Raw genomic sequence first — 56,922 nt, 5'->3', positions numbered from 1 at the left:
ATTCTCATGGACATCCAGCTGCCGGAAGTCTCCGGCCTCGAAGTCACCAAGTGGCTGAAGGATGACGAGACCCTGTCGGCGATCCCGGTTGTGGCCGTGACGGCGTTTGCCATGAAGGGCGATGAGGAGCGGATCCGGGAGGGCGGTTGCGAGGCCTATCTGTCCAAGCCGATCACCGTGACCACCTTCATCGAGACGGTCCGGCAGTTTCTGGACTAGGGACAGGCGTTAGCGTTAGGGGCGAACAGGTATGAGTGCGCGTATCCTCGTCGTTGACGACCAGGCCGCCAATGTCCGCCTGCTCGAAGCCCGCCTTCAGGCAGAATATTTCGACGTCTGCACCGCTACCAACGGCTACGAGGCCATCGAGGCCGCCCGTCTCGAACAACCCGATCTGATCCTGCTCGATGTGATGATGCCCGGCATGGACGGGTACGAGACCTGCGAGCGGCTCAAGGCCGACCTGTCCACCCGGCATATCCCGGTCGTCATGGTCACGGCGCTGGACCAGCGCGAGGACCGGATTCGCGGGCTCGAGGCCGGGGCCGATGATTTCCTGACCAAGCCGATCGACGATGTCGCGCTGTTCGCCCGCGTGCGCAGCCTGCTGCGGCTGAAGGCCGTGCTCGACGAGCTGCGCTATCGCGAGAGCAGTTCGGCGATTGCCGAGCTGCAGGCCGACTTTGCCGATGATCCGGCCGAGATCGCCAGTGCCGTCATTGTCAGCGCCGATCCGCGGGCCGGAGCGCGCTATGCCTCGGCGCTGCCGGAACAGGTGCGCGCCCAGGTGCTCACCGATCCGGTCGAGGCCCTGGCCGAGATGCGCAAGGGGATCGACCTGCTGATCGTCGATCTCACCCATCCCGAATTCGACGGCCTGCGCCTGTGCGCGCGGGTCCGCTCCGACACGGCGACCCGTCCGCTGCCGATCCTGACGGTCGTCAGTCCGGACGATACCGCCCAGGCCGTGCGGGCGCTCGATCTCGGTGTGAACGACATCATCTACCGCCCGGTCGATGCGGGTGAGCTGAATGCGCGCGTGCGCACCCAGCTGCGCCGCAAGCGCTATGCCGACCGGCTGCGCAGCCAGCTCGACCAGAGCCTGGAAATGGCGGTGACCGACCCGCTGACCGGGCTGCACAATCGCCGCTACATCAATTCACGCCTGCGCCAGGCCCTGGCGAGCGCCGACAATGGCGGTGCGCCGGTTTCGGTGCTGATCGCCGATATCGATCACTTCAAGTCGATCAATGATCTCTACGGCCACGAGGCCGGCGACATCGTGCTGCGCGAGTTTGCCGAGCGGATCCAGAAGGCGATGCGGGCGCTGGACCTGGCCTCGCGCTATGGCGGCGAGGAGTTTCTGGTGCTGATGCCGGCGGCCGGCCTGGCCGAGGCGAGGATTGCCGCCGAGCGGCTGCGCAGCGTGGTCGCGGATGCGCCCTTCCTGCTCGAGGATGGTACCGATATCGCGGTCACGGTGAGTGTCGGTCTGGCCCAGGCGCTGCCGGGTGAGGGCGTCGAGGCCGTGCTGCGCCGCGCCGATCAGGCGCTCTATACGGCCAAGCATGAAGGCCGCAACCAGGTCCAGGTCGCCAGCGCCGCCTGACGGCTCACAGCTGACGGCTTACAGGCAGCAGATGCAAATAGAACGGCCCCGCCGGATTTCTCCGGCGGGGCCGTTCTGTGTCTGTCGTCGCAAGATGCGTTCGGAAAAGCGTCGGGCGCCTGTCCTACTTGATCTTGGCTTCCTTGAATTCGACGTGCTTGCGCGCGACCGGGTCGTACTTCTTCAGCACGAGCTTCTCGGTCATCGTGCGGGCGTTCTTCTTGGTCACGTAGAAGTAACCCGTACCGGCCGTCGAGTTCAGGCGGATCTTGATGGTTGTCGGCTTCGCCATGGCTCTAAATCCTGTCTGCAGTCCCGGATGTCACGTGCGCCACGGCGCATGCCGTCGCGGGAGCGCGCGAACATACGCATGGGCGCGTCAGTGTCAACTGTTCTCGGCGGTCAATCGCTCTGTGCTGTCAGGCGTCTGAAGCCGAAGACCAGCACATAGGCCGCCGAGACCGCGGACAGCGTCCATAACAGCCCCCAGGGCCCGATCGTGTCCATGGCGCTGCCGGCAACCGGCGGGCCGGCAAAACTGCCCAGCCCGTAGGCGAAGATGAAGCCGGCATTGGCTGCCGCCACGGCACCGCCGGCAAAGCGTTCGCCCAGCAGGGACAGGCCGACCGAGTAGAGTCCGCTGGCAACCCCGGCCTGGATGAAGAGGAGGGGCAGGAGGGCCGGCGTGAACCCGCCGGCCAGACCGATCCCCACGGGCACGAAGGTCGTCGTTACGGCGATCCAGAACAGGGTGGCGCGCCGGTCGGTCCGGTCGGCGATCCAGCCCAGCGGGATCTGGAAGCTCAGCGCGCCCATGGCGACGGCGAACACCATCATGCCGATCGTGGCATGGGTCAGCTCGATCCGCTCGCCATAGACCGGCAGTAGCGAGAAAAGCAGCGTCTCCAGCGCGCCGAAAGCCAGGCCCGCCAGGATGGCGGCCGGAGCCGAGCGGGCTGCGCCCAGCATCGCCTTGAGCGAGGAGCCGTCGCGGTCGGGCGCCACGGCCTGGGGACCGCGCAGCAGGGCCACGGGCAGGGTGCCCAGAAGGAATATGGCGGAGGCGACGTAGAAGGGCAGGTCGCCGGTCGGATCGAGCACCGAGAACAGAAGGCCGCCAATGCCGAAACCGCCCGCCAGCGCCGTGCCGTAGACACCCAGCATGAAGGCGCGCCGCGCCGGCGTGACCACCTGGTTGATCCAGCTTTCGGAAATCACGAAGACGACGGTGATATTGCAGCCGCTCAGGAAACGCAGGGCAAACCAGATCGCCACCACCGGGAAGGCCGGGAAGAGCGCGAACAGGGCTGCCGCGACAACAAGATTGCCGATCAGCATGTAGCGCGGCGGCGCCAGCGTCATCAGGCGCGGCACGAGCGGCGCCATCACCAGGGTCGACAGGGCCGCGGCCGCACCATTGAGCCCCACCAGCACACCGGACCCGGTCATGTATTCCAGGCGCAGCGAGATCAGCGGCATGGACAAGCCAAACACGATCCCGCACACGCCGGCACAGCAGATGGCGGCAATCAGGGCGCGCGTATTGCCCCGGCGCAGATCGGTGAGTTCGGCAGCGGCAGTCATGGCGCAGCTATAGCCAAAGCGCCGCGATGCGTCTCGTTTCGGGGGCAGGGCGGTTTTCGTTTTGCGCGGCGTTGCCACGCGCCCCTCACCCTTCGTTGCTTTCAACAGGCCCCCGGCCTGTTGAATTCGCTCCGCGAACCCCGCCTCAGTCCTCTCTCCGGTGGGGGAGAGGGGAAGAGATAGTTCAAAAACATCTCGCATCCCTGCAGACTGACTCGTTCAGTGGAACAACGTTGTTACTATTTGCAACCACAGTTCATTTTGACTTGTGCCCGATAGGTCGATCTGCATAAAAATCCCCTTTAAGTGATATGGCGGCATAGTGCCCGCCACGAGTGCTGCCACCAGAGCATGCCACCCTTCGTGAAAGACGTTCAGATGACACACACCACGTTTAGCCGTCTCAGGGTGAATGGTTGGAGGCAATTTGGTTCCGTCGAGTTAGACTTTCACCCTCGCCTCACGGTGATCACGGGAGCTAACGGTGCTGGAAAGAGCTCGTTGCTCAAGTTGCTCAATCGGCACTTCAGTTTCGAGTCACCGTTTCTCGCAACGCCCGTCCGCGACAGTGATGGACAATTCTCTTATGTGACAGGAATTTTTGGCGAAACGCTCTCCCGCTTATGGAACATCCTCGGGTTCGATCAATCTAGCGGGCCAGAGACGCAAATAGGCGAGTTACGTTATCAAAATGGAGAAACAAGCAAGCTCGTAATTCCTAAATCGGGTGGTGTTCAATTCAAGGTGAAAGGACACAACAAGCAGAATGTTCGGGGCATCCACATTGATTCACATGCGGAACCTCCAATTTTTAAACAAGTTGCTCACATTCCCGCAGACATTATTACACCGCAAAAGGCATATAATTCGTATAATAATGAAATAAATGCAAAATATTCGGGAAATTTTACAGGATTTTCTACATATTACAGAATGAAAGAAGCCATAATAGCTATGGCTTTGTTTGGTGAGGGTAATAAAAGGGTCGACGGAAATCCAGATATATTAAGCGCGTACAACGGGTTCGTTGATTCATTGAGGGGTATGATGCCTCCTTCGTTGGGCTTTATGGATATTGCTGTTAGGCCGCCTGAGGTAGTTCTCATAACCAAGTCTGGTGAGTTTCTTATTGATGCCGCTTCTGGTGGGATAATGACAATCATAGATCTCACTTGGCGATTGTATATGTTTTCACTAAGTGGCGAAGATTTTGTTGTAACATTGGATGAGCCGGAAAATCACCTACACCCAACAATGCAGCGTTCTTTGTTGCGAAATTTGATAAAAACATTTCCACAGGCGCAATTTGTAATCGCTACCCACAGTCCATTTATGGTTTCATCGGTAAAGGATTCAACGGTTCATGTCTTGCGCTACAAAAATGCTGAAACAGGCGAGATGGAAGGGTTTGATAAAATAGCGCCGTCCTCGACGAGTAGGGTTTTCGGTGAAAAATTAGATCACGTAAACCGAGCGGGTTCGGCGAGCGATATTCTCCGACAAGTATTAGGTGTCCCAGTAACTATACCTGAATGGGTAGAGGAAAATGTGGACTCCATAGTTAAGCGGTACCAAGGCAGAAAATTGAGCCCCGAACTCCTCGATGAGCTACGTAATGAACTTCGGGAACTCGGGTATGAGGGGCTATATTCGCAGGCATTACAGGGGGTTCTGGCGGCAGATGATTAGATTGATCAAGGGAGATCCTCCCGAGAGATTGGTAAAGCATGCCGCTCGTTGGACTAAATCGGTTCTCGATAAGTTAAGTAAAGGCGAGAAGTTAACTTCAAGCGACGTGGGTAGGTACAACCACGCGGAAATAAAAGGGGCGCTTCTTTCTGAAACTCACTCGAAATGTGCTTACTGTGAGAGCAAAGTCCGGCACGTAACTTATGGAGACATCGAACACGTAGTTCCTAAATCTGATGATCCATCCCGGATGTTTGCATGGGATAATCTCACTATCGCGTGTGATGTTTGCAATACGAACAAGAAAAATGCACCCGTTCAGGATGATACCTTCGTTGATCCATACCGTGTCGACCCTGAATTCGCTTTTTGGCCACAAGGGCCACTCGTTTTTGCATTGCCTGGTCGTGATGATGCGTTGCGGACAGAGAGGCTTCTTAAGCTCAATAGAGGCGAGCTCGTAGAACGCAGAACTGAACGATTGAAATATTTAAACTCGCTTCTTCAAAATATTGAAAATGCGAAGAGCGAAGATGTAAAACAAATTTTGTGGAATGACTTTTGCGATGAGGCAGAAAGTGATAAAGAGTACGCTGCATTAGCTCGTTGTTTAAGGGGTGATGCGAGTGAGCGCTTAGGGCTTGTTGTTGTTTAGGGTGATTATTGGTTCTATATCGCCATTTTTGTTGTTCATTTATAATGAAAATTGTAGACGTGGGACGGGCTGATTCTGAAGCCGCTTCGAAGTTCCCAGCCCATCGCTTTTCCCCATGAGCTAGCCGCGTGACGTCATTATCTGCCGCCGTTGGTCTCTCCCCGGTCAAATGTCCGGCATCCTCAAATGTGCGCTTGGGGCTGAGATGACAGCCACTAGCGCGAGTTGGTAGTTCTGAAGAAGCTCTATGGAACGGGCTCGCCAGTTTCTCGGCGCACCCCCTTCTCCCCCACCGGGGAGAAGGTGCCCGCAGGGCGGATGAGGGGCGGCCGCGGGAGCGGCCTTCTAGAGCGGTTCGACCCACATCTTGCCGCGGCGGTCGCGGATGTGGCGGGGTGGTTCGGGGCGGGGCGGTTGTACGCGGACCAGCTCGTCCAGCACGAAATGCGTCACGCTGGGCAGGTCGAGATCGCGGGCCTCGGCGAGTGGCACCCATTGCACGTCTTCCAGCTCGGAGCTCGGCTTGGGCGGACGGTCGCCATGCAGGGCGGCGGCATCGGCCGTGAAGAACCAGGTGTCAAAACGGCGGGTGCGCCCCGGCGGGGTGATGGCGCGGGTGATCAGCGACAGGGGCGCCAGGTCGGGCACCACGCCGTGCTGGCGGAAGGGCGCCCAGTTGGCGTGGCGCGAGCGGCAGGCCCCTTCGCGGGCGATCAGCAGGCCTGTCTCCTCGGCGGTTTCCCGCACGGCAGCGGCCGCGGCCGCGCGCGCCCGGCGTTCGGGCAAAAAGCGCTGCATGATGTCCATCACGCCGCGGTCGAGATCGCGGGCAAAGGGCGCCGTGCCGTCGGCGCGGTCGACCCGGCCGCCGGGAAAGACGTATTTGTTGGGCATGAAGACATGGCGCGAGGAGCGCCGTCCCATCAGCACCTCGGCACGCTCGCCGCGGCCGCGCGTCAGGATGAGCGAGGCGGCCAGGCGTGGCCGCATCGGCGGAACATCGCTGCGCCGGTTTTCGTCGCTCATTTGCGCTTGCCCTTGCGGCCCTGTTTCCAGGGACGGCCGGAACGGCGCCCGCCGGGCGGTCCGCCATGCTGGCGGCGCCGGCCCTTGGGCACGGGGCCTTTTTCGGCCGGGGTGAGGATGTCGAGCAAGAGGCCGCCGGTGACCGGCTGGGCCTCTTCGATCCGCACCGTGACCGGCATGCCCAGGCGATAGCGGCTGCCGGTCTGCAGGCCGACCAGGGCGTGGGCGGCCTCGTCATGCTCGAAACGCTCGTCGCCGAGACGGCTGATCGGCACCAGGCCGTCGGCGCCGGTCTCGTTGAGGCGCACAAAGGCGCCGAAACGGGTCACGCCGGTAATCCGGCCGTCGAACTCGCCACCGACCTTGTCGGCCAGGTAGAGCGCGATGAAACGGTCGACCGCATCGCGTTCGGCCGCCATGGCGCGGCGTTCCGAATGGGTGATTTCCTCGGCGATCACGGTCAGGCGCGAGCGTTCCTCGTCGGTCTGGCCGTCCGCACCCAGATTGAGGGCGCGGATCAGGGCGCGGTGTACCGTCAGGTCGGCATAGCGCCGGATCGGCGAGGTGAAGTGGGCGTAGCGGTCGAGATTGAGACCGAAATGGCCCTGGTTCTCGGTGTCGTACACCGCCTGCGACTGGCTGCGCAGCACGACCTCGTTGATCGTCTCGTAGTGTTCGGAGGACTTGGCCTGGGCGAGCAGCGTGTTGAAGCGTCCGGTGACGACGCGCTCGCCGCGGGTCCATTTCAGGCCCACCGTCGGCAGGAAGCCGGCAAGATTGTCGATCTTCTCCTTCGAGGGTTCCTGGTGGACGCGGTAGATCAGCGGCGTGCGCTTGTCTTCCAGGCTTTCGGCCGCACAGACATTGGCCTGGATCATGAACTCCTCGATCAGCTTGTGAGCGTCGAAGCGTTCGCGGGTTTCCACGCCGGCGACCTTGCCGTCCGGTCCGACACGGACCCGGCGTTCCGGCGCGTCGATCTCCAGCGGTTCGCGGCGCTGGCGCGCTTCGCGGACCGAGAAATAGGCGCCCCAGAGCGGTTTCAGGACCTCCTCCAGCAGCGGGCCGGCCTTGTCGCCGCCCTTGCCGTCGATCGCATCCTGGGCCTCCTGATAGGCCAGCTTGGCGGCGGACTTCATCCAGCCGCGCAGGAAGCGGTGGGCGCGCTTGTTGCCGTGCTTGTCGAAAATCATGCGCACGGCCAGGCAGGGCCGTTCCTCATTCTCGCGCAGCGAGCACAGATCGTTGGACAGGCGTTCCGGCAGCATCGGCACGACACGGTCGGGAAGATAGACCGAATTGCCACGCTTGAAGGCACCGCGGTCGAGCGCACCGCCCGGCGTGACATAGGCGGCGACGTCGGCAATCGCGACGATGACCTGCCAGCCGCCGGCATTCTTGGGATCCGCGTCCGGTGCCGCCCAGACGGCATCGTCATGGTCCTTGGCGTCTTCCGGGTCGATGGTGATCAGGGGCAGGTTGCGGATATCCTCGCGGCCGGCCATCGTGGCGGCCTTGACCGTGTCGGCCTCGCGCTGCTCGGCTTCGGAAAAGCCCTGGGGCACGCCGTGGGAATAGAGCGCGATCAGGCTGCCGGCGCCGGGCGCGCTGGCATCGCCGACGACTTCCACGATCTGCGCCGTCTTGAGGCCGTGACGGCGTTCCTTGACCAGCTGGCACAGGACGAGGTCGCCATCACTGGCCTTCTCGGCTTCGCCGCGGGCCGGCACGAGTTCATGGCGCGAGCGGCGGTCGACGGGCAGGAGGCGCATCGGGCCGGATTTCGGCTTGCGCAGCACGCACAGAAGCTTGTGGGCGCTCTGGCCCAGACGCTTGATCAGGCGGGCTTCATAGCCGCCCTCATTGTCCGGTGTCAGGCGCACCAGCGCCTTGTCGCCGATGCCCAGCGCCGGCTCGCCCTTGCCGCCGGCCCCTTCGCCGGGTGCCAGGCGGATCGGCGGGGCGTCGCGATCGGGACGTACCGGTTCGGCCAGCAATTCGCCGTCATTGTCGCGATCGGTGATCTCGACCACGGTGACCGAGGGCAGGGCGCCGGCCAGGGCATAGGTCTTGGAGGCGGTGCGCTTGATGGCGCCGTCTGCTTCCAGTGCTGCCAGCGCGTCCTTCAGATCGCGCTTGGCATCAGTGCCCTTCAGCTTGAGCGCCCGCGCGATCTCGCGCTTGCCGAACGCGCCTTCGCCCAGCTTGATGGCTTCGATCACCGCCTCGCGCAGGGAGCCGGCTTCGTTATGCGTGTCGCCGGCCATCCGCTCTACTCCGCCTTGGTCTTCTTGGTGGCGGTCTTCTTGGCGGCCGGCTTCTTGGCTGCGGCTGTCGTCTTTTTCGCGGGCGCCTTCTTTTTTGCCGGTGCCTTCTTGGCTGCGGCCTTTTTGGCGGGCGCTTTCTTCTTGCCGCCCTTGGCGGCTTTTTCCTCGACCAGCTTGATGGCCGCTTCCAGCGTCACATCGTCCGGCTCGGTGCCCTTGGGCAAGGTGGCGTTGATCTTCTCGTACTTCACATAGGGGCCATAGCGGCCGGACATGATCTTGATCGGCTTGCCGTCATGCTCGCCCAGATCCTTCAGCGCCGTGGCCGGGGCGCCGCGGCGGCCGCCATTGGCGCGCTTGTCGGCGATCACCGAGACTGCGCGGTTGAGGCCGATCTCGAAGACTTCATCGACGGTGGGCAGATTGGCGTAGGTCTTGTCGTGATGAACATAGGGACCGTAGCGGCCGATCGCCGCCGTGATCGGCTGGCCGTCATCGGGGTGTTCGCCCACCGTGCGCGGCAGGTCGATCAGCTTGATCGCCTGGTCCGGGGTCAGCTCCTTGGGATCCCAGCCCTTGGGAATGGAGGCGCGCTTGGGCTTGTCCTCGCCCTCGATCTCCATCTCCAGATAGATGCCGAAACGCCCGTCCTTCATGACGACCGGCTTGCCGGTTTCCGGGTGGATGCAGATCTCGCCATCGCCCTCGATCGCGGGTTCGGCATCCTGTTCGCCCATCTGGCGCGTGAACTTGCAGTCCGGATAGTTCGAGCAGCCCAGGAAGGCACCGAACTTGCCCAGGCGCAGCGACAGTGTGCCTTCATTGCAGGAGGGGCAGAGGCGGGGATCGCTGCCGTCTTCCTTTTCCGGGAAGATGTGCGGGGCCAGGGCCTCGTTCAGCGCATCCAGCACGGCGCCGATGCGCAGATCGCCGATATCGTCGACGGCGGCGCGGAACTCGGTCCAGAAATCGCGCAGCAGCTGTTTCCAGTCGAGCTCGCCGGCCGACACCTTGTCCAGCTGGGTCTCCAGCGCGGCGGTGAAATCATATTCCACATAGCGCTTGAAGAAATTCTCCAGGAAGGCCGTGACCACGCGGCCCTTGTCGAGCGGGTGGAAACGGTTCTTGTCCATGCGGACATAGTCGCGGTCGCGCAGCACCTGCAGCGTCGAGGCATAGGTCGACGGGCGGCCGATGCCCAGCTCTTCCATCCGCTTGACCAGCGAGGCTTCGGTGAAGCGCGGCGGCGGCTGGGTGAAGTGCTGGTCGGCATAGGTCTTGGCGATATCGGCCGCCGAACCCTGCTGGACTTTCGGCAGGCGGTTCTCGCCTTCGTCTTCCTCGTCGTCGCGGCCTTCCTGGTAGAGCGTCAGGAAGCCGTCGAACATCAGCACCGAGCCGACCGCGCGCAGCCCGGTCTTTTCGTCGGCGCTGGTGATGTCGATCGTGGTGCGCTCGAAACGGGCGCTTTCCATCTGGCTGGCCACGGCGCGGCGCCAGATCAGCTGGTAGAGGCGCGCCATGTCCTGGTCGAGACTGAGGCTCTCGGGCAGGCGGGCAAAGGAGGTCGGGCGGATCGCCTCGTGCGCCTCCTGGGCGTTCTTGGCCTTGGTGGCATACATGCGCGGCGAGGCCGGCACGTAGAGCGAGCCATGCTCCTTGCCGATGACGTCGCGGGCCTGGCTGATCGCCTCGGGCACCATGGAGACGCCGTCGGTCCGCATATAGGTGATGAGACCGGTCGTCTCGCCGCCGATATTGACGCCCTCATAGAGCTTCTGGGCGGTCTGCATGGTGCGGGTCGCCGAGAAGCCCAGCTTGCGCGCGGCTTCCTGCTGCAGGGTCGAGGTGGTGAAGGGCGGCGGCGGGTTGCGCTTGGCCGGCTTGGCCTCGACGCCGGTGATCGACAGGCTGGCCGCCTTGATCGCCTCGACGGCGGCATTGGCGCTGGCGCGATCCTGGATCGACAGCTTCTGCAGCTTCTTGCCGCCCAGCGTCACCAGCTTGGCGCGGAAAGGATCGGACCCGGCCGTCACATCGGCATCGATGGTCCAGTATTCCTCGGCGCGGAATTTCTCGATATCCAGCTCGCGGTCGCAGATCAGGCGCAGGGCGACCGACTGCACACGGCCGGCCGAGCGCGAGCCCGGCAGTTTGCGCCACAGCACCGGCGACAGGGTGAAGCCGACCAGATAGTCCAGCGCGCGGCGGGCCAGATAGGCATTCACCAGTTCCATATCGACGGCGCGCGGATGGCGCATCGCTTCCTGGACGGCCTGTTTGGTGATGGCGTTGAAGGCCACGCGTTCGATCGTGACATCCTTCAGCACGCGGCGCTTCTGCAGCGCTTCCAGCAGGTGCCAGGAAATGGCCTCGCCTTCGCGATCCGGGTCGGTTGCGAGGATCAGGCGGTCGGCTTCCTTCACGGCGTCGGCGATCGCCTTGACGCGTTTGGCGGACTGGGTGTCGATCTCCCAGGCCATCGCGAAATCCTCGTCCGGCTTCACCGAACCGTCCTTGGGCGGCAGGTCGCGCACATGGCCGAAACTCGCCAGAACCGTGTAGTCCGACCCGAGGTATTTATTGATTGTTTTGGCTTTGGCCGGGGATTCTACGACGACGACATTCATCGGCATTTGCGTCCAGACATAAGGCTGTGGGCCGCCGGGCGGCAGCCAAGGCGCGCGAAAGTGTTCGAGCCGACAGGTTGTGTCAACCGACGCAAAGATTCCAGCCCGCCGCACAGGACGGGCGTTGAAAGGGAAGGGTCAGCGGCCCGGAGCGACCGTGAAACAGGCCTGGCTGCGGGCGGAGAGATCGCTGCAGGCGCGGCGCGCCTCGGTCTCGGTCAGGGCCTCGAAACGGGCCCGCCACAGGCGGTCGCCGGCAACATCGACGGCGCGGGCTGCAGGCTGGGCGGCATTGAGCGCCAGCGAGAAACCGGTGACGCGCTGCAATTGCTGGTGCGCGGCATCGGCGGAATTATAGGCACCGACCTGCACCGACCAGGCGCCGCGCAGGAGGTCCGGCTCGGCTTCAGCCATGCGGGCGGGCGCAGCCTGCTGAGCCACAGCCGGCTGTGCGACGGGGGCCTGCAGCTCGTCCTCGTCGGCCAGCACGACCTGGACCGGCGGGGCGGTCTGGCCGGAACCGACTTCGGTCGGGGCGGCGAGATGAAGCGCGGCAACATCGATGGCGATCAGCTCCTGTTGACGCATCGGCGAGATGCGCGGCGAGGAGAGGGCGGCGAACAGGCGCGTATCCTCGCGCTGCTCCAGGGTGGCAAAGGCGGCCTCGATCAGCTCTTCGGCATGCGCATCGCGGGAGGCGGCACTGGGCCCGCCCATCACGACGGCGACGAGACGGTGCTCGCCGCGCTCGGCCGAGACGACGACATTGAAGCCGGAGGCGCGGATATAGCCGGTCTTGAGACCGTCAACGCCCTCGACGCGGCCGACCAGCGTATTGTGATTGCGGTAGGTGCGGCCATTCCAGCGGAAGCTCTCGGTGTTGAAATACTCGAAATAGTCCGGGAAATCGCGGTGCAGGGCGACAGCCAGGCGGGCCATGTCGCGGGCGGTCGTGGTCTGGCGCCGGTCGGGCAGGCCGGAGGCATTGCGGAAAGTCGTGTTTTCCAGCCCCAGCTCGCGCGCCGTCTGCGTCATCATCTCGGCAAACCGGCTCTCGCCACCGCCCAGGCGCTCGCCGACGGCAACGGCGACATCATTGGCGCTTTTCACCACAAGCGCGCCGATCGCGTCTTCCACACTGATCGTGTCACCGGCCGAAAAGCCGAGCCGGGAGGGCACCGCATTGGCGGCATTGGCGGATACGCGGATCTGGTCGTTCAGCCCGATCTCGCCCTGTTCGATGGCGTCGAACAGCATGTAGAGCGTCATCATCTTGGTTAGCGAGGCGGGATAGCGCGCGGCTTCCGAGCGGCGTGAATGCAGCACGACGCCCGAGTTTTCATCGACCACGAAGGCGGCATAGCGCGACGTGTCGGCATGGGCGTTGTCCGGCGTGGCCAGCAGCAGGGCGGCCAGGGCCAGGAGGCTCAGGAAGAGGCGGCGTGCGGTAACCATGGCCCGCACTGTCTCGCAAGGCCGTTTCCAGCTGGTTAAGCCCGTCTCATCAGGAATTACGATATTTTTGTGCGGCGCACAAAAATCCCTTGACGATACCGGGTGCGCGGCCTATGTTTGCTGCGACTGCGAAGAGCGGTCGCAACACAAAGTTTGAACCATGACCGACGACAAGATCCAGACGACCGGCACCAAAGCTTCCGCTGCTCAAGCGGACGCCCCGGCTGCGCCCAAGGCAGCGCCGGAGACGGTGAAAGCGGTCAAGGCGTCTTCCAAGGCGGCTCCGGCGAAAGCCGCAGCGCCGAAAAAGACGGTCGGCAAGCCGGCGGCGCCGAAATCCAAGCCCGCCAAGGTCAAGAAAGCTGCCAAGCCGGCCCCCCAGGCGGCAGCCCGCACGAAAGCGAGCAATCCCATGAACCAGACCATCGAAAGCATGACCACCGCGAGCAATGAAGCGCTCAAGGAAGGTTTCGAGAAGACCCTGAAGTCCGTCACCGAGGCGAGCAATTTCCACAAGGAAACCGTCGACGCGATGATCGCGTCCGCCACGGTCGCCGGCAAGGGCTTCGAAACGGCCAACACCAATGCCGTGACCTACGCCAAGTCCTTCATGGAAGACAGCGTCACCGCGACGAAGGCGTTCGCTTCGGCGAAGTCGGTCCAGGAGATCTTCGAGATCCAGTCCCAGTTCACCAAGACGGCGATGGACAACTACCTCGCCGAGCTGAACAAGACGACCGACCTGTTCTCGGACGTTTTCAAGGACACGCTGAAGCCGCTCAACGCACGCGTCTCGGCCGCCGTGGAACTCGCGCAAGCCCAGCGCTGACGCTCCGGCGAATCAAGTTTTCCTCCCCGACTGGGCCCGGTGATCTTCACCGGGCCCATTTTTTTTCGGGTCATCCCGCCTGTGGATAGAGCGGCTGGAAAGCCGTTATTCTTGGGGCGGAACGCCAGCCATGGCTTGCGTACACGGGTTCGCGCCCTGTAGCCTCGACCCCGGTTTTCCGGGTGCCGGAGGCCTGTCCTCCCCGACCGGGCCTGATAACGAACCGGTGGCTCCCCTGTAAATTGAGGGGCCTTCTTCTTATGTCCTCGCGGACGAAACGGGAAGAAAGAAATTGGCCGCCGTGCTATCTTTTCGTCCGGTACGCGGTCCCGGCCGCGTCGAGCGTCTTGTGCCACCGGACGCCCCGAACTGCATTCGGGGCCGCGATGAATAACCGAGTACGATTAAAATATGACCGAACGAAATCATGAAGATGCGGGCGAAGAAGAGGGCACAGGGCTTGCCACGAAGACGCGCCCGGCGACCAAGAAACCTTCGCTTTACCGTGTCCTCTTACTAAATGACGACTACACGCCGATGGAATTCGTGGTCGAGGTTCTCGTCCGGATATTCCGAAAATCGCCCGAGGATGCAGCGAGAATCATGCTGCATGTACATCAGAACGGGGTCGGTATGTGCGGCGTGTACACGTACGAGGTTGCCGAAACCAAGGTAGCCCAGGTCATGGACGCCGCACGGCGGGCCCAACACCCGCTCCAGTGCACAATGGAAAAGGAATAGAGTGGTGCCCTCATTCTCTTCAGATCTCGAAGACAGCCTGCACCGCGCTCTGGGCTACGCCAATGAGCGTGGGCATGAATTTGCCACCCTGGAGCACCTTCTCCTCGCGCTCGTGGACGATCAGGACGCCAGCGCCGTGATGAAGGCGTGCGATGTCGATCTGGATGAGCTTCGCGCCACCCTGACCGAATACGTCGACAATGAATTGTCCGAACTGGTCGTCGATGATGACGAGGACGCCAAGCCGACGGCCGGCTTCCAGCGCGTGATCCAGCGCGCCGTTATCCACGTCCAGAATGCCGGACGCGAGGAAGTGACGGGTGCCAATGTTCTGGTCGCCCTGTTTGCCGAACGCGAGAGCCATGCGGCCTATTTCCTCGCCGAGCGCGACATGACGCGCTACGACGCGGTGAACTTCATCTCCCACGGTATCGGCCGCAAGCCGGGCGCCTCGGAAGAGCGTGCCGTGCGCGGTACCGAAGAGGCCGAGGAGGCCCAGAAGGACGGCGATGCGCTGACCGCCTATTGCGTCAACCTCAATGACAAGGCGCGCAAGGGCGGGGTGGATCCGCTGATCGGCCGCGACGCCGAGGTGGAACGCTGCATCCAGGTCCTGGTGCGCCGCCGCAAGAACAATCCGTTGCTCGTCGGCGATCCCGGCGTCGGCAAGACGGCCATCGCCGAAGGCATTGCCCGCAAGATCGTCGAGAACGAGGTTCCCGACGTGCTCGCCGGTGCAACGATCTATTCGCTGGACATGGGCTCGCTCTTGGCGGGGACCCGCTATCGCGGCGATTTCGAGGAGCGCGTGAAACAGGTCGTCAAGGAGCTCGAGGACAAGGACAATGCCGTCCTGTTCATCGACGAGATCCACACCGTGATCGGTGCGGGCGCAACCTCCGGCGGCGCCATGGATGCCTCCAACCTCTTAAAGCCGGCGCTTCAGTCGGGCGGCCTGCGCTGCATGGGCTCGACGACCTACAAGGAATACCGTCAGCACTTCGAGAAGGACCGGGCCCTGGCGCGGCGCTTCCAGAAGATCGACGTGTCCGAACCGTCCGTGCCCGACGCCATCAAGATCCTGCAGGGCCTGAAGTCCTATTTCGAGGACTTCCACGATGTGCGCTTCACCAATGAGGCGCTGAAATCGGCCGTGGAACTGTCCTCGCGCTACATGGGCGACCGCAAACTGCCGGACAAGGCGATCGACGTGATCGACGAGGCCGGTGCCCAGATGCGCCTGCAACCCGTGTCCAAGCGCAAGAAGACGATCGGCGTGAAGGAAGTCGAAGCCGTGGTCGCGACCATGGCCCGCATCCCGCCGAAGACGGTGTCCAAGGATGACGAGCAGTCGCTGAAGAATCTGGAGACCGATCTGAGCCATGTCGTGTTCGGCCAGGACGCGGCGATCGAGAAGCTGGCAACGGCGATCAAGCTGTCCCGCGCCGGCCTGCGCGAGCCCAACAAGCCGATCGGCTGCTACCTCTTCTCCGGCCCCACGGGCGTCGGCAAGACCGAGGTGACCAAGCAGCTGGCCGACATCATGGGTGTCGAACTGCACCGGTTCGACATGTCCGAATACATGGAGCGTCACGCCGTTTCGCGGCTGATCGGCGCGCCTCCGGGCTATGTCGGTTTCGACCAGGGCGGTCTCCTGACCGATGCTGTCGACCAGCATCCGCACTCGGTGCTGCTGCTCGACGAGATCGAGAAGGCGCACCCGGACCTGTTCAACATCCTCCTGCAGGTGATGGACAATGGCACGCTGACCGACTCGAACGGCAAGAAGGTGGACTTCCGCAATGTCATCCTGGTGATGACCACGAATGCGGGCGCCGCCGACGCGCAAAAAGAGTCGATCGGTTTCAATGCCGCCAAGAAGACGGACGAGGCCGATGCCGCGGTGGAACGCCTGTTCACGCCGGAATTCCGCAACCGTCTGGACGCCGTCATTCCGTTCGCGCCGCTGTCCAGCGACACGATCGGCCGCGTCGTCGAGAAGTTCGTCCTGCAGCTGGAAGCCCAGCTGATCGATCGCGGCGTGACCTTCGAGCTGACGCCGGAAGCGACGGCCTGGCTGTCCGAGCGTGGCTATGACAGCCGCTTCGGTGCCCGTCCGCTGGCCCGGGTCATCCAGGAGCACATCAAGAAGCCGCTGGCCGACCAGATCCTGTTCGGCGAGCTGAAGAAGGGCGGTCTGGTGAAGGTCGATATCGACCCGGCCGATGCTGACCGGCTCGACTTCCACATCACGCCCGGCGACCGGCTGCTGCCGCGCAACGCCAAGAAGAGCAAGAAGGAAGAGGTCTGATCCCTCTCTCTATCGCTGACACGGAAACGGCGCCCCGCGGGGCGCCGTTTTTCGTTTGGGGCGCTATTCTGCAGCCAGCCCGGTGAGGGTGCTGCGGCCGGCAGCCCTGAACGCGCGCGGCGTCTGGCCGGTCATCTCCTTGAAGGCCCGGTTGAAGGGGCCGATCGAGGCGAAACCGCTGTCGAGGGCGATTTCCAGGATCGACAGGTCCGCACTGTCAGGTGCGTGCAATTGCGCCATGGCGTGCTCGATCCGGTAGCGATTGACCAGGCGGTTGAAGTTCGGCTCGCCCAGCCCGGCCGTGATGGCCCGGCTGATCCGGTAGTCCGGTTCGCGCAGCCTACGGGCGAGGCCGGCGACTTTCAGCTCCGGGTCGAGATAGAGCTGCTCGGACGTCAGTGCATCCCGGATCCGGCGGCCCAGGGCGCGCTCGTCCGCGCTGGCCGGACCGGCCGCGCGGGCCGGTGCTTCCGCCGTGAGCGGATGCGTGGCGCGATAGCGGATGGCGACGCTCATCACGATCAGGATCGCCAGGGCGCAGGCGGCCTGGATTCCGGCCATCAGCTCGGCGGGCAGCGGCGCACTGCCATGATCCAGCAGCATCACACAGGTCGACACGCACAGGCCGAAGGTCGACAGGTAGAGCAGGCGCATGCGCTTCTCGTTTCTGGCCAGTCCGCCGGACCAGCCGCGCAGCCCCTCCCAGAAGGCGAGCATCAGCACGGTCGAGCTCAACAGGGTCTGGAACCCGTCCAGCCCGTCGGCCACGGCCGGGAAATAGATGCGCCTCACCGCGTCCGGTACGATGGGGCTCAGCACAGCCTGGTCGATCACGGTCGGTGCGAAAATGCCTGCGACCAGCAGCAGCTCGACGGGACCGATGACCGCACGGGTTCTGAACAGGCCCCGGGCAACCAGCCAGAAGACGCTGCAGGTGCCGCACCCGGCAATGATGACCAGCGGTGTCGCCGGACCGAGCGCGTCGCCGAACACCTCGCGGAGCATCACCGCCGTCAGACCGGTGCAGAAGACCGCCCAGGTCAGGTGCAGGGGCGTGCGCTTGGGCATGGCGGCGATGGCGATGATCCAGGTCAGGGCGAGACCGGCTACCGCCAGCTTTATGGCTCCCGCGATTTCCAGCATGTCCCGACTCCCGCCTGTCCGTGTCGCTGCAAGCATGCGGCGTGCCAGGGGCGCCGATCAAACCTGCACAAGGGATGCGTCAGTATAGCCGATTTCCAAATCGGCAAGACAAGTGGCATCGCGCCGCCCTCAATCCCGCATATCCGGGTGTCTCGCGGCGCCGTGTACTCAAGGGATTTGTCATGTCCGAAACCGTTGCGCCCGTTGTGCGCCTGCCATCCATTCCGCTTGCCCAGCGCCTGTTGAAAAGCTCCGGCGCGCTCTGGTTCCTGGCCGTCATCGCGGGCCAGTGGCTGTTCGTCTACTACATCCTGGCCGCCTATATGCCACCGACCCTGTCGGGGGCGTGGGAGCGCTGGGACGAGATCGGGCTCTTCCACGGCTTCATCGAGGGCGATCTGCCGGGCAATCTGGGCTTCATCAGCCATGTCCTGCTGGCGGCGGTGATCACGCTGGGCGGCACGCTGCAGCTCATCCCGCAACTGCGCCAGCGCGTGCCTGTCCTGCATCGCTGGATGGGGCGGACCTTTCTCGCTGTCAGCGTTTTCATGGCGGTGGGCGGTATCGTCCTGATCTGGGGGCGGGGCACCCGCCTGAACGACGTGACGGGCCTGGCCACGACAATCGACGGCATCCTGATCCTGGTCGCCGCGGCCTTTGCGCTGCACTTCATCCGCCGCCGCCAGATCGACCGGCACCGGCGCTGGGCGATGCGGCTGTTCATCTTCGTCAGCGGCGTCTGGTATCTGCGGGTCGGCTATATGGCCTGGGGGATCACGACGGGCGGGGCCGGGATCGGCGAGCGCATGAACGGGCCGACGGACTACGCACTGGCCTATGCCTGCTTCCTTTTGCCCTGGGCGGTCCTGGAACTCTATCTGCGCGCCTGCGACAGCCGCGCCGTGCCGGTGAAGCTGGGCATGGCCGCGGTGATGCTGGCGGCGGCGGGCCTGACCGCGCTGGGCGTGTTCGGCGCCTGGATGGTGATGTGGAGCCCGCACGTGTGACGGGGGAGGGACGCGAGCGCTGCGGATACCGCAGCGAACCGGCGTGCAGGATGTAAACTCGGGTCACCGGGGCCGATTCCGGCCGTTCTCTGTGGTGTCCGTCATGCGTGTCCTGTCTGCTCTGTTCCTCTCCGTCGCCTTGCCCTGCAGCGCCCTGGCCCAGACCGCTGACGGTCTGCAGGCCGATGCAGCAGCCATGCTGGACCTGATCGAGCACAATTATGCCTATCCGGAACGCGTGCCGGAGGGGTGGGCGGATCATCACGCCGGCCTTCGCGATGCGATCGGGCAGATCGAGACCCGGCGCGCGCTGCTCGGCTTTGCCGAGACGGCGCTGCATCGCCTGTGCGATCATCACGCGATCACCGGCCCGTCCTCGCCGGATTCCGCCGCGCTGGTGCCCAGCTTCACCGATCTGTGGGTGGAAGAGGCGGACGGCAATTTCCGCATCACCCAGGTCCGGCGCGGCAGTCCGGCAGCAACAGCCGGACTGTTGCCCGGGGATGACCTTGTCGCAATCGGTGGCGTTTCGACCGGGGATGCCGTGGAGGCTTTCTGGGATGGCGAACCACCTCGGGGCGAGACCTGTGCGGGCTATGCCGCGCGGGTGCTGGCTGCCGGACCGCGACAGGGCGCGCGGCATCTGACGGTGCAGCGCGACGGCCAGGCCATCACGGTCGAGGTCGACGGTCTCTACACCCGTGGGATCGAGCGGCCGGACGGTCCTCTTTCGGTTCAGGACATCGCGCCACAGCTGCGCCATATCGTCTTCAATGACAGTCTGGGCGATGCCGCGACGATTGCAGCGTTCGACGCTGCCGTTTCGGACGCGCCCGTGGGAACGCGCTTCATCATCGATCTGCGCGAGACGCCGTCGGGCGGCAATACCAGCGTGGCGCGGGCCGTCCTGGGGCATTTCACCGACGCCGTGGTGCCGTATCAGCGTCACGCCCTTCCGGTCGAGGCGCGGGAGACCGGTGTGCCGCGGTCCTGGATCGAGGAGGTTTCGCCACGCCAGCCTGTTTTCGCCGGGGAGCGTCGGGCGGTCGTTCTGGTCGGCCGCTGGACCGGCAGCATGGGCGAGGGGATGGCGGTCGGGTTCGATGCGCTGGGTGTCGGCGTGATGGGCTCGCCGATGGCAGGGCTGCTGGGTGCGATCGGCGATTACCGGCTTGAGGAGACGGGCTGGATTTTCAAACTGCCCTTCGAGCGCCTGTCGCATGTCGACGGAACGCCGCGCGAGGCTTTTGAGCCGCCCCTGCGCACCGGGCCCGGTTTTGCCGGCGATGCAAATGACGACCCGGGCCTGGCCGCGGCTGTGGACTGGCTGAACGAAGGCTGACCGGGTGGCTTGACGGATGCGGGCAGGTCGGGAGGGATGCCCGTATGTCCGATCCGCGCTCCATCCTGCAATCCGTCTTCGGCTTCGATGCGTTCCGGCCCGGCCAGGCCGGTATTGTCGATCATATCCTCGAGGGCACGCCCACCCTGTGCGTCATGCCGACCGGAGCGGGCAAGTCGCTGTGCTACCAGGTGCCGGCCCTGTTGCTGGACGGGCCGACCATCGTGGTCTCGCCACTCACCGCGCTGATGGACGATCAGGTGGCCGCGCTGAAGGCAAACGGCGTCGCGGCGGCGGCGATCCATTCCGGCCGCACGCGGGAGGATAATGTCGAGGACTGGCGGCGTTTCCAGGACGGCGAGATCAAGCTGCTCTACCTGTCGCCCGAGCGTCTGATGACCGGACGCATGCTGGCGGCGCTGGAGCCCGTCGCGCCGGCGCTCTTCGTGGTTGACGAGGCGCACTGTATTTCCAAATGGGGCGCCAGTTTCCGGCCGGAATACGAACAGCTCACAGCCCTGCGGACCCGTTTCCCCGGCGCCCGGCTGGCCGCCTTCACCGCGACGGCGGATGCGGCGACGCGGGAGGATATCGCCGCCAAGCTGTTCGGCGGGGGCGGGGAGATCGTGGTGCACGGTTTCGACCGGCCCAACCTCTTCCTGGGTGTCGAACCGAAGGCGAAAGCCAGGGCGCAATTGCTGGACTATCTGAAGGACCGGCGCGACGTGTCCGGAATCGTCTACTGCCTGTCGCGCAAGGATACCGAAGCGATCGCCGAGGTGCTCGTCGCCGAAGGCTATCGCGCCTTGCCCTATCATGCCGGCCTGGACGCAGCCGTGCGGCGCGAGAACCAGGAAATCTTCATGGCCGAGAACGCCGTGGTGATGGTGGCGACGATCGCTTTCGGCATGGGGATCGACAAGCCGGATATCCGCTATGTCGTTCACCTCGCCATGCCGGGCTCGATGGAGGCGTATTATCAGGAAATCGGCCGCGCGGGCCGGGACGGGCGGCCGGCAGAGGCGATGATGTTCTTCGGCCTGTCGGATGCGCGCATGCGGCGGCAATTCATCGATCAGGATGGCGAGGACGACGCCCACAAGCGGCGCGAGCACAAGCGTCTGGATGCGCTCCTGGCCTATTGCGAGGCAACGCGCTGCCGCCGGCTCGCGCTGCTGGCCTATTTCGGCGAGACGGGCGGCAAGCCCTGCGGCAATTGCGATGTCTGTGTCGATCCGCCCAAGCTTGTCGACGGCACGCGCGAGGCGCAGATCCTGATGTCGGCCATCGTGCGGACCGGGCAGCGTTTCGGTGCGGCCCATGTCATCGATGTGGTGCGCGGAGCCGATACCGAAAAGATCCGCGAGCGCGGGCATGACCAGCTGCCGACCTGGGGCGTCGGCGCCGACCGCCCCAAACCCTTCTGGCAGGGCCTGGTGCGGCAATGCCTGGCGGGCGGTTTCCTCGAACTCGACATCGAGGGCTTCGGGGCGCTGAAGCTGACGCCGTCAGGCGATGCGGTGCTGAAAGGGCGCGAGCGTCTGGAAATTCGCGAGATCACCCTCTCGCGGCAGGAAAAGCGGCGTCAGAAGATGTCGGCACTGCCCGATGACGCGGATATCGATGCCGGCCTGCTGGCGGAGCTGAAAGGCCTGCGCAAGACGCTCGCCGCCGAGCGCAATGTGCCGGCCTATGTCGTGTTCGCCGATGCCACCCTCATCGAGATGTGCCGTCTGAAGCCGGCAACGATCGACGATCTCGGTCTGGTCAAGGGTGTGGGACCGAAGAAGCTGGGCGAATACGGCGCGGCCTTTCTCGAGGTGATCGCCGGGCGCAGCTGAGGGTTTAATTGCAGTCAGCCGCTCCCTTTGCGAGGTATGTGCGGGTGACAGTTCCGCCGTTTCATGGCCTCAATCAGGCTTACGCCGAGGAATGGACATGCGCCGGTCTGGACTGCCCTATCTTGCCCTTTTGAGCCTGGTCGCCATTCAGGTGATCTATGCGGGCTACTGGGCTGTGCACGACATCTCGGCCCGGCTGGGCCTGTGGGCGGATACCGATGCGGCGCGGACCTTCGTGTCATCGCTGACCGCCACGCAGGAAGTCCTGTTCTTCTCCCATGTGATCCTGAATGCCGTGGTCCTGGGTCTGGTGTGGAAACGGCGCTGGTGGGCCCTGCCGGCCTTCATCCTGTCCTTCGTGCTCGACCGGGCGGAATGGGTGATCATGGCTGGCAATGTCGTGTTCTCGAACATGGTCGCGGTTGATGCCTGGACGGTGTTTTCCTTCACGCTGCAGGGCATGATCATCGCCCTGCTCGTGGTCCTCGTGTCCGAGGGGCGGTTGCGTTGAACGTGCCTGCAGGAAATTGCGCGTGACGACGGACACGCTGCCTGAAAAAAGATGCGCATATTCTATGCGGTGTCCCGCTTGTTCTCCCCGGCCTTCAGGACACGATCATGCCACCTGTCACAAAGCGTACTCTTTCCGTCGATCTGCCTGACGCACTCGTGCGCCGGGCTGCCCGCCATGTCGGCCCGCACGGGTTCAGCGCCATTCTGGAGCAGGCCCTGCTGATGTGGCTGGAAGAGCGCGACGCGATGCAGCCACAGGCCCAAGCGCACGACGTATCGAACGCCGCCTATGGCCAGACCGGCCCCGCTTCGCGCGGGATCGTCTAGGGCTTTTCGATCGCCGCGGCGATCTTTTCGGCCTGCACCTTCAGCTCGTCCATGTCTGCCTGGCCGCCGCCATGCGCACCCAGGGCCACACCGTCCATGCGCGGAATGATGTGGAAGTGGACGTGAAAGATGGTCTGTCCGGCCGGCGCGCCATTGAACTGGGTGATCACGATCCCGTCCGGCTGGAGAGCAGACTTCACCGCATTGGCGATCCGCTTGACCCGCACGATGGTCGCCTGCAGGGCCCCGTCCGTCATCTCCAGCGCATTGCGCACCGGCTCGCGCGGCACGACGAGCGTATGCCCCGGGGCTTGTGGAAAAATGTCCATGAACGAGATCACATGCTCGTCCTCATAGACTTTCACGCACGGCATCTCGCCCTTCAGGATTTTCGCGAAGATATTGTCCGGATCGTAAGGGCCAGTGAGGCTCATGAAACTCTCCTCGGAATCGCAGCTTGTATCCGCCGGATCGGCGCAGGAGCCGATGATGACGGCTTCAGGCGCGGGTTGAAAGTGGCACGCTGCTGCAAATGTCCGGGCAGGCGCGGTCTTTGTCAGCGCTGACGCCTGAACGGGCTCTCCGCATCCTGCAATGCGATATCCGTCTCCACGGCGTCCCGTTCGCGGACGAGGAAGTCGGCAACGGCATCGCGGAAGCCTTCATTCTCGATATGGTGCGCGGAATAGACCGGGCGGGGCCGGTAGCCGCGCGCCAGCTTGTGTTCGCCCTGGGCCCCGGCCTCCACGCGATCGAGCCCGCGCGCGATCGCGATGTCGATGGCCTGGTGGTAGCACAGTTCGAAATGCAGGAAGGGGTGGTCGTCCAAGCGTCCCCAGTAGCGGCCGTAAAGGGCGTTGGAGCCGACGAGATTCAGCGCGCTGGCGATATAGCGTCCGCCCTTCCTGGCCATCACCAGGATCACCCGGTCGGCCATGCGCCGGTGCAGCAGGTCAAAAAAGGCGCGGTTGAGATAGGGATAGCCCCATTTGCGCGAGCCGGTCTCCTGATAGCAGGCGAAGAAGACATCCCAGTGTTCCGGCCGCAGCGCGTCACCGGAGAGGTGCTCGATCTCGATGCCGGCCTGTGCCTCGCGCCGCTCCTTGCGCAGGGCCTTGCGCTTGCGCGAGGAGAGGTCGGCGAGGAAGGCGTCATAGTCGGCATAGCCGCGATTGGACCAGATATACTGGCGGTCGAGGCGCTGCAGCAGGCCGTAATCCGCCAGCTCCTTCCACTCCTCCCCGCCCGGAAAATTCACATGCCAGCCGGACAGGCCCCATTGCTGCACGGTCTGGATGGCGGCGGACGCCAATGCGCGGCGGATGCCGGCATCGCCGGACAGGAGCCGCCGTCCGGTCACCGGTGAGAAGGGCACCGCGGTCAGCAGTTTCGGGAAATACTGTCCGCCGGCGCGTTCATAGGCGTCAGCCCAGCCATGGTCGAAGACGTATTCGCCCATGGAATGGGTTTTCAGGTAAAGCGGCAAGGCCCCGCGCAGCTGGCCCGAAGCGTCCTCGACAATGAGGTGGCGCGGCAGCCAGCCAGCCTCTTCGCCGACACAGCCGCTGGCCTCGAGCGCTTCAAGGAAGTCCCAGCTGATGAACGGGTCGTATTCTGCGCCCGGCGGATTGGCGACGGCGTCCCAGGCGGCCGGCTCGATCCCGGCCAGTCCGGGGACCGAACGCAGGGTCAGCTCCGGCGTGGACCGGTCGTCATCGGCGGGAGGCGGTGTCACGGCCCGGCAGTCCGTCAGTTCATCCGCTGACGTTCACGGCGGCGCATTTCGCGCAGATCGTCCTCGGTCGGTTGGGAAACGGCCTGGATCTCCGAAGCGCGGAACCAGGAGGGGGTTCCCTGATCGAGGCCTTCCCGGGCGCGCATGGCGAACTGGTAGGCCCGCATCCGGTCGCCGACGGCAAACGCCTGTTCCGCAACGGCCAGCTGGGCGAGGGCAGTGTCGCCATTACGGTCATGCAGGATGGACAGCTGGTACCAGGCGAAGGCGTTGTCCGGCTCGATGTCGAGCGCAACACGCAGGTGCTGGGCCGCCTCTTCGCGATAGTCCGGGTTCTCGGTTGCGATCATGGCAATCGCCAGATTGACCCGCAGCAGCGGGGCGGTCGGTTCAAGCTCTACCGAACGCCGGTGCGGCGCGATGGCCTCTTCGGGATGGCCGCTCTCGAACAGCATCTGGCCGTGAAGCTCGTGGAAATAGGGATTGTCTGGTTCTTCCGCGAGCAGGCTCTCGATCTCCTCGACCGCGCGCTCCAGACGGGCATCATGATAATAGGCGACGGCCCGGGCATAGCGCGCCGGCAGGGAGGTGTCGCTCTCGGGGTAGCGGTAGAAGACATATTCGGGATCTACGAGAAAGCCGTAGATCTTGGCCTGGATGCGGCGCAGTTCCGCGATGTCTTCAGGGGAGTCCGGTTGACCGTGATAAGGCGAGGCGGCCACGCCGCGGCGCAGCGACTGGATCCGGTCCGACGACAGCGGGTGCGAGCGGAAATAGGGGAAGCGCCGGGCCTGGGACATCACTTCCTGGTAGCGGAAGCGTTCGAAGAAGCCGACAAGGCCTTCCGGATTCTCGCCGGCGGCTTCCAGGAACTGAAGCGCGGCCTGGTCGGCGCTGGCTTCCTGGGCGCGGGAATAGGTGAGGTAGGACAGGGCGCCGAATTGCTGGCTCGACGCCATCAGGGCACCGGCAGCGCCGCCTTCACCGGCCAGTGCGGCCAGGACGCCGAGACCGAGGCTGACGAACATGGGCGTTCGTGCGGCGGACATGGCGTCGCCGGAGCGCGCCAGGTGGGCGCCGGTGATGTGGCCGGTTTCGTGGGCGATGACGCCCTTGAGCTGGTTGGGTGTGTCGGCTTGCACGATCATGCCGGTGTGCATGAAGATGTTCTGGCCACCGGTCACGAAGGCGTTGATCTCCGGATCGGCGACCAGATAGAAATCGACATCGTTCACATTGAGGCCGGCGGCCTCGATGATCGGGTCGGCATATCCGCGCATGACATGCTCGATCTCGGTATCGCGGATCAGCGACTGTGCCCAGCCTGCCGATTGGGCGGTCACGGCAAGACTGACAGCTGCGGCGATGGTCTTCAGGACGGACATCCTGCCTCCACTACTCGGCCCCCGCCTTTTCATGTCTGCATGATAGCAGCGCCATCCCCATGCGCTACCCGGTGATTTAGGCGCGCCGGCCCGCTGCGCAAGCTCGCGTGCAAGCCGATGTGCCAAGAAGGCAGCCGGCCCGGCCTCGCTGTGCGCGAGAGAGGCCGGGCCGGTCTGCGATCAGTTGCCGAACAGGCCGGTCCGGTTCCACCAGCCACGGCGCTTGGGCTTGTCGTCAGCCTTGGCGTCGGCCTTGCCGCCCGCATCGGCAGCGGCCGGCTCGGGCTGGGCTTCCGGTTCCGGGCTCGGTTCCGCAGTCGGTTCCGGAGCCGGTTCTTCCGTGGCGGCGTCCTCGGCCGGAGCCTCGGCCTCGGTTGCCGGCGGGGTTTCCGGTTCGGCCTTCTTGCGGCGCGGTGCCCGGCGTTTCGGCTTGGGCTTCTCTTCCGCTACCGGCTCTGCAGCCGGTTCGGCCGGTGTTTCGGCCTGGGCCTCTTCCGTCTGTGCCTCTTCAGTTGGTGCCGCCTCGGCATCGGCCGCCTTCTTGCGCGGGCGGCGCGTCCGGCGCTTGGGCTTCTCGTCCTCGGCAGCCGGAGCTTCGGCGGCTTCCGGCGCCTCGGCCTGGACGGCTTCCGCGGCAGGGGCCACGTCGGCGGCTGCATCGGCCTCATCCGTCTTCTTGCGGCGGGTTCGGCGTTTCGGCTTGGGCTTTTCTTCCGCAGCCGGTTCCTCGGCGGTCTCGGCGTCTGCGACAGGTTCGGCGACGATCTCGGCTTCCTGGGCCGGAGCGTCTTCGATCACTTCGCGGGCTTCGCCCTCGATGACCTCGCCGTCAGCGGTCTGCTCATCGTTTTGCCCTTCGGCATTGCGGCGGCGGCCACGACCGCCACGGCGGCCGCGACGGCGGCGCTTGCGCGGCTGATCGTCACCGTCTTCGGTGCCGTCTTCGTCAGAACCGGTATCGGCAGCCTCGGCCGTATCGCCATCCTCGACCTTGATGACATCCATTGCGCTGGACGTATCCTCGCCGGAACCCGGCTTGCGGCGGCGACGGCGGCGGCGCCGGCGGCTGGAGCCTTCGCGGCTCTCCTCGGCCTCGTCCTCGTCCTCGATTTCCACCGGATCGGGAATATCGATCTCCTCGATCGACTCGACGGAGAGCGGTGCGACGGGCAATTCGTCGCCCGGCTCGCGGCTTTCCAGCGCCTCGATGGTGAATTCCGGCGCCATGATCGTGTCGTCGGCGGCCACGGCGATGCGAATGGCGAAGCGTTGCTCGATCGCCAGCAGGTGATCGCGTTTGTCGTTCAGGATGTAGATGGCGACGTCGGTCGGCAGCGAGATGCGCACGCGCTTGGCCTTGCCGCGCGTGGCCTCGCGCTCCAGGCCGCGCAGGGCGACGAGGGCACTCGATTCCGTCGAGCGCAGATGACCCGAGCCACGGCAGGTCGGACAGGGGACAGTCGAACCTTCCAGCAGGCTGGTCCGCCGTCGCTGGCGCGAGATTTCCATCAGGCCGAATTGCGAGATGCGGCCGACCTGCAGGCGGGCCCGGTCGCGCTTGAGCACGTCCTTCATCTTCTTTTCGACGGCCCGGTTATTCTTGTTCTCATCCATGTCGATGAAATCGATCACGATGAGACCGGCCAGGTCGCGCAGGCGCATCTGGCGGGCCGCCTCGGCAGCGGCTTCCATATTGGTCTTCAGCGCCGTCGCCTCGATATTCCGCTCGCGCGTGGAGCGGCCCGAATTGACGTCGATGGAGACCAGGGCCTCGGTCGGATTGATGACGATATAGCCACCGGACTTGAGCGGCGCGATCGGCGAGTAGATCGCCTCCAGCTGCGCCTCGACCTGGTGCTGCAGGAAGAGCGGCACGGTCTCCTTGTAGTGCTGCACCTTCTTGGCGTGAGAAGGCATCAGCATCCGCATGAAGGCCTTGGCCTCCTTGTAGGCCTCCTCGCCCTCGACCAGCACGCTGTCGATCTCCTTGTCGTAGAGATCGCGGATGGCACGCTTGACCAGATTGCCTTCCTCATAGATCAGCGCCGGCGCGACGGACTTCAGCGTCAGCTCGCGGATATTCTCCCACAGGCGGACGAGATAGTCGGCATCGCGCTTGATCTCGGTCTTGGTGCGGCTGGCACCGGCCGTGCGGATGATCAGGCCGACGCCCTTGGGCAGGTCGAGCTCGTTCACCACGGATTTCAGGCGCTTGCGGTCGGCCGCATTGGAAATCTTGCGGGAAATGCCGCCGCCGCGCGGCGTATTCGGCATCAGCACGCAGTAGCGTCCGGCCAGCGAGAGGTAGGTCGTCAGCGCCGCGCCCTTGTTGCCGCGCTCTTCCTTGGCGACCTGGACCAGCAGGATCTGGCGCCGCTTGATGACTTCCTGGATCTTGTACTTGCGGAACATCTGCCGGCGGCGGCGGGCTGCTTGGGCGTCGTCGACATCGTCCTCGGAATCGTCGCCGATGGTTTCCGGCGCTTCCGGCGCGTCCTCGCCATCCTCGGCCTCGTCGGAAGCCGCGGCGTCCTCGACATGCGGTTCCTCGTCCTCCTCGCGCGCGGCGGAGGCTTCTTCCTCGGCAAGGGCGACACGATCCTCATAGGGGATCTGGTAGTAGTCGGGATGGATTTCGTTGAAGGCCAGGAAGCCGTGGCGATTGCCGCCATACTCGACGAAAGCCGCCTGCAGCGACGGCTCTACGCGCGTGACCTTTGCGAGGTAGATGTTGCCGCGAATGGGCCGGCGGGCTTCCGCCTCGAAATCGAAATCCTCAACTTTGGAACCGTCTACGACAACGACGCGGGTCTCTTCGCGATGACCTGCGTCGATCAGCATTTTCTTGGACATTAAAAGTCTCTCCTGCGCACGCCTGCAGGACGGGCCGTTCCGGTGGAACGGTGGAAATCGTCGGCGGCGGCGGGGGTGTGATGGACGGGGGGCTGCCTGTCGTCGTCGATCTCAAAAACACTGGCGATCGACGTTGCATCAGGCGCTCCTCGCGCATCGGCAGTTACCATGTGCGCCTCCCGGCCTGCTGTGAGGGCGTCGGGCGCGGCGGTCGGGGCTCCGGTCTTCAAGAGATCCGGAACGGCGATAGTGATTCCGGCGGCCCTGGAGGCTTGGCCGGCCTTGCCCGGCGGCCCGATCCGCGAATAAAAAACGCGAGGTCGCCAAGGCGTTGGCAACATGCAACATTCCAGACACGAAGAAAAGTGTTTGTCGCCGTCCCGTACTTGCAGGAAATTTCTTCGGGGGGCATCAACGAAACGTCAAGCTCCGCATCCTAGTCTGGCAAAAAAGCCGTTTGGGAATCACGGTAGCGACGATGGTGTGGAAATGCGAATTCGTTTGTTTGTATCGGCCATTGCGGGCCTTCTGAGCTTCGCGGGCGCAAGCCTTGCGGACCAGGAAATCCGTGATGTGCGCTTTGGCGTCGATGGCGAACGCACCCGCGTCGTGATCGAAACGGCCGAACCTGCCGATTTCCGCGCCTTCACCCTGGACGGGTTTTCCGACCGTCTCGTTGTCGACATGCCCGACATGCGCTGGTCCGTGTCCGGACTGACGACGGGCGAGGGCATGGGGCACGGCCTCGTCGATACCTTCCGCTTTTTCAACAACTCCACGTCCAGCTCGCGCGTCGTGTTCGAACTGGAGCACCCCGCGGTCATCGTCGACCAGTTCGCGCTCGACCCGAGCGATCCCGGCGGCAATCACCGCCTGGTGATCGATGTCGAACGCGTCACCGCGGAAACCTTCGAGTCGTCCTCCGGTTTTTCCCATACCCGGGCCGAAAGCCTCGATTCCCTGATCGCGGAGCGTGTCGAGGCGGTCTATGTGCCGCCGGAGCGCGAGCGCCGCGTGATCGTGGTGGACGCCGGTCATGGCGGCCACGATCCGGGCTCCATCGGCCGGTCGGGCACGCATGAGAGCGATGTCACCCTGGAAGCTGCGCGCGAGTTGCGCCGCCAGCTGGAGGCGACGGGGCGCTACGAGGTCTTTATGACCCGCGAGCGCGATGTCTATCCGTCCTGGGGCGAGCGCGTTGCTGTGATGGCGGATGTCCGCGCGGACCTGTTCATTTCGCTGCACGCGGATTCGTCGGGCAATTCCGGTGTTCGCGGTGCGGCGGTTTACACGCTCAACGACACGGCCGAGAACCGGGCCCGCCAGCGCGCCCGCCAGGATGCCGATCACACGATGCAGATCGATGTGAACAATATCCTCGTCGAGCTGGAGCTGCGCGAGAAGCGCAACCAGTCCTCGGCCTTCGCCGAAGTCCTGCTGCAGAATCTCGGCTCGGCCGGCCCGCTGCTGGCCAATCCGCACCGCCAGGCGAATCTCTTCGTCCTGCTGGACCCGCGTGTGCCGGCCGTCCTGCTGGAAATGGGCTTCCTGACCAATGCGACGGACGAGAGCAATCTCACCTCGGCCAGCGCCCGGCGGACACAGATGTCGGCGGTGGTTCGCGGCATCGACAGCTATTTTGCCCAGCGCGGCGACGATGTGCTGTTCGCCGGCAGTGACACGGTTGCCGCCCGGACGCGGTAACCCCCTATGATCGAGAGCCGCAGGCGGCCATAATGCGGCCGTGGTTTTGGGTATCGTGCCGACGGTCACGATGGGGGGGCTGCATGTCGAGCGGCCAGAGGGCGTAATGAAGATTTTTACTCTGCGTAACCTGATGCGCACCGCTTTGTGGGGCGGCATCGCCGCTGTCGTGCTGGGCGTCATCGGCTTTGTGGCTGCGGCTGTCTATGTGGTGCGCGTCACCGACGACCTGCCGAATCACGAGCAGCTGGCCGAATACCAGCCGCCCATCATGAGCCGGGTGCATGCGGGCGATGGCCTGCTGATCGCCGAGTATGCGCGCGAGCATCGCGTCTTCGTACCGATCGACAATATCCCGCAGAATGTCGTCCACGCCTTCATTTCCGCGGAAGACAAGAATTTCTACGAGCATGGTGGTCTCGACCTGCGCGGCATCATCCGCGCGGCGATCTCGAATATCGGCAATGTGCTCAACGGACGCCGTCTCGAGGGCGCCTCGACCATCACCCAGCAGGTCGCCAAGAACTTCCTCCTGTCCTCGGAGCAGCGCATCGAACGCAAGGTGCGCGAGATGATCCTGTCGCGCCGGATCGAGCGCGCCTTCACCAAGGACCAGATCATCGAGCTCTATCTCAACGAGATCTATCTGGGGAACCGCGCCTATGGCGTGGCGGCCGCGGCGCTGAATTATTTCGGCAAGTCGCTGGACGAGCTCGAGCTGCACGAGATCGCCTACCTGGCGGCGCTGCCCAAGGGGCCGTCGAATTATCACCCCGAACGCAATCGCGAGGCCGCGATCGCGCGCCGCAACTGGGTGATCGAGCGGATGGCCGAGAATGGCTATGTCTCCGAGGAGGCAGCCCGCGAAGCCCAGGCCCAGCCGCTGGAAACCGTCGACCGCCTGTCCGGCGCGACCTACACGGCGGCCGAATATTTCGTCGAGAATGTCCGCCGCGAAGTCTTCTCCATGTATGGCGAGGACGAGCTTTATGATGGCGGTCTGTCGATTCGCACCACGCTGGACACCTCGATGCAGCTGGCTGCGCGGCGTGCCCTGCGTGACGGGTTGGAAGCCTATGACCGCCGCCACGGCTATCGCGGGCCGCTGGCCACGATCGAAGCCGGTGAGGGCTGGGTCGGGCGTCTGTCCGAGGTCGAGATCCCCGGTGATCTCGACGAGGGCTGGATGCCGGCCACGGTGCTGGAAACCACGGCCGACAGGGCGCGGATCGGTTTCCTGAACGGCGAAGAAGGCGAGATCCCGATGTCGGCCCTGGAATGGGCCCGTGAGACTCTGCCGGACGGCCTGCTCGGTGCCGCGGTCAATCGCCCGTCGGATGTGCTGGGCGAGGGCGATGTGATCCTGGTCGCCTCGATTGCCGACCAGGAAGGCTATTCCGAAGGCCAGTACGGGCTGCGCCAGGTGCCGCAGATCAATGGCGGCATTCTGGCCATGGACCCGCACACCGGCCGTGTGCTGGCAATGGTGGGTGGGTATTCCTTCCAGCACAGCCAGTTCAACCGGGCCACCCAGGCGCGCCGCCAACCGGGCTCGTCCTTCAAGCCCTTTGTCTATGCCGCGGCGCTGGACAATGGCTATACGCCGGCCAGCCTGATCCTCGATGCGCCCTTTATCGCAACGGGTGGTCCGGACGAGCGCTTCTACATGCCGTCCAACTATTCGGAACGCTATTACGGCATGTCGACCCTGCGTCTGGGCCTGGAGCTGTCGCGGAACGTGATGACCGTGCGGCTGGCCCAGGAAATGGGCATGGAGCCGATCGCTGAGTACGGCGAACGCTTCGGCATCTATGACGATCTCGAACCCGTCCTCGCCATGGCGCTGGGTGCCGGGGAAACCACGCTCTACCGGCTGGTCTCGGCCTATGCGACGCTGGTCAATGGCGGCCGCCGCGTCGAGCCGACCATCATCGACCGGGTGCAGGACCGCTCCGGGGCCACGATTTTCGCCCACGAAGTCCTGCCCTGCGACACCTGCGACGCGGCTGAATGGTCGCCGGAACTGCACGAGCCGCAATTCCCGGAAACCCGCGAGGAAGTTGTCGACCCCGTGACGGCCTACCAGGTTGTTCACATGCTGGAAGGCGCTGTTGAACGCGGAACGGGCACGGCATTGCGTCCGCTGGGCCGTCCGCTGGGCGGCAAGACCGGCACGACCAATGATTTCCGCGATGCCTGGTTTGTCGGCTTCGGGCCGGACATCGTTGTCGGCGTTTATGTCGGCTTCGACACGCCCTACCAGCTGGGCAATGGCGAAGCGGGTGGCCGTGTTGCCGCGCCGATCGCGCGCGACTTTCTGGCGGCCGCGCTGGAGAATTATCCGGTTGCGCCCTTCCGTGTGCCCGAGGGTGTGCGTCTTGTGCCGATTGACCGCACCAACGGCACCCCCGGTGCACTGGGCCAGTCGGGTGTGATCCTGGAAGCCTTCCGTCCCGGAACGGAACCGTCGCGCACCTCTGAGGATGAGGAAAGCGGGCTCTCCTTTGCCCGTGACAGCGTCAGCGACGACCCGCTCGCTCTCCTGCTGTCCCAGCAGGAGCAGCAAGAAGAGGACGAGGAGCCGGAGGATGAGGAACTGGGCGGTCTGTACTGACCGTCTTGTCTCGCGTGCCGTGCCCCTCTATCCCGGCAGACACACCTGTTTGAATCAGCCAGATCTTTGCCATCATGCGACCTGAAATCCAGAGCCTTTCCGACGAAATCCAGCAGGCAGTCGGCCTGCTGAGGAGGCGTCTTTGACTGGGATACTGCCCAGAAACGCCTCGACGAGCTGAACGCGAAATCCGAAGCGCCGGACTTCTGGAATGAACCCCAGAAGGCCCAGGGGCTGATGCGCGAGCGTAATCGTCTGGAGTCGGCGATTGAGACCGTTGTCGAAGCCGAGCGCGAGCTGTCCGACGCGATCGAGATCATCGAACTTGCCGAAATGGAAGACGATGCGGACATGGTCGAGGAGGCCGTGTCCGGCCTGAAACAGCTGGCCGAACGCATGCGCCGCGCCCAGCTGGAGACGCTGCTCTCCGGCGAAGCCGACGGCAATGATGCCTTCCTCGAGATCCACTCCGGCGCCGGCGGCACGGAGAGCCAGGACTGGACCGCCATGCTGACGCGGATGTATTCGCGTTGGGCGAATGCCCATGGCTACAAGGTTGAGACGATGGAAGAACAGGCCGGTGAAGAAGCCGGGCTGAAGTCCACGACGCTGCTGGTGAAGGGCGAGAATGCCTATGGCTGGCTGAAGACGGAAAGCGGTGTGCACCGGCTGGTGCGGATTTCGCCCTTCGACAGTTCCGCCCGGCGTCACACCAGTTTCTCGTCGGTTGGTGTCTATCCGCAGATCGACGACGCCATTGAGGTCGAGATCGACGAGTCGAAAGTGCGCACCGATACCTATCGCGCTTCCGGGGCCGGCGGCCAGCACGTCAACAAGACGGACAGTGCCGTACGTCTGACCTACGACATGCCCGGCGAGGACAAGCCGATCGTCGTGCAGTGCCAGAACGACCGCTCCCAGCACAAGAACCGCTCCCAGGCCTGGGACATGCTGCGCGCGCGGGTCTATGAAGTCGAGCTGCAACGCCGCGAGGCCGCGGCCCAGGCCGAGGCCGACAGCAAGACCGAGATCGGCTGGGGCCACCAGATCCGTTCCTACGTCCTGCAGCCCTACCAGATGGTCAAGGATCTGCGGACGAATGTGGAAACGTCGAACACGTCCGGCGTGCTGGACGGAGATCTCGACGAGTTCATGGCGGCGGCCCTGGCGGCCCGGGTCGGTGGCGACGACGAGGCCGAGGGCTAGGGCCGGCGAGCGGGGTTGACGATATGGAGACCTGGTACACGGCGTTGCGCCACATCCATATGACGTCCGTCGTGCTGAGCGGGGTTTTCTTCCTGGTTCGCGCGATTGCCGTCAATCTGGCCGGTGCGGGCTGGCCCCGCCTGCGGCCCGTGCGCATGAGCAGCTATGCAATCGACACCGTATTGCTCGCCTCCGCAATTGCGCTGACCGTGGTGACCGGCCAATACCCCTTCGCGGACTCCTGGCTGACGGTGAAGGTCGCACTTCTGGTCGTTTACATCGCCCTGGGCATAATCGCCTTGCGGCCAGCGCGTCCGGCACCCGTGCGCCTGGTCGCGACCGCCGCCGCGGCGACTGTCTTCCTTTTCATCGTCACCGTCGCCCGGACCCATCATCCCATGGGCCTGTTCTCGGGGCTGCCCCTCTAGCCTTCATGGTGTCCGGGCTGCGGGGCGTGCCTTTCAGGCAAGAAAAAAACCGGCGCCTGGGCGGGCGCCGGTTCTATGGTTCTGTATCTGAAGCCGGGCCTTAGAAGCCGGACTTCGATGCCGCAACCGGCGGCTCGAGCGAGTCGAGCGGGTCGGGCTTGCCGGGAGCCGGCGGCTTGCTGTCGGCCTTCGGTGCCTCGACCTTCGGCTTGGCCGACTTCGAAGTGTCGCCGGTCTGCATCGGATCGGAGGCATGGCGGCAGTGGCCGTCGAAATAGGCACCGGCTTCCACGGAGAGCGTCGCGTGGACAATGTCGCCCTCAATGCGCGCGGTCGATGCCAGCTGGACCTGGCGGGCGCGGACGCTGCCGGTCACCTTGCCGCGGATCACGACGGTCTCGGCAGAGACTTCACCCGAGACAGAGGCGTCCTCGCCGATGATCAGGGATCCGGCGCGAACATCGCCATCAACCTGGCCGTCGAGCTGGATTTCGCCATCGGAAACAATCGACCCGGTCAGAACCAGATCGCTGGACAGAATGGACGGAGCTTTCGATTTCATGGCGGTCCTTTTCGGGGGAGGGGCAAACGACGCTCCGCTGTCGGAGGACGAGGTCTCTTTAGCCTTGTTGAACATACTGGCCGGCTCTCAACAAACGTTCCGGATCGATAGCCGATCCGTTGTACCAAATTTCATAATGCAGATGGGTCGCGGTACTGCGTCCCGTGGACCCCATCCCCCCGATGAGTTGTCCGCGGTCAACCGTATCGCCCCGTCGCACTGCGATTTCGTGGAGATGGCCATAACGGGTCACAAAGCCGTAACCATGGTCGATCTCCACGGTGCGACCATAGCCCGAGCGCCAACCCGCGTAAATCACTTCGCCCGGACCGGTCGCAATGATCGGTGCCCGGCGATAGGCGGCGAAGTCGAGACCGTAGTGAGAGGTGGGACGTCCGTTGAACGGATCGATCCGGACCCCGAAATCCGAGGTGCGGCGATAGGTGTCGCCGATCGGCACACCCAGCGGGCCGGAAGTGACAAAGTCCTCGAGTTCTTCCACTTCCAGCAGGCGCGCTGCGATGCGGTTGATGCGCGAGGAAAAAGCGTCATCGAGTTCGAAGTTCGGGTTGGAGCCGGCCGAGAAAAGATCGGTCTCCGAAATCGGATGGAAGGGACCGCCGCGTTCTTCGCCTTCGCGCTGGTCGGCAATCACGTCCTCGATGTCCAGCCCTGTCAGGCGCAGGACAGCGCGCAGATTCTGCAGGCGGGCTTCGGTGGCGTCTTCGGCGCGGGCGAGAACGGCATCCTGTTCGCCCATGAGATAGGAAATCTGGTCTTCCGGCGCGTCGGAGGTGACGGATGCGACGGCAGCCATGGGATCGCGCGCTTCACGCGGTGACGGGTCGGCGGGCGCTGCCGCCATCAGGACCCGGCCATCGTCGAGGGCGGGCGAGGGGGACATTTCCGTCCCGGTCAGCTGCTCGGCAAAGCTGACCAGCTGACGCAGCGTCTCGTGACGCATCTGGAATTCATACGCGGTGCGGTCGAACTCCTCCATGCGCGATTCCATGAAAGAGATGACCGTCGCCTCATTGGCCTGGGCCTCGGCGACCATGCGGTGATAGTAGATCCGGTCGCGCTCGATCTCGGCATCCTTTGCCGCGATGGCGCGCCCGTGGAAGGCGACGGAAACGGTCGAGAAGCACAGCCACCCCGCCAGAGCTGTTGCCCCGAGGAGTGCGCCGATCTGGACGCCGGTGGAGATCGCGAAATAACGGACTTGCCCGTCACTCCGGTGATAGATCTGCCGATCCGGAAACCAGCGCTGAGCCGTTCCCCAAACAGCTTCTTTGACTCGTGATAACATGCGCTACGCCGCTTAGATTTTGCCTGCCCCAAATTCCCTGCGCGAGCATGTGACACAAAAGCCCGCTGGATATCAATACACGCCAATGCAAGAGCTGCGCCGTCTCAGACGAGGGGGCCGTAAAAATTCGCCGGCAGATCGGCACGCTTGCGCGCATCGGTATTGAAGGGAGGTTTGAGGCGCCCGCGGAAATATTTGGTTACCAGGGTCTGAAAATGCGACGCCGGTTCGTGGCCCGATTTCTCGCATAAGTATCTGAACCAGCGGGCGCCTGCGGCGACATGCCCCACTTCTTCTTCATAAATGATCCGAAGAATTCCGGCGCTTTCCCGGTCACCGGCAGACATGAGCCGTTCGATCATGCCGGGTGTCACATCCAGCCCGCGCGCCTCCAGAACCATGGGTGCAACGGCGAGCCGGGCGTCCAGTGCGCCGGCTGTGGTCCGGGCCGAATCCCACAATCCGTCATGAGCGGGCAGGGCGCCGTAGTGGCTGCCCATGGCTTCCAGACGGTCGGCCACCATCTCGAAATGGCGGGCTTCGTCATCGCCGACGCCGATCCAGTCGGTGACGAATTCCGGCCGCCGGGCATCATCCAGCGCCGAATCGAGCGCGAAGCGCACGACCATGTCGAAGGCGAGGTCGATCGCATTGAACTCGATATGGGCGATCGCATGCATCAGGGCGCAGCGGCCGGCGAGCGTGTTGAGCCGGCGGCGCGGCACCTTGCCGGGCGCGACACAGACCGGCTCTGCAGGCCGCGCCGGACGGTCGGGCGCCTCGACCGGTCCGCCAAGCGGCACGGTTCCGCCGGTCCAGGCCCGGGCTGCAGCCCGCGCGGCCGCCGCCTTGGCGCGCGGTTCCGCCGTTTCCAGAACCTGCAGGGCCAGGCGAAGAAGCGTCTCGTCGCACATCAGGCGAGCTTGCGGGCCGCCTCGAGCACGGCGTCGGCATGGCCCTTCACCTTCACCTTGCGCCAGACCCCGGCGATTTTTCCGTCCGGACCGATCAGGAAGGTGGCGCGTTCGATGCCCATGTATTCGCGGCCATAGAGCTTCTTGAGAACCCAGACGCCATAGGCTTCGCAGATCTCGCCGGCCTCGTCGGCGATCAGTGCCACTGAAAGGTCATGCTTGGCCTTGAACTTGTCATGCTTTTGCACGCTATCCTTGGATACCCCGATGACGACCGTGTTGGCAGCCTCGAAGTCGGCTTGTGCACGGGTGAAGTCGATGGCTTCCGTGGTGCAGCCCGGCGTATCGTCTTTCGGGTAGAAATAGAGCACAACGGTCTTGCCGCGCAGATCGGCCAGGTCGATCTCGTTTCCGCCATCGGCGGGCAGTTTGAAAGTCGGAGCAAGGTCGCCGGTTTTGAGTTCGCTCATCATATCCCTCTTGCGCTTGTTGCCGTGGATGCGGGCTGATGAGTGTAAAATGCGCGTAGAATCCGGCGCGTCCAGTCTTCCCGCTGCGGTCGGGAGGCGCTGATGCTGCGCAAGTCCCTGCGCTGGAGCCTGATCTACCTGCTCGAGGCGGTCGCTGTCCTTCTGGCGCTGGCGATCTTCGGCATTGCTGCGGTCCTGTGGCGTCTGTCCAGCGGTCCGGTCGAGCTCGACTTCCTGCGCGAGGATGCCCAGCGCATGCTGGCCCGGGCCTTTGAGGGCGACGTCGTGGCGCTCGGCCGGCTGCAGGCCGGTTTCGATCCGCAGACACGGGCCCTCATGCTGATGGCCGGCGATGTGACCGTTGCCGACGAGACCGGTGACGTCATTGCCCGGGCGCCGCGCATTGAGGCCGGTCTGGCGGTCGACGCACTGCTGCTCGGCCGGCTGGAACCGGTTGCGCTCAATATCCAGGGCGGCTCTCTCTCGCTCGTCCGCCGGGCCGATGGCGCTGTCGGGGCCGGGCTGGGCAGTGCCGAGCGCGTCGCCGCCAATGCGCAGCTGCCCGAACGGGGCGGCGATGAAAGCGCCAGCCTGTTCCAGCTCCTGGCCGATCCGCAAAATCCCGCCAGCCGTCTCAGCCGGTTGCAGCATGTGCGTATCGAACAGGCGGCCGTGCGGATCGTCGATGCCCAGAGCGGTATTGCCTGGCTGGTGGATGATGCCGGTGTGCGCTTCGAGCGCGACGACACGCGCATCCTGGCCGAGATCGAAGGCCAGTTCGCGACCCCCTCCGGCTTTGCGCCGGTCGAGCTGCGCCTGCAGGCCGGTGCCGATCTGGAGACGCTGCTGTTCGAGGCGCGCTTCCAGCAATTATCTCCCGCCGGCGTGCTGCCCGACAGCGGGCCTCTCGCACCGTTGCGGGCGGTGGATGCGCCGGTCTATCTGGACTTTGTCGTCGATGCGACGCGCCAGGGCGGGATCCGCACGGCCTCCATTGTGCTGGACGTCGGCGACGGCGAGATCCTGACCGGGGGCGAAGCCCGCCGGATCGCCGGTGCGCACCTGTCGGCCCGGTTCGACCCGGTCGAGAGCACGATGAGTATCCATGAAGGCTGGATCGAGTCCGATGTCTTCTCGGCCCGCCTTGAAGGCGAAGTGACGGAAATCGGCGGCTATACCGGCGCCCTGCCGACGCGCGGACGATTCAATATCCGTGTCGGCGAAGGTTTTGTGGCGCTGGGCGATGTGTTCGAGCGCGATCCGTCATGGGAGGCGCTGATTGCCCAGGGCGAGATCCGGCTGGACGAGTATGCGGCGACGCTCGACCGGCTCGAACTCGCTGTCGATACCATCCGCGCCGAGCTGGCCGGCGAAGTGTCGCTGAGCCGGGCCGGGGATGGCCGCTTCCTTCCCAATCTGCGTCTGGCAGGCCCCATTGTTGGGGATGTGCAGCCCGAGACTGTGCTGGCCTACTGGCCGGTGGAGCTGGCCGACAGCGCCCGCAGCTGGGTGCAGGAGCGCATTCTGGGCGGCCGTTTCTACAATGCGCGGTTCGATCTGGATCTGCGGGCCGACGATATCGAGGCCGAGCAGATGGACAATGAGCGTATGACGCTCGGCTTTGATTTCGAGAACGCGTCTGTCCTCTACATCTCCACAATGACGCCGCTGGTCGAGGGCCGCGGACATGCCGTCCTGCGCGGCAATGCGTTCGAGGTCGCCATGCAAAGCGGCCGTATCGGCGATATCGAACTGGTTGACGGTTTCGTCGATATCCCGCGGCTCAATCCCAAAGGGGCGGTCGCCCGCTATGGCGGTGTGGCCCGCGGTGATGCGTCCGATATCCTGGCCCTGATCGACGAACCGCCGCTGCACCTGCCGTCGGAATACGGGCTCGACCCGGCGCTGGTCGGCGGGCAGGGCGAGATGCGTTTCGAGATCCGCCGCGCCATGCTGACCGACGTGCCGGTCGAGGAAATCCCCTTCTTCATCGATGGCACGTTCTCCAATGTCAGCCTGAACGTCCCCGGTACGCCGATCGAGCTGACAGGCGGCGAGATCGCGATCTCTGCGCGCCAGGAGGGGCTGGAAGCCTCGGGCGATGCCCTGTTCGGGGAAACACCGGTGCATATCGACTGGGCCGAGACGTTCGGCCTGCCGGACGATGCCGCCTCGACCCGGATCGGCCTGTCGGCCGATGTCACGGCGGCGACGCTGGATGTGTTCAACATCCCGGTGCGGCGCTATTTCGACGGGCCCATCCGCCTCACCGGCGAAGCGGTGTCGGACGGTCTGGATTTCCGGTCGATCGATCTTCATGCCGATCTGGAACAGGCGCTGCTGGAAACGCCCGGCGGCGTGTGGAGCAAGGCTGCCGGCGTGTCTGGCGAGGCCGAGCTGCGCATCTCCGTGGACGAGACGGGCCGCTATTCCGTCGACGCGCTGGCCGTGCGCAGCGAGGGGATGGAAGTGACCGGCAGCCTCGTCATGGGGGCGGAAAGCCGGCTGGAGCGCGTCGATCTCGACCGGCTCTTCATCGAGGGGCTGGCGGATATTTCGGCGCGGCTGGTCGTGCCGGAAACCGCGGGTGCGCCGCTCGATCTGCAGCTGTCCGGCCAGTATGTCGATGTGTCCGATTTCGTGGCGCAGCTCACTTCGCTCGGTGAAGGCGGAGGGGTGATGCCCGTGTCCGTGAATGCCGACATTGCGCGGCTCATCCTGTCGGAACGCTCGGTGCTGGACGATTTCAATCTGATCTGGCGTGGCGAAGCAGAGGGGATCCGTGCCTTCTCTGTTTCCGGCCAGACCATGGACGGCTCCTTCCAGGCCGCCTTCGGTGCGAGTGAGCCCGGCGGTGCGCGCGAATTCCGCATGCAGGCGCCGAGTGTCGAACGGGTCGCCTCGCTGTTCGGGGTGGAATCCTATGCCCTGGGCGGGCGTATGGCGATGCTGGGTTCGGCGCCGCCCCTCGGCTCGGAAGGACCCTTGTCGGCCCGGCTCGAAGTGACCGATCTGACGCTCGTCCGTGTGCCGATTCTGGCGCGGATCCTGGCAGCCGGCTCCTTCCAGGGCCTCGCTGCCCTGCTCAATGGTGAAGGGATCGTGTTCGACCGGATCGATGCCGACCTGCTCTACGAGGACGGCCTGATGACCATCGGCGATGCCCGTGCGGCGGGCAGTGCGCTGGGCGTGACGGCCGCGGGAACAATCGATTTTGCATCCGAGCGAGCGGCGATCGACGGCAATCTCGCCCCGTCCTATGCGCTCAATTCCCTGTTCGGCGGGGTGCCGGTGATCGGCGATATTCTCGTCTCGCGGCCGGGCGAGGGCGTGATCGGCATCACCTATTCCGTCGAGGGGCCGTTCGACAGTCTGACGGTCTTCGCCAACCCGCTTTCCGCACTGGCGCCGGGCCTGCTGCGACGCATTTTCGAAGGCACGGCCGCCGAACGTGCCGCCCGGGAACGGGCGCGCGATGCCGGTGTGGAGGAGGCCGCTCCCGAGCCGCAAGGCACGCCTGAAGAAACAGGTCCGGACGATTAACTCCACCTCCCTCTCCCTCGGGAGAGGGATCGAGGGAGAGGGGGGAGACACCGCGTTTGGCGATAACGCACCGGCATCGGGATGTCCCCCTCATCCGCCCTCCGGGCACCTTCTCCCCGTGGGAGAAGGGGGTATGACGCAGCGTTCTACGCCGGCTTGGCCAGGGCGTGGCGCTTCTTGCCGACCGACAGCTTGATTGCGCCGTCGATAACCAGATCGTCCGTCGGCCGGGCGAAGGGGTCGCTCAGCGCGGCGTCATTCACCTTGGCGGCGCCGGCCTTCATGTGACGGCGTACCTCGCCATTCGAACCGGCCAGGCCGGCTTCGACGAACAGGCCGACCAGCGTCACCGTCTCGTCCGACATATCGAAAGTGACGGTGGGCAGGGCATCGCCCGCACCGCCGCCGGCAAAGGTCTGTTTCGCGGTCGCCTCGGCCTCGCGGGCGGCATCGGCGCCGTGCAGCAGCGTCGTCGCCTCATTGGCCAGGCGCACCTTGGCGTCGTTGATCTCGGCGCCTTCCAGCGCTTCCAGCCGGGCGATCTCGTCCAGCGGCAGGTCGGTGAACAGGCGCAGGAAACGGCCGACATCGGCGTCCTCGGTATTGCGCCAGAACTGCCAGTATTCGTACGGGCTGCGCATGTCGGCATTCAGCCAGACCGCGCCATCCATCGTCTTGCCCATCTTGGCGCCCGAGGCGGTCGTCACCAGCGGCGTGGTGAAGCCGTAGACTTCCTTCTGGTCGACCCGGCGGCACAATTCCACGCCATTGACGATATTGCCCCACTGGTCGCCGCCGCCCAGCTGCAGCGTGCAGCCGGTGCGCCGGTTGAGTTCCAGGAAGTCGACCGCCTGCAACAGCATGTAGTTGAATTCCAGGAAGGTCATCGGCTCTTCGCGCGACAGGCGCTGTTTCACCGACTCGAAGGTGAGCATGCGGTTGATGGTGAAATGCGTGCCGAAGCGGCGCAGGAATTCCAGGTAACCGAACTCGGCAAACCACTCATTATTGTCCACGACAATGGCATCGGTCGGACCGTCACCGATCGACATCAGGCGTGAGAAGGGCTGCAGAATGCTGGCCTTGTTGGCCGCGATCTGTTCGTCATCCAGCATGGCGCGGACCTTGTCCTTGCCCGTCGGATCACCGATCTTGGTCGTCGCACCGCCCATCAGGATGATCGGTTTATGGCCGGCCTGCTGCATGCGCCGCAGCATCATGATCTGCACCAGCGAGCCGACATGCAGCGAGGACGCCGTGGCGTCGAATCCGATATAGCCCGTCACCACGCCTTCGCTGGCCGCCTTGTCGAGGCCTTCAAGGTCGGTGGACTGGAAATGATAGCCGCGCTCGACGAGCACGCGCACGAGTTCGGACTTGTATTCGCTCATGATCGCTCTCCTGATAGAGCGCTTCTAGGTCGAGCTTTGCGCCGAGAAAAGAGGGGCCGCACATGAAACGCGTGATCGGACTGATGAGCGGCACCTCGCTGGACGGTATCGATGCCGCCCTGATCGAGACCGATGGTGTGCGCATCGCATCCTTCGGGCCTGGCGAAACCGTCGCCTATACCCGCGAGGACCGGGCGATCCTGCAGGCCGCGGTGGATGCCGCGCTGGACTGGCAGTTCACCGGTCCGGCGCCGGACTTCCGCCGCGCCGAGGCCGTCCTGACCGATCGTCATGCCGAGGCTGCCGAGCGTGTTGCCGCTGCAGCCGGACTCGACCTGGATGCTGTCGAACTGGTGGGATTTCATGGCCAGACCGTGCTGCATCGCGCGCCGTCGGGCGGCAGCAGCGGGCAGACGCTGCAGATCGGCGACGGAGGCAAACTGGCCAGCCGGCTGGGCGTCGATGTCGTCCATGATTTCCGTACCGCCGACATGCTGGCCGGCGGGCAGGGCGCGCCCCTGGCACCGCTCTATCACCGCGCCCTGGCCGATCATGCCGGGCTGGACGGGGCGGTGGCCGTGCTCAATCTGGGCGGTGTTGCGAATGTGACCTGGATGGCGCCGGGCCGCGATCCGGTCGCCTTCGACACAGGCCCCGCCAACGGGTTGATCGATGCCTGGTGTGTCCGCCATACCGGCGAGGCGTTCGACCGCGACGGGGCGCTGGCCGCGGCCGGCCGGGTGCATGACGCGACGCTGGACGATCTGCTGCAGCATCCCTTCCTCGCCCTGGCGCCGCCCAAATCCCTCGACCGCTGGGACTTTACCCTCGAACCTGTCCGCAATCTCGCCGCGCCCGACGGTGCCGCCACCCTGACCGCATTCACCGCCCGCAGCGTGGCCGATGCCATCACACGCCTGGGCCGGCCGGATCGTCTCCTGGTCACCGGCGGTGGACGGCTGAACCCCACCCTGATGCGGATGCTGGGTGAAGATCTGGGTGTTGCAGCCGAACCGGTCGAGGCCGTCGGCTGGCGCGGCGATCTCCTGGAAGCCGAGGCCTTCGCCTGGCTGGCGGTCCGCGTCGAACGCGGCCTGCCCACCAGCCTTCCTTCCACCACGGGCGCCCGCCACGCGGTCTCCGGCGGTAGAATCTCGCGAGTGTAGGCAGAATTCTTCCCATCTCGCTCCACTTCCCCCGGCCTTGTGCCGGGGCCCGGTTGAGCCTGCACCTGAAACGCCGGCAGGCCCCGGAACAGGTCCGGGGAAAGCGGACGTGCGCATTTCAACCTCTCCCATTTCTCCCGGCCACCCGCTTTCGCGGGCGCAGGCTTCAGCCTGCGCAGGCAGGCTGCAGATCCGGGATCTGCTTGCTGCGTGAAGCGTGAGCGGCTTCCAGTCGGTCCCGGACAGCGCTGCGCGCTTCCGGGAAAAATCGTGTGTGTTTGCAGATGAGGAAACACCAAACCCTCCACGGGCAGAACCCTGGAGCCATGAGAGGGGTGCGGGATGCACGGCGGACATCGCGTGTCCGGATTTGAAGCTTTGGTGGTGATGCCCGAGGCATCCCGCACGCGGAGATTTACCCGGATCCCTTGCGGGACCGTCTCGAAACCTGCAGGCACGCTCCGGTCGAGCTTTTTGCCGGTGTCCCCGCAGATGGCCACGCCGGAGCCTGATGCTGTCACCCACCAGGCGCGGACGAGCTCCGCACGCTCCCGGGCACAAGGGACTGAGCTCATGCCTCCCATCCCGGAAACCGTCTGAGAGCATACGCGCAGTTGAGAGGGCGGGGATAAGTTTCCGATATCCGCCCCACACACCGTCATCCTGACGAAAGTCAGGACCCAGATCATAAAGCGGAATTTCGGCTAACTGGGCTCGGATCGAATGTCGGCGATGTGCGGGATAAGTGCGCGATTGCCGTCACCGCGCCCTACGAACTGGGCCCTGACTTTCGTCAGGGTGACGGTGTTTGGTGCGGCGTTTGCGCTCTCTTTTTACCGCTCTCCATTTCTCCCGGACGGAGGCCTGCGCAGGCAGGCCGCAGATCCGGGACCGACCGAAGATCACTTCAAGTGATGCGTTTCCCGTAAATTCCGGCGCTCCACCCGGCTTGCGCCGGGCGGAAGCCTGCGCCCGCGAGAGCGGCCAGCCGGGAAAAACGGATGTCTTGAGGCGTGAAAGTGGCCGTCAGACTCAGCGCTTGCCGGTGATCTGGCGTTCGGCGCGTTCCTTTTCGACCCCGGGCAGGTGGGCGTCGAGATAGGCTTCCACGTGGCGCTGCAGCTCTTCGAGATGGTCGGAGAAGAGGTGGTTCGCGTCGGGCACGACTTCGGTCGTGATCTCGATACCCTTCTGCACGCGCACCTTGGACATCACGCGCTCGACATCGTCGGCCGGCACGATCTTGTCGGCGCCGCCATGGACGATGATGCCCGAAGCCGGGCAGGGGGCGAGGAAGGTGAAATCATACATGTTGGTCGGCGGGGCGACCGAGATGAAGCCGGCGATTTCCGGGCGGCGCATCAGCAGCTGCATGCCGATCCAGGCGCCGAAGGAGTGACCGGCCACCCAGCAGAAGCGGGCGCCCTGGTTATAGCCCTGCACCCAGTCGAGCACGGTGGCGGCGTCGGACAGTTCGCCCAGGCCCTGGTCATAGCTGCCCTGGGACCGGCCCACACCGCGGAAATTGAACCGCAGCGTCGCGAAGCCGCGCTTGCGGAACGCGTCGTACATCATGTCGACGGTGGGATTTTCCATATTGCCGCCGCCCAGCGGGTGGGCATGCAGTATCAGCGCAATCGGGGCGGTCGGGTCTTCGCTCGGGCTGTAGCGCCCCTCAAGCCGGCCGGCGGGGCCGGGAATGATTACGTCAGGCATTCACACTCGCCTTTTTGGTCGTTCCAGTTCGCGTCCTGCAAATATGCGGCAATTCGTCCATTGCAACGTGGCGGACGGCAGCCCATATTCCTGACTGTTCTACTCGGTTATTGGCCGAACACCGCATTCGCGAAGCCCGTCCGTTCCGGAAAGGCGGGTCTTAGCATGATCGGTACGCGGGATGCGAGCGTTTAAGGAGGCAAACGCATGAAGCTGAGCACAAAGGGACGTTACGCCGTCATGGCGATGGCCGATCTGGCCCTGGCCAGCGAGGACGGGCCTGTGACGCTGAGCGATATCGCCTCGCGCCAGTCCATCTCGCTGTCCTATCTGGAACAGCTCTTCGCCAAGCTGCGCCGGGCGGATATTGTCTCCTCCATCCGCGGTCCCGGCGGCGGCTATCGCCTCAGCCGCAAGCCGACGGAAATCCGCATCTCCGACATCATCGTCGCCGTCGACGAACCGCTGCGCGCCACGCGCTGTTCCAGCGCCAAGGGCTGCCTGGCCGACGGGCGCCGCTGCATCACGCACGATCTGTGGGACGAGCTGGGCCGGCACATCTATCTCTTCCTGTCCTCGATCACGCTGGAAGACGTGCTCGAACGGCGCCTGCTGGGCGCTGCGAGCGGTGCGCTAGGCCGCATGGAGCGGCCCAAGCCTGTTGCCGAGCCCGCCACGGTCTGAGCCGATGCGGACATATCTCGACCATAACGCGACCACGCCGGTGCGACCGGACGTGATCGAGACGGTGGCGCACGCCATGCGCACGACGGGCAATGCCTCGTCGGTGCATGCCGACGGGCAGGCCGCGCTGCGTCTCGTCGAGACGGCCCGGCGCCAGACGGGCAAGGCGCTGTGTGCGCGGGCCGAGGATGTGATTTTCACCTCCTGCGGTACCGAAGCCCTGAATCTGGCGCTGCACAGCGCGATCCGGGCCGGCGGTGCCGGCCGCATCCTGCATTCCGCGATCGAGCATGAAGCCGTCGCCGATACCGCAAGGGCTTCCGGCCTGCCGGTCGAGGAAATTCCTGTCACGGCGGCCGGCCTGGCCGATCTGGGCTGGCTGGAAGACCGGCTGGGCCATTGGGACACAGAGCGCGACGGCCGGCCGGCGCTGGCGCTGATGCTGGCGAATAACGAGATCGGCACGATCCAGCCGGTCGCCGAAGCCGCCGCCCTGATGCGCGAGCATGACGGTCTGGTCGTGGTCGATGCGATACAGGCCGTGGGCAAGATCGCTGTCGATTTTGCCGCGCTGGGCGCCGACTATATGGCGATCTCGGCGCACAAGTTCGGCGGCCCGCAGGGCGTGGGCGCGCTGATCGCGGCCTGCAACGCCCCGCTGGAGCGGCAATTGCGCGGCGGTGGTCAGGAAAAGGGACGCCGCTCGGGCACGCTGAATGTCGCCGGTATTGCCGGGCTTGGCCTGGCGATCGAACAGGCCGTGGCCGGTCTGGACGATTTTGCCCGCCTGGCGGACTGGCGCGATGCCATGGCGGCCGGGTTGAAGCAGGCCGCCCCGGACATCCACATCCTGGGCGAGGGCGCGCCGCGCCTGCCCAATACGCTGGGCATCGCGGTGCCGGGCTGGAAGGGCGAGACCCAGGTGATGGCGCTGGATCTGGCGGGTTTCTCCGTCAGCGCAGGCTCGGCCTGCTCGTCCGGCAAGGCGCACGGATCGAAGATCGGCAACGCAACCGGGCTGGACGCGGATGCATCGCGCGGCTTCCTGCGTGTCTCGCTGGGTTGGAATTCGACGGCGGATCAGGCAGACGCCTTCGTGAAAGCCTGGAGCGAGGCTCACGGGCGCGCCCGACCCGAACATTCAAACGCACTCAAGGCGGTGAGCTGACATGGCTGCGGTCAAGGAAACCATTGAAGACGTCAAGAAGCTTGAGGCCGACAAGTACAAGTACGGCTTCACGACGGACGTCGAACAGGAATTCTCGCCCAAGGGTCTGGACGAGGAAACGGTGCGCTATATCTCGGCCAAGAAGGGCGAGCCGGCCTGGATGACCGAATGGCGCCTGAAAGCCCTCGAGCGCTTCTTCCAGATGAAGGAGCCGGACTGGGCGAAGGTGAAATATCCGCCGATCGACTTCCAGGACATCTATTACTACGCCGAGCCGAAGGCCGGCGCGAAGTACGATTCGATCGACGATGTGCCCGCTGAAATCCTCGCCGATTTCGAGAAGCTGGGCATTCCGCTGAAAGAGCAGGAAGTGCTGCTGGGCGTGAAAGGCTCGGAGAACCGTGTCGCGGTCGATGCCGTGTTCGACTCGGTGTCTGTCGTCACGACCTTCAAGGCCGAGCTCGCCAAGGCCGGCGTGATCTTCTGCTCGATCTCCGAGGCGCTGCGCGATCACCCCGAACTGGTGCGCAAATATCTCGGCTCGGTCGTGCCGGCGTCGGACAATTACTTCGCCACGCTGAACACGGCGGTCTTCTCCGACGGTTCCTTCGTCTATGTGCCGCCCGGTGTGCGCTGTCCGATGGAGTTGTCGACCTATTTCCGCATGAATGCGGAAGGCACGGGCCAGTTCGAGCGCACGCTGATCATCGCCGACAAGGGCGCCTATGTCTCCTATCTGGAAGGCTGCACGGCGCCGATGCGCGACGAGAACCAGCTGCACGCCGCGGTCGTGGAACTGGTCGCGCTGGACGATGCGGAGATCAAGTATTCCACCGTCCAGAACTGGTGGCCGGGCGACGAGAACGGCAAGGGCGGCGTCTACAACTTCGTCACCAAGCGCGGCGATTGCCGGGGCAAGAATTCCAAGATCTCCTGGACCCAGGTCGAGACCGGTTCGGCGATCACGTGGAAATACCCGTCCTGCATTCTGAAGGGCGAGAATTCGCGCGGCGAATTCTATTCCATTGCCGTCACCAACGGGCATCAGCAGGCCGATACCGGCACCAAGATGATCCATCTGGGCAAGGGCTCGACCAGCCGCATCATCTCTAAGGGGATTTCCGCGGGCCGGTCCGACCAGACCTATCGCGGCCTGGTCTCGATCCACGCCAAGGCGGAAGGCGCGCGCAATTTCACCCAGTGCGACAGCCTGTTGATCGGCGATCAGTGCGGCGCCCACACCGTGCCCTATATCGAGTGCAAGACGCCCAAGGCCGTGCTCGAACACGAGGCGACGACGACGCGCCTGTCCGAGGACCAGCTCTTCTATGCCCGCCAGCGCGGGCTGGACGAGGAGGCGGCTACGGCGCTGCTGGTCAACGGTTTCGTGCGCGAGGTCCTGCAGGAACTCCCGATGGAATTCGCCGTGGAGGCCCAGAACCTCCTCAAAGTGTCTCTCGAAGGCAGTGTCGGCTAGATTTTGCGAGAAAAAACAATGCTCAAGATAGAAAACCTCCATTGCAAGGTCGAAACCGCCGACGGCGAGGAAAAGCCGATCCTGAAAGGGCTCTCGCTGGAAGTCCCGGCGGGCGAGGTGCATGCCATCATGGGCCCGAACGGGTCCGGCAAGTCGACCCTGTCCTATGTGCTCACCGGCCGCGAGGGGTATGACGTCACCGGGGGCGCGATCGCGTTCGGCGGCGAGGATATCGGCGAGATGGCGCCGGAAGAGCGCGCCGCGAAGGGGCTCTACCTCTCCTTCCAGTATCCGGTGGAAATCCCCGGCGTGCCGACCATCACCTTCCTCAAGGAAGCCCTCAACGCCCAGCGCAAGGCGCGCGGCGAGACGGAGGTGTCGGCGCCGGAATTCATGAAGCTGATCCGCGAGAAGGCGAAACAGCTCGGCGTGTCGATGGACATGCTCAAGCGGGCGGTGAATGTCGGCTTTTCCGGCGGCGAGAAGAAGCGGATGGAAATCCTGCAGGCGCTGGTGCTGGAGCCGAAATTCCTGATCCTGGACGAGACGGATTCGGGCCTCGATATCGACGCGCTGAAGACGGTGTCCGATGGCGTCAACGCCCTGCGTGCGCCTGACCGCGGCATGCTGGTCATCACCCACTATCAGCGCCTTCTGGACCACATCACGCCGGACCGCGTCCACGTCATGGCGAACGGCCGGATCGTGAAGTCCGGCGGTCCCGAGCTTGCCAACGAGCTCGAGGCGGAAGGCTATGACAAGTATCTCGGCGAGGCGGCGTGATGCTCTTTTCGTCATCACCTCACTTGTCATCCCGGACGCATGCCCGGCCCTGGGGCGGGCGGAGGTCCGGGACCCATAATCCCGGTGCCCATCCCGATGCACGAAGTGCCGGCACTGCGTCTGCTTCCGGCCCTGGCCTGCGTGTCTGGGTCCCGGCTCTGCGGCCCGCTTTCGCGTGCCATCCGACCGGGATGACAGCGATTGAAACTGGAGCGAGAGCATGACCGTCGCGACGCTCACCCACACACCCGCTGAACAAGCCCTCATCGCCGCGCTGCAAGGCGCCACCGGCTGGCGTGGGCAACTGCGCGAGGCGACGCGTGAACAGGGCCTGCCGACCAAGCGCAACGAGTTGTGGAAATGGTCGGACCTGCGCCGGGCCGCCAATGATGTCTCCGCCGCCGGCGAGCTTGTTGTCGACGGGCTCGAAGCGGCATCCCTGCGCCCGGACGATGGGGCACGGCTGAACCTGACGCTGACGGCGAAGCCGGGTGCCAGCGCGGCCGATGCGGAAATCACCGTGCCGGCGGGGCATGCGGTGACGCTGGTCGAGCATTACCGGGCCGAGGCCGGAGCGCTGGGCAATTGGCATCTGAAGATCACGCTGGAAACGGGCGCGCGGCTCGACCGTGTGTGTATCGCCGCCGATGCGCCGGACGGCGTCTTCGTGTCGTCGGCCGAGATCGTGCTGGCGCCGGGCGCGGCCCTCAATCAGCGCACGCTGGATTTTGGCGCCAAGCTCTCGCGGATCGAGACGCACATCACGCATCCGGGCGAGGGCTCGCAAGTGGATCTGGGCGGGGTCTATCTGCTCGACGCCCGGCATCACGCAGATTCGACGACGGTCGTGCATCACACGGGTCCTGGCGGCCAGACGCGCCAGCTGGTGAAGGGTGCTGCGGCCTCGCACGGCCATGGCGTCTTCCAGGGCAAATTCATCGTCGACCGGGCCGCCCAGCAGACCGATGCGCGCATGACGCACCGGGCGCTGATGCTGGACGACCGCGCCGAGATCGACGCCAAGCCGGAACTGGAAATCTATGCCGATGACGTGCAGTGCGCGCACGGCAATGCGCTGGGTGCGATCGACGAGACGGCGCTGTTCTACATGCGCCAGCGCGGCCTGCCGGCGCCGAAGGCGCGGGCACTGCTGATCGAGAGCTTCCTGGCCGAGCCGCTGGACGGCATTGCCGATGAAAGCCTGCGCGAAACCCTGAAGGGCGAACTACGCAACCGGCTGGAGGCGCTGTCGTGACCGATAGGATCGTTTCAGTCGTGGCATTGCGCTTGACCGCCCTCTCCCTTGGGAGAGGGAGCGAGGGAGAGGGGGAAGGCATCGCCCTTCGAACTTTCAGCGCGGCCACCGGGATTTCCCCCTCATCCGCCCTTCGGGCACCTTCTCCCGCGGGGAGAAGGTGGTGTTTGCCGGCTGGAGTGGCCGCATGACAGTCCACAAGAATATTCCTGCCAGCCTCAATATCGACGCCATCCGCGCCGAATTCCCGATCCTGCAGCGCGAGATCAATGGCCGGCCGCTGGTCTATCTGGACAGTGCCGCCTCGGCGCAGAAGCCGGAATTCGTGATCGAGAGCGTGGCGGGCGTCTACCGCGCCTCCTACGCCAATGTTCACCGCGGGCTTCACACCCTGGCAAACGAGACGACCGAGGCCTTCGAAGCCGCGCGCGAGGATGTGCGCCGGTTCCTCAATGCCAAGAGCGCGAACGAGATCGTTTTCACCCGCGGCTCGACCGAGGCGATTAACCTTGTTGCCCACACTTTCTGCCAGATGCTCAGCCCGGGCGACGAGATCGTCATCAGCCGGATGGAGCATCACTCCAATATCGTTCCGTGGATATTGTTGAGTAAAAAGAATGGCTTCACCCTCAAATGGGCAGATGTGACCGAGGCTGGAGAGCTGGACTACCAACAGTTGGCAGGCCTGGTTAATGACCGGACCCGCCTGATCGCCATCACCCACATGTCCAACGTGCTGGGCACGGTCAACGATATCGCCCGGATCCGCGCGATCCCGGGCGTGGCGGAGATTCCGCTGCTGCTCGACGGCTCGCAGTCTGCGGTGCATCTGGCGGTCGATGTGCAGGCGCTGGACTGCGATTTCTTCGTCTTTACCGGTCACAAGCTTTACGGCCCGTCCGGCGCCGGCGCGCTCTATGCCCGCGGTGACTGGCTGGACCGCCTGCCGCCCTATATGGGCGGCGGCGAGATGATTGCCGACGTGTTCGAGGACCGTGTGACCTTCGCCGATGTGCCGCACAAGTTCGAGGCGGGAACGCCGGCGATTGCCGATGTGATCGGTCTGGGCGCGGCGATCCGCTGGGTTGAGCGTCATGACCGTATCGCCATGATGGAGCATGAGCGCGCGCTGATGGACCGGGCGATGACCGGGCTGGCGGAGATCGACGGTCTCACCGTGATCGGCACGGCCCAGGACAAGGGCGCCATCATCTCCTTCCACATGGAGGGGGCGCATCCGCACGATGTCGCCCAGATTCTCGACAAGTACGGCGTGGCCGTACGGGCCGGCCACCACTGTGCCCAGCCGCTGATGCGCCGTCTGGGGCTGAGCGCCACGGCGCGCGCCTCCTTTGCGCTCTACAACACGTTCGAAGAGGCCGATGCGTTTGTCGACGCATTGAAAAAGGCCCGCGAGTTTCTCATCTAGGCTTTGAAATGACCCAGACCACAGACCGAGACATGATCGATCTGTCCGCGCCGCGGACGTCCGCCAAACCGGCCACGCCGGTTGAAGTCGCGGAGGCGGTGTCGCCGCCGGCCGGGGCGATCCCGCAGGACGAGCTGGCCCGGATTACCGATGACATCGTCGCAGCGCTCAAGACAGTGTATGATCCGGAAATCCCGGTCGACATCTACGAGCTCGGCCTGATCTACAAGGTCGATCTGGAAGACGACCGGACCCTGAAGGTGGAAATGACGCTGACCGCGCCGGGATGTCCGGTGGCCGGCGAGATGCCCGGATGGGTCCAGGAGGCCGTGGAGAAGGTCGACGGGGTCGAGCGCGCCCTGGTCGAGCTGACATTCGAACCGCCCTGGACCCCGGACCGCATGTCCGACGAGGCGCGGCTGGCGCTGAACATGTTCTAGACGCAACTGGATGCGAAGCACGATGACCCGACGCGAAAGACCCAAGGCCGTCACCCTGACCGATGCCGCTGCTGCGCGCGTCAAGGAGATCATGGCCAATCGCGGCGCCGGCTTCCTGCGGGTCGGCGTGAAGAATGGCGGCTGTGCCGGCATGGAATACGAGATGGGTTATGTCGAGGCGCCCGAGGCGCTGGACGAGCGCGTCGAGGACAAGGGTGTGGAGATCGTGCTGGAATCGAAGGCACTGCTTTTCCTTCTCGGCACCCAGATCGACTATGAAGTGACGCCGCTGCACGCCAAATTCGTGTTCAACAACCCCAATCAGACCGATGCCTGCGGCTGCGGGGAAAGTGTCACCATCGTCCCGGCCGTGAGTGCCTGATCTCCATGAAGCTGATTATCTCCTCGACCTCGCCCTATTCGCGCAAATGCCGTGTCATGGTGCGCGAATTCGCTCTGGGCGATGCGATCGAGGAGGTTGAGGCCCACCCCTTTGATGACGATCCGGACCTGCTCAGGGCCAATCCGCTGGGCCGGGTGCCGTGCCTGCTGATGGATGACGGCCAGGCGCTGACCGAGAGCGCCATCATCGCCGATTATATCGCCGAGCGTGCCGGTGAGCCCTGGCCTCGTGACTGGACGGACCGCCGCCTGGAAGCGCTGGGCAGCGGCTTGCTCGATCTCACGGTCATGCGCCGGGTCGAGATGGTGCGCGATGAAGGCATCCGGTCGGATTTCTGGATCGGCCGGCGCGAGCGCGGCATCCAGCGCGCGCTGGACGAGCTGGAAGCGGGCATGGGCGAGGCGGATAATCCGCACGCCCAGGGGCCGCTGACCATGGCCGTGGCGCTGGGTTATCTCGATTTCCGCTATCCCGAATGCGACTGGCGCTCGGGGCGTCCGCGACTGGTGGCCCTGCATGATGCCTGGGCCTCGCGGGCGAGCTTCCAGTCGACCCAGCCGCCAGCCGACGGATAGAACCGCAAAGAAAAATGCCGCCCTTGAGGCGGCATCATCTTTTCTCGACAGGGAACGGTGTGATCAGGCGGCGGCAGACCGGCTGTCCGTGCTCTCGTCGCTGGTCGAGCGGTTCCGCCCTTCCGTCTTGGACTTGTAGAGATTGGCGTCAGAGCGCTCGATCAGCTCCTCGATCGATTCGCCGTCGCGATAGCCGGCAATGCCCAGCGACACCGTGATATTGCCCAGATCCTCATTGGTGGATTTGCGCAGCAGCTTTTTCGATTCGACCGTCTTGCGGATCTTTTCCGCAATGTCCCTGGCCGTCGCCGTGTCGGTGTTCGGCATCACGATACCGAATTCCTCGCCGCCATAGCGGGCCACCACATGGTGTTCCAGCGAGTGACGGGTCAGGCAGCCCGCAACGAAACGGATGATCTGGTCACCGGTCTGGTGGCCCCAGGTGTCGTTGAAGCGCTTGAAGAAGTCGATGTCGCACAGGATCAGGCTCAGCGGCGTGCCATCGGCCTCCGAAGCCCGGCGGGCGCGGCGCAGCGCTTCGTCGAAACGCTTGCGGTTGGCGATGCCGGTGAGGGCATCGGTCATGGCTTCTTCGCGGACCCGTTCAAGATGGGTCTTCAGCTTGGTGACTTCGTTGGACGTCGCTTGCAGCTTGTCCTCGAGCGCCTGGCTGCGCCGTTGCATGCGCGCCGTGGCGGAGACCAGCGATTCGACCAGGCGCTTCATGCCGGCCGCATCCGGGCTGGCGACGAGTTCATGCGTGGCGCCTTCCAGCGCCTTGCCATAGGCGACAGTGTCGCGCTCGGCCGCTTCCAGCGACTGCTTCACGGCGCCGAGCTCGCGGCTCATCAGATTGCCGCTTTCCAGGATCGCATCCTGGATGGCCTTCCACTGGAAATACTGTTCGAAGAGTTCCGCGTTGACGGTTTCGCTGAAGGCCTCGCCGGCCTCGATATGGGTGCGCAGGGTTTCACAGAGTTCCGGATTGGTATCGCTCGCGAAGCAGATCCAGACGGCGTAGTTTTCCGGCGTTGGAGCGACGTCAAACTGATCCATGAGCTCAAGCGCCTTGTGCGCGAACTCACGTCCTTCCTTGCCTAGCAATCGACCGTTCACGAGATACGTCCTTCCCTTGGCGAACGAGCTTCTTCGTCCGCGACAATCCGGAGACTAGGGGAGAAAGGAAAAGAAGAGGTAAAAATTGCTCATATCGTATGAGGCCGGCGCAGATTGTTCTGGCGTTTCATACGATTTCAGCGGGTGGGCCGCTGCCGCCCCGGCGGATACCGGGGCGGCAGCGCGCAGCCAAATCTAGGTCATGAAGTCGGGCACATGGTCGCCAAATCCGACGACGCGATTATCGTCGTGATCCTGGCGCCGGCGCGACTTGTCGCGTGTGGGGCGGTTGCCGGACGGCCTGTCCTCGCGTCCCGACGAGGTTGCCGGCTTGTCCGCCGGCTTCTCCGCAGGCTTTTCAGCAGGTTTTTCGGCCTTCTTTTCAGACGCCTTGCTGCTGCCACGTGTGCTGCGGCTTTTGCGGGGAGCCGGCTTTTCGGTGTCCGGTGCCGGAGCCTTCACGCCCTCGACCGGCAATTCGGGCACGTCCTGCTGGATCAGCTTGAGAACGGCGCTCAGCGACTTGTCGTCGGCCGATGTCGTGATCGTGATCGCCTCGCCGGTCTTGCCGGCGCGGCCGGTCCGGCCGATGCGGTGGACATAATCGTCGGCATGGTGCGGTACGTCATAATTGAAGACGTGGCTGACATCGGGAATGTCGAGCCCGCGCGCAGCGACGTCCGAGGCCACCAGGAAGCGCAGCTCGCCGGACTTGAAGCCGGCCAGCGTTGCGGTCCGCGTGGACTGGTCCAGATCGCCGTGGATCGGGGCGGCAGAGAAGCCGTGGCGCTGCAGCGAGCGGGCGACGATGTCTACATCGCGCTTGCGGTTGGCGAAGATGATGCCGTTCTTCACGCCGTCGCGGTTCATCGCGGCGCGCAGGGCGGCGCGCTTGTCCTTGGCGGCAGAGGAGGCGGCCTTCACCAGGTATTGCTGGATGTTCGCGCCGGTCGTGGCGGGCCGGGCAACCTCGATCCGCTCGGGGTCGTTGAGGAAGCGGTCGACCAGACTCTTGATCTCCTTCGGCATGGTGGCCGAGAAGAACAGTACCTGGCGGCGCGGCGGCACCATGTTGAAAATGCGCTCGAGGTCGGGAATGAAGCCCATGTCCAGCATGCGGTCCGCTTCGTCGACGACGAGGAATTGCACACCATTCATCAACAGCTTGCCGCGCTCGAAATGGTCGAGCAGGCGGCCCGGCGTGGCGATCAGCACGTCGGCGCCCTTGTTGAGGATCTCTTCCTGCGGCCCGAAGGCAACACCGCCGATCAGCAGCGCCATGGAGAGTTTCTGACCCTTCGAATAGGTCTCGAAATTCTCGGCGACCTGGGCCGCGAGCTCGCGTGTGGGCGCAATGATCAGCGAACGCGGCATGCGTGCCTTGGCACGGCCGCGCGACAGGCGCTCGATCAGGGGCAGGGTGAAGGACGCGGTCTTGCCCGTACCAGTCTGGGCAATACCAAGGACATCGCGACCGGCCAGGGCTGGCGGGATGGCGCCGGCCTGGATCGGTGTCGGGTCGGTATACCCGGCAGCTTCAATCGCTTCGAGGAGTTTCGGGCTCAGTCCGAGTTCAGCGAACGTCATGGCGTCCTTTGTTTGACACACTAAGAACAGCGGGCGCGCC

The 56,922-nt window shown here is 64.5% G+C and carries 45 protein-coding genes and 1 pseudogene (1 of these 46 only partly in view); 27 read left to right on the top strand and 19 right to left on the bottom strand.

Translation table 11 applies throughout. The annotated features are described in order from the left end of the window. Together ABJO18_RS06425 and ABJO18_RS06420 are read left to right on the top strand one after the other, a co-directional pair. Window positions 1–219 carry the 3' portion of a response regulator gene (locus ABJO18_RS06425; protein ID WP_348335120.1) on the top strand. The gene continues 159 nt to the left of window position 1, outside the view, so only the last 219 of its 378 coding nucleotides appear in the window; its start codon lies off the left edge, out of view; its stop codon occupies window positions 217–219. A 31-nt stretch (window positions 220–250) separates the two neighbouring features. Beyond that, entirely contained in the window at window positions 251–1,609 is a 1,359-nt protein-coding gene (locus tag ABJO18_RS06420; RefSeq protein ID WP_348335118.1) for a PleD family two-component system response regulator, read from the top strand. Window positions 1,610–1,733: 124 nt separating this feature from the next. Here the strand turns inward: ABJO18_RS06420 and rpmG are convergent, their stop codons facing one another. Then, window positions 1,734–1,901: a 50S ribosomal protein L33 gene (gene rpmG, locus ABJO18_RS06415; RefSeq protein WP_271188226.1), complete on the bottom strand. Its 168-nt coding sequence runs from the start codon at window positions 1,899–1,901 to the stop codon at window positions 1,734–1,736. Window positions 1,902–2,011: 110 nt separating this feature from the next. Further along, complete coding sequence (locus ABJO18_RS06410) at window positions 2,012–3,193, bottom strand: MFS transporter (protein ID WP_348515802.1); 1,182 nt, start codon at window positions 3,191–3,193, stop codon at window positions 2,012–2,014. A 378-nt stretch (window positions 3,194–3,571) separates the two neighbouring features. Between ABJO18_RS06410 and ABJO18_RS06405 the strand changes: the two genes are divergently transcribed. After that, on the top strand, window positions 3,572–4,882 hold the full coding sequence (locus tag ABJO18_RS06405; protein WP_348515801.1) for an AAA family ATPase: 1,311 nt from the start codon (window positions 3,572–3,574) through the stop codon (window positions 4,880–4,882). Next, entirely contained in the window at window positions 4,875–5,537 is a 663-nt protein-coding gene (locus ABJO18_RS06400; RefSeq protein ID WP_348335735.1) for an HNH endonuclease, read from the top strand. The genes ABJO18_RS06405 and ABJO18_RS06400 overlap by 8 nt, the downstream gene beginning before the upstream one ends. Before the next feature lie 345 nt (window positions 5,538–5,882). Here ABJO18_RS06400 and ABJO18_RS06395 read toward each other — a convergent pair whose 3' ends face one another. The 4 genes from ABJO18_RS06395 to ABJO18_RS06380 all read right to left on the bottom strand — a co-directional run bounded on the left by ABJO18_RS06395 (window position 5,883) and on the right by ABJO18_RS06380 (window position 12,915). Continuing rightward, window positions 5,883–6,563, bottom strand: a complete 681-nt coding sequence (locus tag ABJO18_RS06395) for an NUDIX domain-containing protein (protein WP_348335736.1) — start codon at window positions 6,561–6,563, stop codon at window positions 5,883–5,885. Next, window positions 6,560–8,830: a ribonuclease R gene (gene rnr, locus ABJO18_RS06390; RefSeq protein ID WP_348335737.1), complete on the bottom strand. Its 2,271-nt coding sequence runs from the start codon at window positions 8,828–8,830 to the stop codon at window positions 6,560–6,562. Before rnr ends, ABJO18_RS06395 begins: the two co-directional genes overlap by 4 nt. Before the next feature lie 5 nt (window positions 8,831–8,835). Next, window positions 8,836–11,460 (bottom strand): type I DNA topoisomerase, encoded by a 2,625-nt coding sequence (gene topA, locus ABJO18_RS06385; protein ID WP_348335738.1) that lies wholly within the window; start codon window positions 11,458–11,460, stop codon window positions 8,836–8,838. Window positions 11,461–11,598: 138 nt separating this feature from the next. Then, window positions 11,599–12,915, bottom strand: coding sequence for a D-alanyl-D-alanine carboxypeptidase (locus ABJO18_RS06380; protein WP_348515800.1), 1,317 nt, complete (start codon window positions 12,913–12,915; stop codon window positions 11,599–11,601). 160 nt (window positions 12,916–13,075) lie between these two features. On the opposite strand from ABJO18_RS06380, the gene phaP reads away from it, so the two are divergent. The 3 genes from phaP to clpA all read left to right on the top strand — a co-directional run bounded on the left by phaP (window position 13,076) and on the right by clpA (window position 16,796). Continuing rightward, on the top strand, window positions 13,076–13,744 hold the full coding sequence (gene phaP, locus ABJO18_RS06375; protein ID WP_348515799.1) for a TIGR01841 family phasin: 669 nt from the start codon (window positions 13,076–13,078) through the stop codon (window positions 13,742–13,744). Window positions 13,745–14,155: 411 nt separating this feature from the next. Further along, window positions 14,156–14,485, top strand: coding sequence for an ATP-dependent Clp protease adapter ClpS (clpS, locus tag ABJO18_RS06370; RefSeq protein WP_271188218.1), 330 nt, complete (start codon window positions 14,156–14,158; stop codon window positions 14,483–14,485). 4 nt (window positions 14,486–14,489) lie between these two features. Then, the gene (clpA, locus tag ABJO18_RS06365) at window positions 14,490–16,796 is read left to right on the top strand and encodes an ATP-dependent Clp protease ATP-binding subunit ClpA (RefSeq protein ID WP_348509007.1); all 2,307 of its coding nucleotides are present in this window, start codon (window positions 14,490–14,492) and stop codon (window positions 16,794–16,796) included. Between the two features lie 63 nt (window positions 16,797–16,859). Here the strand turns inward: clpA and ABJO18_RS06360 are convergent, their stop codons facing one another. Next, entirely contained in the window at window positions 16,860–17,939 is a 1,080-nt protein-coding gene (locus ABJO18_RS06360; protein WP_348509008.1) for a helix-turn-helix domain-containing protein, read from the bottom strand. Window positions 17,940–18,121: 182 nt separating this feature from the next. Here ABJO18_RS06360 and ABJO18_RS06355 point away from each other — a divergent pair, with 182 nt between their 5' ends. The 5 genes from ABJO18_RS06355 (at window position 18,122) to ABJO18_RS06335 (ending at window position 22,969) form a co-directional block, all read left to right on the top strand. After that, a complete protein-coding gene (locus ABJO18_RS06355; protein WP_348509009.1) occupies window positions 18,122–18,946 on the top strand; it encodes a DUF2306 domain-containing protein in 825 nt (274 codons plus the stop codon). A gap of 103 nt (window positions 18,947–19,049) precedes the next feature. After that, the gene (locus ABJO18_RS06350) at window positions 19,050–20,288 is read left to right on the top strand and encodes a PDZ domain-containing protein (RefSeq protein WP_348509010.1); all 1,239 of its coding nucleotides are present in this window, start codon (window positions 19,050–19,052) and stop codon (window positions 20,286–20,288) included. Window positions 20,289–20,332: 44 nt separating this feature from the next. Beyond that, window positions 20,333–22,129, top strand: coding sequence for a DNA helicase RecQ (gene recQ, locus ABJO18_RS06345; RefSeq protein WP_348509011.1), 1,797 nt, complete (start codon window positions 20,333–20,335; stop codon window positions 22,127–22,129). A gap of 97 nt (window positions 22,130–22,226) precedes the next feature. Further along, complete coding sequence (locus tag ABJO18_RS06340; protein WP_348509012.1) at window positions 22,227–22,640, top strand: hypothetical protein; 414 nt, start codon at window positions 22,227–22,229, stop codon at window positions 22,638–22,640. 107 nt (window positions 22,641–22,747) lie between these two features. Next, window positions 22,748–22,969: a hypothetical protein gene (locus tag ABJO18_RS06335; protein ID WP_348509013.1), complete on the top strand. Its 222-nt coding sequence runs from the start codon at window positions 22,748–22,750 to the stop codon at window positions 22,967–22,969. Here ABJO18_RS06335 and ABJO18_RS06330 read toward each other — a convergent pair. From ABJO18_RS06330 to ABJO18_RS06315, 4 genes are all read right to left on the bottom strand, one after another. After that, on the bottom strand, window positions 22,966–23,403 hold the full coding sequence (locus tag ABJO18_RS06330) for an HIT family protein (protein WP_348509014.1): 438 nt from the start codon (window positions 23,401–23,403) through the stop codon (window positions 22,966–22,968). The two genes, ABJO18_RS06335 and ABJO18_RS06330, sit on opposite strands and share 4 nt — an antisense overlap. 122 nt (window positions 23,404–23,525) lie before the next feature. After that, on the bottom strand, window positions 23,526–24,704 hold the full coding sequence (locus ABJO18_RS06325; RefSeq protein ID WP_348509015.1) for a GNAT family N-acetyltransferase: 1,179 nt from the start codon (window positions 24,702–24,704) through the stop codon (window positions 23,526–23,528). A gap of 14 nt (window positions 24,705–24,718) precedes the next feature. Continuing rightward, a complete protein-coding gene (locus tag ABJO18_RS06320) occupies window positions 24,719–26,089 on the bottom strand; it encodes a M48 family metalloprotease (protein ID WP_348509016.1) in 1,371 nt (456 codons plus the stop codon). 180 nt (window positions 26,090–26,269) lie between these two features. After that, complete coding sequence (locus ABJO18_RS06315; protein WP_348509017.1) at window positions 26,270–28,942, bottom strand: Rne/Rng family ribonuclease; 2,673 nt, start codon at window positions 28,940–28,942, stop codon at window positions 26,270–26,272. A 489-nt stretch (window positions 28,943–29,431) separates the two neighbouring features. Between ABJO18_RS06315 and ABJO18_RS06310 the strand changes: the two genes are divergently transcribed. From ABJO18_RS06310 to ABJO18_RS06295, 4 genes are all read left to right on the top strand, one after another. After that, a complete protein-coding gene (locus ABJO18_RS06310; RefSeq protein ID WP_348515798.1) occupies window positions 29,432–30,646 on the top strand; it encodes an N-acetylmuramoyl-L-alanine amidase in 1,215 nt (404 codons plus the stop codon). A gap of 106 nt (window positions 30,647–30,752) precedes the next feature. Further along, window positions 30,753–33,260, top strand: a complete 2,508-nt coding sequence (locus tag ABJO18_RS06305) for a penicillin-binding protein 1A (RefSeq protein ID WP_348509019.1) — start codon at window positions 30,753–30,755, stop codon at window positions 33,258–33,260. Between the two features lie 74 nt (window positions 33,261–33,334). Continuing rightward, window positions 33,335–34,466, top strand: a protein-coding gene (prfB, locus tag ABJO18_RS06300) for a peptide chain release factor 2 (protein WP_348509020.1) whose coding sequence is annotated in 2 segments (ribosomal slippage) — window positions 33,335–33,403 and window positions 33,405–34,466 — 1,131 coding nt in all. Because the reading frame shifts where the segments join, the coding sequence is not laid out codon by codon here. A gap of 23 nt (window positions 34,467–34,489) precedes the next feature. Then, window positions 34,490–34,894, top strand: coding sequence for a SirB2 family protein (locus ABJO18_RS06295; RefSeq protein ID WP_348509021.1), 405 nt, complete (start codon window positions 34,490–34,492; stop codon window positions 34,892–34,894). A gap of 100 nt (window positions 34,895–34,994) precedes the next feature. Here ABJO18_RS06295 and ABJO18_RS06290 read toward each other — a convergent pair whose 3' ends face one another. The 4 genes from ABJO18_RS06290 to bcp form a co-directional block, all read right to left on the bottom strand. After that, window positions 34,995–35,456 carry a polymer-forming cytoskeletal protein gene (locus ABJO18_RS06290; RefSeq protein ID WP_348509123.1) on the bottom strand — a complete coding sequence of 154 codons (462 nt, stop codon included), beginning with the start codon at window positions 35,454–35,456 and terminating at the stop codon, window positions 34,995–34,997. A gap of 58 nt (window positions 35,457–35,514) precedes the next feature. Further along, window positions 35,515–36,765, bottom strand: a complete 1,251-nt coding sequence (locus ABJO18_RS06285) for a peptidoglycan DD-metalloendopeptidase family protein (protein WP_348509122.1) — start codon at window positions 36,763–36,765, stop codon at window positions 35,515–35,517. Window positions 36,766–36,869: 104 nt separating this feature from the next. Then, window positions 36,870–37,679: a ferritin-like domain-containing protein gene (locus tag ABJO18_RS06280; protein WP_348509121.1), complete on the bottom strand. Its 810-nt coding sequence runs from the start codon at window positions 37,677–37,679 to the stop codon at window positions 36,870–36,872. After that, a complete protein-coding gene (gene bcp / locus ABJO18_RS06275) occupies window positions 37,679–38,149 on the bottom strand; it encodes a thioredoxin-dependent thiol peroxidase (protein WP_348509120.1) in 471 nt (156 codons plus the stop codon). The genes ABJO18_RS06280 and bcp overlap by 1 nt, the downstream gene beginning before the upstream one ends. Before the next feature lie 102 nt (window positions 38,150–38,251). Between bcp and ABJO18_RS06270 the strand changes: the two genes are divergently transcribed. Further along, the gene (locus ABJO18_RS06270; protein ID WP_348509119.1) at window positions 38,252–41,692 is read left to right on the top strand and encodes an AsmA-like C-terminal region-containing protein; all 3,441 of its coding nucleotides are present in this window, start codon (window positions 38,252–38,254) and stop codon (window positions 41,690–41,692) included. A gap of 146 nt (window positions 41,693–41,838) precedes the next feature. Here the strand turns inward: ABJO18_RS06270 and tyrS are convergent, their stop codons facing one another. After that, on the bottom strand, window positions 41,839–43,083 hold the full coding sequence (tyrS, locus tag ABJO18_RS06265) for a tyrosine--tRNA ligase (protein WP_348509118.1): 1,245 nt from the start codon (window positions 43,081–43,083) through the stop codon (window positions 41,839–41,841). Window positions 43,084–43,145: 62 nt separating this feature from the next. Between tyrS and ABJO18_RS06260 the strand changes: the two genes are divergently transcribed. Continuing rightward, window positions 43,146–44,249: an anhydro-N-acetylmuramic acid kinase gene (locus ABJO18_RS06260; RefSeq protein ID WP_348509117.1), complete on the top strand. Its 1,104-nt coding sequence runs from the start codon at window positions 43,146–43,148 to the stop codon at window positions 44,247–44,249. 1,032 nt (window positions 44,250–45,281) lie between these two features. On the opposite strand, the gene ABJO18_RS06255 is transcribed toward ABJO18_RS06260, so the two are convergent. Beyond that, a complete protein-coding gene (locus tag ABJO18_RS06255; protein ID WP_271186808.1) occupies window positions 45,282–45,965 on the bottom strand; it encodes an alpha/beta hydrolase in 684 nt (227 codons plus the stop codon). A 207-nt stretch (window positions 45,966–46,172) separates the two neighbouring features. Here ABJO18_RS06255 and ABJO18_RS06250 point away from each other — a divergent pair, with 207 nt between their 5' ends. The 9 genes and pseudogenes from ABJO18_RS06250 (at window position 46,173) to ABJO18_RS06210 (ending at window position 54,179) form a co-directional block, all read left to right on the top strand. Further along, a complete protein-coding gene (locus ABJO18_RS06250; protein ID WP_271186807.1) occupies window positions 46,173–46,649 on the top strand; it encodes an Rrf2 family transcriptional regulator in 477 nt (158 codons plus the stop codon). Window positions 46,650–46,653: 4 nt separating this feature from the next. Continuing rightward, window positions 46,654–47,817: a cysteine desulfurase family protein gene (locus tag ABJO18_RS06245; RefSeq protein WP_348509086.1), complete on the top strand. Its 1,164-nt coding sequence runs from the start codon at window positions 46,654–46,656 to the stop codon at window positions 47,815–47,817. Between the two features lies 1 nt (window position 47,818). Next, entirely contained in the window at window positions 47,819–49,294 is a 1,476-nt protein-coding gene (sufB, locus tag ABJO18_RS06240) for a Fe-S cluster assembly protein SufB (protein ID WP_348509087.1), read from the top strand. 18 nt (window positions 49,295–49,312) lie between these two features. Beyond that, window positions 49,313–50,077, top strand: a complete 765-nt coding sequence (sufC, locus tag ABJO18_RS06235; RefSeq protein ID WP_348509088.1) for a Fe-S cluster assembly ATPase SufC — start codon at window positions 49,313–49,315, stop codon at window positions 50,075–50,077. 220 nt (window positions 50,078–50,297) lie between these two features. After that, window positions 50,298–51,332, top strand: coding sequence for a Fe-S cluster assembly protein SufD (sufD, locus tag ABJO18_RS06230; protein WP_348509089.1), 1,035 nt, complete (start codon window positions 50,298–50,300; stop codon window positions 51,330–51,332). 187 nt (window positions 51,333–51,519) lie between these two features. After that, a complete protein-coding gene (locus ABJO18_RS06225) occupies window positions 51,520–52,761 on the top strand; it encodes a cysteine desulfurase (protein ID WP_348509090.1) in 1,242 nt (413 codons plus the stop codon). Window positions 52,762–52,877: 116 nt separating this feature from the next. After that, a pseudogene (locus tag ABJO18_RS06220) lies at window positions 52,878–53,201 on the top strand (SUF system Fe-S cluster assembly protein); the annotation flags it as partial. 22 nt (window positions 53,202–53,223) lie between these two features. Then, the gene (locus tag ABJO18_RS06215) at window positions 53,224–53,583 is read left to right on the top strand and encodes an iron-sulfur cluster assembly accessory protein (RefSeq protein ID WP_271186800.1); all 360 of its coding nucleotides are present in this window, start codon (window positions 53,224–53,226) and stop codon (window positions 53,581–53,583) included. A 5-nt stretch (window positions 53,584–53,588) separates the two neighbouring features. Then, window positions 53,589–54,179, top strand: a complete 591-nt coding sequence (locus ABJO18_RS06210; RefSeq protein ID WP_348509091.1) for a glutathione S-transferase N-terminal domain-containing protein — start codon at window positions 53,589–53,591, stop codon at window positions 54,177–54,179. 63 nt (window positions 54,180–54,242) lie between these two features. Here the strand turns inward: ABJO18_RS06210 and ABJO18_RS06205 are convergent, their stop codons facing one another. Both ABJO18_RS06205 and ABJO18_RS06200 read right to left on the bottom strand, forming a co-directional pair. Next, the gene (locus ABJO18_RS06205; protein ID WP_348509092.1) at window positions 54,243–55,235 is read right to left on the bottom strand and encodes a diguanylate cyclase; all 993 of its coding nucleotides are present in this window, start codon (window positions 55,233–55,235) and stop codon (window positions 54,243–54,245) included. Window positions 55,236–55,490: 255 nt separating this feature from the next. After that, a complete protein-coding gene (locus ABJO18_RS06200) occupies window positions 55,491–56,882 on the bottom strand; it encodes a DEAD/DEAH box helicase (protein WP_348509093.1) in 1,392 nt (463 codons plus the stop codon). Between the last annotated feature and the right edge of the window lie 40 nt (window positions 56,883–56,922).

The sequence above is a fragment of the Maricaulis sp. genome, assembly GCF_039978735.1.
Lineage (GTDB): Bacteria > Pseudomonadota > Alphaproteobacteria > Caulobacterales > Maricaulaceae > Maricaulis.
The sequence above is the reverse complement of the archived record's forward strand: the minus strand, read 5'-3'. Positions and strand labels throughout refer to the sequence as shown.

What these genes read in the sequence shown, in the direction of transcription:
- ABJO18_RS06285 (WP_348509122.1), bottom strand. Translation starts at nt 36,765, where the DNA reads ATGTTATCACGAGTCAAAGAAGCTGTTTGGGGAACGGCTCAGCGCTGG.
- ABJO18_RS06355 (WP_348509009.1), top strand. Translation starts at nt 18,122, where the DNA reads ATGTCCGAAACCGTTGCGCCCGTTGTGCGCCTGCCATCCATTCCGCTT.
- rpmG (WP_271188226.1), bottom strand. Translation starts at nt 1,901, where the DNA reads ATGGCGAAGCCGACAACCATCAAGATCCGCCTGAACTCGACGGCCGGT.
- ABJO18_RS06270 (WP_348509119.1), top strand. Translation starts at nt 38,252, where the DNA reads ATGCTGCGCAAGTCCCTGCGCTGGAGCCTGATCTACCTGCTCGAGGCG.
- sufB (WP_348509087.1), top strand. Translation starts at nt 47,819, where the DNA reads ATGGCTGCGGTCAAGGAAACCATTGAAGACGTCAAGAAGCTTGAGGCC.
- ABJO18_RS06340 (WP_348509012.1), top strand. Translation starts at nt 22,227, where the DNA reads ATGCGCCGGTCTGGACTGCCCTATCTTGCCCTTTTGAGCCTGGTCGCC.
- ABJO18_RS06250 (WP_271186807.1), top strand. Translation starts at nt 46,173, where the DNA reads ATGAAGCTGAGCACAAAGGGACGTTACGCCGTCATGGCGATGGCCGAT.
- rnr (WP_348335737.1), bottom strand. Translation starts at nt 8,830, where the DNA reads ATGGCCGGCGACACGCATAACGAAGCCGGCTCCCTGCGCGAGGCGGTG.
- ABJO18_RS06295 (WP_348509021.1), top strand. Translation starts at nt 34,490, where the DNA reads ATGGAGACCTGGTACACGGCGTTGCGCCACATCCATATGACGTCCGTC.
- ABJO18_RS06305 (WP_348509019.1), top strand. Translation starts at nt 30,753, where the DNA reads ATGAAGATTTTTACTCTGCGTAACCTGATGCGCACCGCTTTGTGGGGC.
- ABJO18_RS06260 (WP_348509117.1), top strand. Translation starts at nt 43,146, where the DNA reads ATGAAACGCGTGATCGGACTGATGAGCGGCACCTCGCTGGACGGTATC.
- ABJO18_RS06245 (WP_348509086.1), top strand. Translation starts at nt 46,654, where the DNA reads ATGCGGACATATCTCGACCATAACGCGACCACGCCGGTGCGACCGGAC.
- ABJO18_RS06310 (WP_348515798.1), top strand. Translation starts at nt 29,432, where the DNA reads ATGCGAATTCGTTTGTTTGTATCGGCCATTGCGGGCCTTCTGAGCTTC.
- topA (WP_348335738.1), bottom strand. Translation starts at nt 11,460, where the DNA reads ATGAATGTCGTCGTCGTAGAATCCCCGGCCAAAGCCAAAACAATCAAT.
- ABJO18_RS06400 (WP_348335735.1), top strand. Translation starts at nt 4,875, where the DNA reads ATGATTAGATTGATCAAGGGAGATCCTCCCGAGAGATTGGTAAAGCAT.
- ABJO18_RS06410 (WP_348515802.1), bottom strand. Translation starts at nt 3,193, where the DNA reads ATGACTGCCGCTGCCGAACTCACCGATCTGCGCCGGGGCAATACGCGC.
- ABJO18_RS06290 (WP_348509123.1), bottom strand. Translation starts at nt 35,456, where the DNA reads ATGAAATCGAAAGCTCCGTCCATTCTGTCCAGCGATCTGGTTCTGACC.
- sufD (WP_348509089.1), top strand. Translation starts at nt 50,298, where the DNA reads ATGACCGTCGCGACGCTCACCCACACACCCGCTGAACAAGCCCTCATC.
- clpS (WP_271188218.1), top strand. Translation starts at nt 14,156, where the DNA reads ATGACCGAACGAAATCATGAAGATGCGGGCGAAGAAGAGGGCACAGGG.
- ABJO18_RS06405 (WP_348515801.1), top strand. Translation starts at nt 3,572, where the DNA reads ATGACACACACCACGTTTAGCCGTCTCAGGGTGAATGGTTGGAGGCAA.
- ABJO18_RS06380 (WP_348515800.1), bottom strand. Translation starts at nt 12,915, where the DNA reads ATGGTTACCGCACGCCGCCTCTTCCTGAGCCTCCTGGCCCTGGCCGCC.
- tyrS (WP_348509118.1), bottom strand. Translation starts at nt 43,083, where the DNA reads ATGAGCGAATACAAGTCCGAACTCGTGCGCGTGCTCGTCGAGCGCGGC.
- sufC (WP_348509088.1), top strand. Translation starts at nt 49,313, where the DNA reads ATGCTCAAGATAGAAAACCTCCATTGCAAGGTCGAAACCGCCGACGGC.
- ABJO18_RS06330 (WP_348509014.1), bottom strand. Translation starts at nt 23,403, where the DNA reads ATGAGCCTCACTGGCCCTTACGATCCGGACAATATCTTCGCGAAAATC.
- ABJO18_RS06225 (WP_348509090.1), top strand. Translation starts at nt 51,520, where the DNA reads ATGACAGTCCACAAGAATATTCCTGCCAGCCTCAATATCGACGCCATC.
- ABJO18_RS06350 (WP_348509010.1), top strand. Translation starts at nt 19,050, where the DNA reads ATGCGTGTCCTGTCTGCTCTGTTCCTCTCCGTCGCCTTGCCCTGCAGC.
- ABJO18_RS06280 (WP_348509121.1), bottom strand. Translation starts at nt 37,679, where the DNA reads ATGTGCGACGAGACGCTTCTTCGCCTGGCCCTGCAGGTTCTGGAAACG.
- phaP (WP_348515799.1), top strand. Translation starts at nt 13,076, where the DNA reads ATGACCGACGACAAGATCCAGACGACCGGCACCAAAGCTTCCGCTGCT.
- ABJO18_RS06420 (WP_348335118.1), top strand. Translation starts at nt 251, where the DNA reads ATGAGTGCGCGTATCCTCGTCGTTGACGACCAGGCCGCCAATGTCCGC.
- ABJO18_RS06200 (WP_348509093.1), bottom strand. Translation starts at nt 56,882, where the DNA reads ATGACGTTCGCTGAACTCGGACTGAGCCCGAAACTCCTCGAAGCGATT.
- bcp (WP_348509120.1), bottom strand. Translation starts at nt 38,149, where the DNA reads ATGAGCGAACTCAAAACCGGCGACCTTGCTCCGACTTTCAAACTGCCC.
- ABJO18_RS06395 (WP_348335736.1), bottom strand. Translation starts at nt 6,563, where the DNA reads ATGAGCGACGAAAACCGGCGCAGCGATGTTCCGCCGATGCGGCCACGC.
- ABJO18_RS06320 (WP_348509016.1), bottom strand. Translation starts at nt 26,089, where the DNA reads ATGTCCGTCCTGAAGACCATCGCCGCAGCTGTCAGTCTTGCCGTGACC.
- ABJO18_RS06255 (WP_271186808.1), bottom strand. Translation starts at nt 45,965, where the DNA reads ATGCCTGACGTAATCATTCCCGGCCCCGCCGGCCGGCTTGAGGGGCGC.
- ABJO18_RS06215 (WP_271186800.1), top strand. Translation starts at nt 53,224, where the DNA reads ATGACCCGACGCGAAAGACCCAAGGCCGTCACCCTGACCGATGCCGCT.
- recQ (WP_348509011.1), top strand. Translation starts at nt 20,333, where the DNA reads ATGTCCGATCCGCGCTCCATCCTGCAATCCGTCTTCGGCTTCGATGCG.
- ABJO18_RS06210 (WP_348509091.1), top strand. Translation starts at nt 53,589, where the DNA reads ATGAAGCTGATTATCTCCTCGACCTCGCCCTATTCGCGCAAATGCCGT.
- ABJO18_RS06205 (WP_348509092.1), bottom strand. Translation starts at nt 55,235, where the DNA reads ATGGATCAGTTTGACGTCGCTCCAACGCCGGAAAACTACGCCGTCTGG.
- ABJO18_RS06335 (WP_348509013.1), top strand. Translation starts at nt 22,748, where the DNA reads ATGCCACCTGTCACAAAGCGTACTCTTTCCGTCGATCTGCCTGACGCA.
- ABJO18_RS06315 (WP_348509017.1), bottom strand. Translation starts at nt 28,942, where the DNA reads ATGTCCAAGAAAATGCTGATCGACGCAGGTCATCGCGAAGAGACCCGC.
- ABJO18_RS06360 (WP_348509008.1), bottom strand. Translation starts at nt 17,939, where the DNA reads ATGCTGGAAATCGCGGGAGCCATAAAGCTGGCGGTAGCCGGTCTCGCC.